General features: G+C 71.7%; 62 protein-coding genes (2 of these 62 running past the window's edge). 31 read left to right on the forward strand and 31 right to left on the reverse strand.

The window, feature by feature from the left end; genetic code table 11:
* Window positions 1–586, reverse strand: partial view of an RNA polymerase sigma factor gene (locus tag IE317_RS00755; RefSeq protein WP_191306057.1) — the beginning only. 689 nt of this gene lie to the left of the window's left edge; only the first 586 of its 1,275 coding nucleotides appear in the window; the start codon lies at window positions 584–586; its stop codon lies beyond the left edge, outside the window.
* A 22-nt stretch (window positions 587–608) separates the two neighbouring features.
* Complete coding sequence (locus IE317_RS00760; protein ID WP_191306058.1) at window positions 609–1,679, reverse strand: TetR/AcrR family transcriptional regulator; 1,071 nt, start codon at window positions 1,677–1,679, stop codon at window positions 609–611.
* Between the two features lie 86 nt (window positions 1,680–1,765).
* Between IE317_RS00760 and IE317_RS00765 the strand changes: the two genes are divergently transcribed.
* Window positions 1,766–2,941: a cytochrome P450 family protein gene (locus IE317_RS00765; protein WP_191306059.1), complete on the forward strand. Its 1,176-nt coding sequence runs from the start codon at window positions 1,766–1,768 to the stop codon at window positions 2,939–2,941.
* Here IE317_RS00765 and IE317_RS00770 read toward each other — a convergent pair.
* Window positions 2,924–3,730 carry a TetR/AcrR family transcriptional regulator gene (locus IE317_RS00770; protein ID WP_191306060.1) on the reverse strand — a complete coding sequence of 269 codons (807 nt, stop codon included), beginning with the start codon at window positions 3,728–3,730 and terminating at the stop codon, window positions 2,924–2,926. The genes IE317_RS00765 and IE317_RS00770 overlap by 18 nt on opposite strands.
* A 79-nt stretch (window positions 3,731–3,809) precedes the next feature.
* Here IE317_RS00770 and IE317_RS00775 point away from each other — a divergent pair, with 79 nt between their 5' ends.
* Genes IE317_RS00775 through IE317_RS45015 form a run of 4 tightly spaced genes read left to right on the forward strand, consistent with a single transcriptional unit; the run spans window position 3,810 to window position 9,146 of the window.
* Window positions 3,810–4,736: an ATP-binding cassette domain-containing protein gene (locus tag IE317_RS00775; RefSeq protein WP_191306061.1), complete on the forward strand. Its 927-nt coding sequence runs from the start codon at window positions 3,810–3,812 to the stop codon at window positions 4,734–4,736.
* Window positions 4,733–5,515 carry an ABC transporter permease gene (locus tag IE317_RS00780; RefSeq protein WP_191306062.1) on the forward strand — a complete coding sequence of 261 codons (783 nt, stop codon included), beginning with the start codon at window positions 4,733–4,735 and terminating at the stop codon, window positions 5,513–5,515. The genes IE317_RS00775 and IE317_RS00780 overlap by 4 nt, the downstream gene beginning before the upstream one ends.
* 44 nt (window positions 5,516–5,559) lie before the next feature.
* Window positions 5,560–8,061 carry a DEAD/DEAH box helicase gene (locus IE317_RS00785; protein ID WP_191306063.1) on the forward strand — a complete coding sequence of 834 codons (2,502 nt, stop codon included), beginning with the start codon at window positions 5,560–5,562 and terminating at the stop codon, window positions 8,059–8,061.
* Entirely contained in the window at window positions 8,058–9,146 is a 1,089-nt protein-coding gene (locus tag IE317_RS45015) for an SWIM zinc finger family protein (protein ID WP_191306064.1), read from the forward strand. The genes IE317_RS00785 and IE317_RS45015 overlap by 4 nt, the downstream gene beginning before the upstream one ends.
* A 634-nt stretch (window positions 9,147–9,780) precedes the next feature.
* Here the strand turns inward: IE317_RS45015 and IE317_RS00795 are convergent.
* Window positions 9,781–10,992, reverse strand: coding sequence for an FAD-dependent monooxygenase (locus tag IE317_RS00795; protein WP_191306065.1), 1,212 nt, complete (start codon window positions 10,990–10,992; stop codon window positions 9,781–9,783).
* A gap of 77 nt (window positions 10,993–11,069) precedes the next feature.
* Here IE317_RS00795 and IE317_RS00800 point away from each other — a divergent pair, with 77 nt between their 5' ends.
* The gene (locus IE317_RS00800) at window positions 11,070–11,603 is read left to right on the forward strand and encodes a TetR/AcrR family transcriptional regulator (RefSeq protein WP_191306066.1); all 534 of its coding nucleotides are present in this window, start codon (window positions 11,070–11,072) and stop codon (window positions 11,601–11,603) included.
* A gap of 83 nt (window positions 11,604–11,686) precedes the next feature.
* Window positions 11,687–12,181: a pyridoxamine 5'-phosphate oxidase family protein gene (locus tag IE317_RS00805; RefSeq protein WP_191306067.1), complete on the forward strand. Its 495-nt coding sequence runs from the start codon at window positions 11,687–11,689 to the stop codon at window positions 12,179–12,181.
* On the opposite strand, the gene IE317_RS00810 is transcribed toward IE317_RS00805, so the two are convergent.
* The 3 genes from IE317_RS00810 to IE317_RS00820 are packed head-to-tail and all read right to left on the reverse strand — an operon-like array spanning window position 12,178 to window position 14,878.
* Window positions 12,178–13,800, reverse strand: a complete 1,623-nt coding sequence (locus IE317_RS00810) for an acyl-CoA dehydrogenase family protein (RefSeq protein ID WP_191306068.1) — start codon at window positions 13,798–13,800, stop codon at window positions 12,178–12,180. The two genes, IE317_RS00805 and IE317_RS00810, sit on opposite strands and share 4 nt — an antisense overlap.
* The gene (locus tag IE317_RS00815) at window positions 13,784–14,389 is read right to left on the reverse strand and encodes a TetR/AcrR family transcriptional regulator (protein WP_191306069.1); all 606 of its coding nucleotides are present in this window, start codon (window positions 14,387–14,389) and stop codon (window positions 13,784–13,786) included. The genes IE317_RS00810 and IE317_RS00815 overlap by 17 nt, the downstream gene beginning before the upstream one ends.
* A 33-nt stretch (window positions 14,390–14,422) precedes the next feature.
* Entirely contained in the window at window positions 14,423–14,878 is a 456-nt protein-coding gene (locus IE317_RS00820) for an SRPBCC family protein (protein ID WP_191306070.1), read from the reverse strand.
* Window positions 14,879–14,900: 22 nt separating this feature from the next.
* Here IE317_RS00820 and IE317_RS00825 point away from each other — a divergent pair, with 22 nt between their 5' ends.
* Complete coding sequence (locus IE317_RS00825) at window positions 14,901–15,512, forward strand: TetR/AcrR family transcriptional regulator (protein WP_191306071.1); 612 nt, start codon at window positions 14,901–14,903, stop codon at window positions 15,510–15,512.
* Here the strand turns inward: IE317_RS00825 and IE317_RS00830 are convergent.
* The gene (locus IE317_RS00830) at window positions 15,496–16,059 is read right to left on the reverse strand and encodes a helix-turn-helix domain-containing protein (protein WP_191306072.1); all 564 of its coding nucleotides are present in this window, start codon (window positions 16,057–16,059) and stop codon (window positions 15,496–15,498) included. The genes IE317_RS00825 and IE317_RS00830 overlap by 17 nt on opposite strands.
* A gap of 43 nt (window positions 16,060–16,102) precedes the next feature.
* Here IE317_RS00830 and IE317_RS00835 point away from each other — a divergent pair, with 43 nt between their 5' ends.
* The 5 genes from IE317_RS00835 to IE317_RS00855 all read left to right on the forward strand — a co-directional run bounded on the left by IE317_RS00835 (window position 16,103) and on the right by IE317_RS00855 (window position 19,407).
* Window positions 16,103–16,618: a GNAT family N-acetyltransferase gene (locus IE317_RS00835; protein WP_191306073.1), complete on the forward strand. Its 516-nt coding sequence runs from the start codon at window positions 16,103–16,105 to the stop codon at window positions 16,616–16,618.
* A gap of 31 nt (window positions 16,619–16,649) precedes the next feature.
* Window positions 16,650–17,099: an SRPBCC domain-containing protein gene (locus tag IE317_RS00840; RefSeq protein ID WP_191306074.1), complete on the forward strand. Its 450-nt coding sequence runs from the start codon at window positions 16,650–16,652 to the stop codon at window positions 17,097–17,099.
* Window positions 17,096–17,440, forward strand: coding sequence for an ArsR/SmtB family transcription factor (locus IE317_RS00845; RefSeq protein WP_191306075.1), 345 nt, complete (start codon window positions 17,096–17,098; stop codon window positions 17,438–17,440). The genes IE317_RS00840 and IE317_RS00845 overlap by 4 nt, the downstream gene beginning before the upstream one ends.
* Before the next feature lie 3 nt (window positions 17,441–17,443).
* Window positions 17,444–17,884: an SRPBCC family protein gene (locus IE317_RS00850; protein WP_191306076.1), complete on the forward strand. Its 441-nt coding sequence runs from the start codon at window positions 17,444–17,446 to the stop codon at window positions 17,882–17,884.
* A gap of 542 nt (window positions 17,885–18,426) precedes the next feature.
* Window positions 18,427–19,407 carry a tyrosine-type recombinase/integrase gene (locus tag IE317_RS00855; protein WP_191306077.1) on the forward strand — a complete coding sequence of 327 codons (981 nt, stop codon included), beginning with the start codon at window positions 18,427–18,429 and terminating at the stop codon, window positions 19,405–19,407.
* Between the two features lie 55 nt (window positions 19,408–19,462).
* Here IE317_RS00855 and IE317_RS00860 read toward each other — a convergent pair whose 3' ends face one another.
* Window positions 19,463–19,843 (reverse strand): hypothetical protein, encoded by a 381-nt coding sequence (locus tag IE317_RS00860; protein WP_191306078.1) that lies wholly within the window; start codon window positions 19,841–19,843, stop codon window positions 19,463–19,465.
* Between the two features lie 66 nt (window positions 19,844–19,909).
* Between IE317_RS00860 and IE317_RS00865 the strand changes: the two genes are divergently transcribed.
* Window positions 19,910–20,701: a glycerophosphodiester phosphodiesterase gene (locus tag IE317_RS00865; protein ID WP_191306079.1), complete on the forward strand. Its 792-nt coding sequence runs from the start codon at window positions 19,910–19,912 to the stop codon at window positions 20,699–20,701.
* Between the two features lie 43 nt (window positions 20,702–20,744).
* Here the strand turns inward: IE317_RS00865 and IE317_RS00870 are convergent, their stop codons facing one another.
* Complete coding sequence (locus IE317_RS00870) at window positions 20,745–21,413, reverse strand: transglycosylase family protein (protein WP_191306080.1); 669 nt, start codon at window positions 21,411–21,413, stop codon at window positions 20,745–20,747.
* 244 nt (window positions 21,414–21,657) lie between these two features.
* Here IE317_RS00870 and IE317_RS00875 point away from each other — a divergent pair, with 244 nt between their 5' ends.
* From IE317_RS00875 to IE317_RS00885, 3 genes are all read left to right on the forward strand, one after another.
* Window positions 21,658–23,058 (forward strand): MFS transporter, encoded by a 1,401-nt coding sequence (locus IE317_RS00875; protein ID WP_191306081.1) that lies wholly within the window; start codon window positions 21,658–21,660, stop codon window positions 23,056–23,058.
* A 21-nt stretch (window positions 23,059–23,079) separates the two neighbouring features.
* Window positions 23,080–23,844 (forward strand): thymidine kinase, encoded by a 765-nt coding sequence (locus IE317_RS00880; RefSeq protein WP_191306082.1) that lies wholly within the window; start codon window positions 23,080–23,082, stop codon window positions 23,842–23,844.
* 225 nt (window positions 23,845–24,069) lie between these two features.
* Window positions 24,070–24,417: an RNA polymerase-binding protein RbpA gene (locus tag IE317_RS00885; RefSeq protein WP_003081521.1), complete on the forward strand. Its 348-nt coding sequence runs from the start codon at window positions 24,070–24,072 to the stop codon at window positions 24,415–24,417.
* Window positions 24,418–24,687: 270 nt separating this feature from the next.
* On the opposite strand, the gene IE317_RS00890 is transcribed toward IE317_RS00885, so the two are convergent.
* Window positions 24,688–25,296, reverse strand: a complete 609-nt coding sequence (locus IE317_RS00890; protein WP_191306083.1) for an NUDIX domain-containing protein — start codon at window positions 25,294–25,296, stop codon at window positions 24,688–24,690.
* Window positions 25,297–25,344: 48 nt separating this feature from the next.
* Here IE317_RS00890 and IE317_RS00895 point away from each other — a divergent pair, with 48 nt between their 5' ends.
* Complete coding sequence (locus IE317_RS00895) at window positions 25,345–26,094, forward strand: DeoR/GlpR family DNA-binding transcription regulator (protein ID WP_191306084.1); 750 nt, start codon at window positions 25,345–25,347, stop codon at window positions 26,092–26,094.
* On the opposite strand, the gene IE317_RS00900 is transcribed toward IE317_RS00895, so the two are convergent.
* The 4 genes from IE317_RS00900 to IE317_RS00915 are packed head-to-tail and all read right to left on the reverse strand — an operon-like array spanning window position 26,027 to window position 30,868.
* Window positions 26,027–26,830 carry a PIG-L family deacetylase gene (locus IE317_RS00900; protein WP_191306085.1) on the reverse strand — a complete coding sequence of 268 codons (804 nt, stop codon included), beginning with the start codon at window positions 26,828–26,830 and terminating at the stop codon, window positions 26,027–26,029. The genes IE317_RS00895 and IE317_RS00900 overlap by 68 nt on opposite strands.
* A 26-nt stretch (window positions 26,831–26,856) precedes the next feature.
* Window positions 26,857–27,624, reverse strand: coding sequence for a polyprenol monophosphomannose synthase (locus IE317_RS00905; protein ID WP_191306086.1), 768 nt, complete (start codon window positions 27,622–27,624; stop codon window positions 26,857–26,859).
* Window positions 27,625–27,650: 26 nt separating this feature from the next.
* The gene (lnt, locus tag IE317_RS00910) at window positions 27,651–29,261 is read right to left on the reverse strand and encodes an apolipoprotein N-acyltransferase (protein ID WP_191306087.1); all 1,611 of its coding nucleotides are present in this window, start codon (window positions 29,259–29,261) and stop codon (window positions 27,651–27,653) included.
* Between the two features lie 11 nt (window positions 29,262–29,272).
* Entirely contained in the window at window positions 29,273–30,868 is a 1,596-nt protein-coding gene (locus IE317_RS00915) for an amidohydrolase (protein ID WP_191306088.1), read from the reverse strand.
* Between the two features lie 120 nt (window positions 30,869–30,988).
* Between IE317_RS00915 and IE317_RS00920 the strand changes: the two genes are divergently transcribed.
* Together IE317_RS00920 and IE317_RS00925 are read left to right on the forward strand one after the other, a co-directional pair.
* On the forward strand, window positions 30,989–32,377 hold the full coding sequence (locus tag IE317_RS00920; protein ID WP_191306089.1) for a KamA family radical SAM protein: 1,389 nt from the start codon (window positions 30,989–30,991) through the stop codon (window positions 32,375–32,377).
* Window positions 32,378–32,601: 224 nt separating this feature from the next.
* Window positions 32,602–33,600 carry a hypothetical protein gene (locus IE317_RS00925; RefSeq protein WP_191306090.1) on the forward strand — a complete coding sequence of 333 codons (999 nt, stop codon included), beginning with the start codon at window positions 32,602–32,604 and terminating at the stop codon, window positions 33,598–33,600.
* Between the two features lie 43 nt (window positions 33,601–33,643).
* On the opposite strand, the gene IE317_RS00930 is transcribed toward IE317_RS00925, so the two are convergent.
* The 6 genes from IE317_RS00930 to IE317_RS00955 form a co-directional block, all read right to left on the reverse strand.
* Window positions 33,644–34,585: a hypothetical protein gene (locus tag IE317_RS00930; RefSeq protein ID WP_229902393.1), complete on the reverse strand. Its 942-nt coding sequence runs from the start codon at window positions 34,583–34,585 to the stop codon at window positions 33,644–33,646.
* Window positions 34,586–34,834: 249 nt separating this feature from the next.
* On the reverse strand, window positions 34,835–35,281 hold the full coding sequence (locus IE317_RS00935; RefSeq protein WP_268246841.1) for a SitI3 family protein: 447 nt from the start codon (window positions 35,279–35,281) through the stop codon (window positions 34,835–34,837).
* 15 nt (window positions 35,282–35,296) lie between these two features.
* Window positions 35,297–35,965, reverse strand: coding sequence for a hypothetical protein (locus IE317_RS00940; RefSeq protein ID WP_191306092.1), 669 nt, complete (start codon window positions 35,963–35,965; stop codon window positions 35,297–35,299).
* Between the two features lie 7 nt (window positions 35,966–35,972).
* Window positions 35,973–36,674: a hypothetical protein gene (locus IE317_RS00945; RefSeq protein WP_191306093.1), complete on the reverse strand. Its 702-nt coding sequence runs from the start codon at window positions 36,672–36,674 to the stop codon at window positions 35,973–35,975.
* The gene (locus tag IE317_RS00950) at window positions 36,671–37,000 is read right to left on the reverse strand and encodes a type VII secretion target (protein WP_191306094.1); all 330 of its coding nucleotides are present in this window, start codon (window positions 36,998–37,000) and stop codon (window positions 36,671–36,673) included. Before IE317_RS00950 ends, IE317_RS00945 begins: the two co-directional genes overlap by 4 nt.
* A 27-nt stretch (window positions 37,001–37,027) precedes the next feature.
* On the reverse strand, window positions 37,028–37,456 hold the full coding sequence (locus IE317_RS00955) for a YbaB/EbfC family nucleoid-associated protein (protein WP_191306095.1): 429 nt from the start codon (window positions 37,454–37,456) through the stop codon (window positions 37,028–37,030).
* A 162-nt stretch (window positions 37,457–37,618) separates the two neighbouring features.
* Here IE317_RS00955 and IE317_RS00960 point away from each other — a divergent pair, with 162 nt between their 5' ends.
* Together IE317_RS00960 and IE317_RS00965 are read left to right on the forward strand one after the other, a co-directional pair.
* Window positions 37,619–37,861: a hypothetical protein gene (locus tag IE317_RS00960; RefSeq protein WP_191306096.1), complete on the forward strand. Its 243-nt coding sequence runs from the start codon at window positions 37,619–37,621 to the stop codon at window positions 37,859–37,861.
* Window positions 37,862–37,904: 43 nt separating this feature from the next.
* Window positions 37,905–38,510, forward strand: coding sequence for a TetR/AcrR family transcriptional regulator (locus IE317_RS00965; RefSeq protein WP_191306097.1), 606 nt, complete (start codon window positions 37,905–37,907; stop codon window positions 38,508–38,510).
* Window positions 38,511–38,551: 41 nt separating this feature from the next.
* On the opposite strand, the gene IE317_RS00970 is transcribed toward IE317_RS00965, so the two are convergent.
* From IE317_RS00970 to IE317_RS00990, 5 genes are all read right to left on the reverse strand, one after another.
* Window positions 38,552–38,923: a YybH family protein gene (locus IE317_RS00970; RefSeq protein WP_191306098.1), complete on the reverse strand. Its 372-nt coding sequence runs from the start codon at window positions 38,921–38,923 to the stop codon at window positions 38,552–38,554.
* Window positions 38,910–39,620, reverse strand: coding sequence for an SDR family NAD(P)-dependent oxidoreductase (locus tag IE317_RS00975; protein WP_191306099.1), 711 nt, complete (start codon window positions 39,618–39,620; stop codon window positions 38,910–38,912). The genes IE317_RS00970 and IE317_RS00975 overlap by 14 nt, the downstream gene beginning before the upstream one ends.
* Window positions 39,621–39,715: 95 nt before the next feature.
* Window positions 39,716–40,636, reverse strand: a complete 921-nt coding sequence (locus IE317_RS00980; protein ID WP_191306100.1) for a LysR family transcriptional regulator — start codon at window positions 40,634–40,636, stop codon at window positions 39,716–39,718.
* A gap of 31 nt (window positions 40,637–40,667) precedes the next feature.
* The gene (locus IE317_RS00985) at window positions 40,668–41,999 is read right to left on the reverse strand and encodes an MFS transporter (protein ID WP_191306101.1); all 1,332 of its coding nucleotides are present in this window, start codon (window positions 41,997–41,999) and stop codon (window positions 40,668–40,670) included.
* Between the two features lie 124 nt (window positions 42,000–42,123).
* Window positions 42,124–42,306, reverse strand: coding sequence for a hypothetical protein (locus IE317_RS00990; RefSeq protein WP_191306389.1), 183 nt, complete (start codon window positions 42,304–42,306; stop codon window positions 42,124–42,126).
* A gap of 70 nt (window positions 42,307–42,376) precedes the next feature.
* On the opposite strand from IE317_RS00990, the gene IE317_RS00995 reads away from it, so the two are divergent.
* The 5 genes from IE317_RS00995 to IE317_RS01015 all read left to right on the forward strand — a co-directional run bounded on the left by IE317_RS00995 (window position 42,377) and on the right by IE317_RS01015 (window position 46,366).
* On the forward strand, window positions 42,377–43,903 hold the full coding sequence (locus tag IE317_RS00995) for a glycoside hydrolase family 27 protein (protein WP_229902394.1): 1,527 nt from the start codon (window positions 42,377–42,379) through the stop codon (window positions 43,901–43,903).
* 107 nt (window positions 43,904–44,010) lie between these two features.
* Entirely contained in the window at window positions 44,011–44,235 is a 225-nt protein-coding gene (locus tag IE317_RS01000; protein WP_191306102.1) for a VOC family protein, read from the forward strand.
* The gene (locus IE317_RS01005; protein WP_229902395.1) at window positions 44,232–44,666 is read left to right on the forward strand and encodes a nitroreductase family deazaflavin-dependent oxidoreductase; all 435 of its coding nucleotides are present in this window, start codon (window positions 44,232–44,234) and stop codon (window positions 44,664–44,666) included. The genes IE317_RS01000 and IE317_RS01005 overlap by 4 nt, the downstream gene beginning before the upstream one ends.
* 520 nt (window positions 44,667–45,186) lie before the next feature.
* Entirely contained in the window at window positions 45,187–45,777 is a 591-nt protein-coding gene (locus tag IE317_RS01010; protein WP_191306103.1) for a hypothetical protein, read from the forward strand.
* A 40-nt stretch (window positions 45,778–45,817) separates the two neighbouring features.
* Entirely contained in the window at window positions 45,818–46,366 is a 549-nt protein-coding gene (locus IE317_RS01015; RefSeq protein ID WP_191306104.1) for a hypothetical protein, read from the forward strand.
* 76 nt (window positions 46,367–46,442) lie between these two features.
* Here IE317_RS01015 and IE317_RS01020 read toward each other — a convergent pair whose 3' ends face one another.
* The 4 genes from IE317_RS01020 to IE317_RS01035 form a co-directional block, all read right to left on the reverse strand.
* Complete coding sequence (locus IE317_RS01020; protein ID WP_191306105.1) at window positions 46,443–47,420, reverse strand: YVTN family beta-propeller repeat protein; 978 nt, start codon at window positions 47,418–47,420, stop codon at window positions 46,443–46,445.
* A 379-nt stretch (window positions 47,421–47,799) separates the two neighbouring features.
* The gene (locus IE317_RS01025; RefSeq protein ID WP_191306106.1) at window positions 47,800–49,719 is read right to left on the reverse strand and encodes a hypothetical protein; all 1,920 of its coding nucleotides are present in this window, start codon (window positions 49,717–49,719) and stop codon (window positions 47,800–47,802) included.
* A 63-nt stretch (window positions 49,720–49,782) separates the two neighbouring features.
* Window positions 49,783–50,214 carry an OsmC family protein gene (locus IE317_RS01030; protein WP_191306107.1) on the reverse strand — a complete coding sequence of 144 codons (432 nt, stop codon included), beginning with the start codon at window positions 50,212–50,214 and terminating at the stop codon, window positions 49,783–49,785.
* Between the two features lie 37 nt (window positions 50,215–50,251).
* Window positions 50,252–50,452 (reverse strand): hypothetical protein, encoded by a 201-nt coding sequence (locus IE317_RS01035; RefSeq protein WP_191306108.1) that lies wholly within the window; start codon window positions 50,450–50,452, stop codon window positions 50,252–50,254.
* Window positions 50,453–50,704: 252 nt separating this feature from the next.
* Here IE317_RS01035 and IE317_RS01040 point away from each other — a divergent pair, with 252 nt between their 5' ends.
* The 4 genes from IE317_RS01040 (at window position 50,705) to IE317_RS01055 (ending at window position 53,856) form a co-directional block, all read left to right on the forward strand.
* On the forward strand, window positions 50,705–52,018 hold the full coding sequence (locus IE317_RS01040; protein ID WP_191306109.1) for a tachylectin-related carbohydrate-binding protein: 1,314 nt from the start codon (window positions 50,705–50,707) through the stop codon (window positions 52,016–52,018).
* 69 nt (window positions 52,019–52,087) lie between these two features.
* Window positions 52,088–53,413 carry a tachylectin-related carbohydrate-binding protein gene (locus IE317_RS01045; protein ID WP_229902396.1) on the forward strand — a complete coding sequence of 442 codons (1,326 nt, stop codon included), beginning with the start codon at window positions 52,088–52,090 and terminating at the stop codon, window positions 53,411–53,413.
* Window positions 53,414–53,436: 23 nt separating this feature from the next.
* Window positions 53,437–53,601, forward strand: a complete 165-nt coding sequence (locus tag IE317_RS01050; RefSeq protein WP_191306110.1) for a hypothetical protein — start codon at window positions 53,437–53,439, stop codon at window positions 53,599–53,601.
* A 96-nt stretch (window positions 53,602–53,697) separates the two neighbouring features.
* Window positions 53,698–53,856, forward strand: a complete 159-nt coding sequence (locus tag IE317_RS01055) for a hypothetical protein (RefSeq protein WP_191306111.1) — start codon at window positions 53,698–53,700, stop codon at window positions 53,854–53,856.
* Here IE317_RS01055 and IE317_RS01060 read toward each other — a convergent pair.
* Window positions 53,853–54,080, reverse strand: partial view of a helix-turn-helix transcriptional regulator gene (locus IE317_RS01060; RefSeq protein ID WP_191306112.1) — the final stretch only. The gene runs 729 nt beyond the window's last position; only the last 228 of its 957 coding nucleotides appear in the window; the start codon falls outside the window, past its right edge; the stop codon is at window positions 53,853–53,855. The genes IE317_RS01055 and IE317_RS01060 overlap by 4 nt on opposite strands.

Genomic DNA, 54,080 nt, shown 5'->3' on the forward strand with positions numbered 1-54,080 from the left:
CGGAGTAGCCCTCGTTGAAGGTCAGGTAGAGGACTCCGAGCACGGCGTGGGTGCGTTCGGGCAGCAGGTGCGCGGGTGGGACGCGGTAGGGGATGCGGGCGTGGCGGATCTTGCGCTTCACCCGCACGAGCCGCTGGGACATGGTCGCTTCGGGGACGAGGAAGGCGCGGGCGATCTCGGCGGTGGACAGCCCGGCGAGGGTGCGCAGGGCGAGCGCGACCTGGGCTTCGGTGGCCAGCGCGGGGTGGCAGCAGGTGAAGATGAGCCGCAGGCGGTCGTCGGTGACGCCGCTGTCGTCGGGTTCCGGTGCGTCGGGGACGGGCATGCGGGCGGCCTCCCGGAGCTTGGCGGCGCCGACGGCGTCGCGGCGGAGCCGGTCGGTGGCGCGGTGGCGGGCGGCGGTGGTCAGCCAGGCGCCGGGCCGGGCCGGGACGCCGTCGCGGGGCCACGTCCGCAGGGCCAGTGCGAAGGCTTCCTGGGCGCACTCCTCGGCGAGGTCCCAGTCGCCGGTGATCCGGATGAGCGTGGCCACGACCTGGCCCCACTCCGCCCGGAACGCCTCGGCGACGGCGGTCTCGACGTCCACCACCCGCTCCTTCCCGCCGGTTTCAGCCTCCCGACGAACGGCCGGGCCCGGAACCGACAGCCACGGCGTGACACGCGCCGAATCCTTCCGCGCGCGCGACGATCCGGCCGGCTTCGACGCGGACGGCGGTCTCGGTGGCGTCGCTGACGGCGGTCACGCCGGCGGCTGCGGCGAGGGCGCCGGCGGCGTCGCAGACCAGCCGCAGCCGGGGACGGGCCGGCGGCGCGATGGCCTGGTCCAGGCAGGTGCGCAGGTCGGCGACGGCGAGCCGGGTCAGCGGGGCGAGTTCGCCGGGATCGCTGGTGACGAGCACGGCGGTGACATCGGCGCCGGCGCGGACGGCTTCTTCGAAGGCGGCGGCGCGGTGCAGGCCGAGGACGGCCACGACGCCGTCGCCGGGCCGGAAGTTCTCGCCGGTCAGCAGGTCGGTCGCCGACGGCGGGTCCCACGGCTGCCCGGTGGGCCGGGCCTGGGTGGTGATCGGCGGCTCGGCCGGCCAGTCGTCGGCGAGGCCGAGGTCGAGCAGGGCGGCGCAGGCGGTGACGAGGTGGAACGGTTCGCCGAAGCCGGGTGCGGCGGCGGCGAGCTGGCTCGCGCCGTGCAGCGTGGTGAGCGCGGCTTCGGCGACCCGCACCAGGCGCCGTCCCGGGCGGGCGCGCTCGAGGGCCAGCCCGAGCAGGATCGCGTCGAGGCGGGTGAGCTGGGCGAACGGCCGCCGGGTGTGCTCGTCGGCGAGGACCTCCGGCAGCAGGTCGCGGGCGAGCCGGGCTTCTTCGCTGTCGCTGTCGGTGGACAGCGGGAGCCGGGCAATCCAGGCACGGGCGAACGCGGCCAGGACGTCGGCCGCGGACGGGTCCGGCGGCGGGGTGGCGGGCCGGGGCGCGCGTTCGGCGAGGTCGGCCAGCACCGCGAAGTACAGGGCGCGTTTGCCGGGGAAGTTGGAGTAGACCGCGCCGCGGGTGAGTTCGGCGCGTTCGGCGATGACGTCGATCTTCGCCTCGCGGAAGCCGCGGCGGGCGAACTCGTCGCGGGCGGCGGTGAGCACCTTGGCGCGGTTGCGCTCCTGGGTTTCCGCCCTGCTGAGCCTGACCATCGTCCTCCTTGCCGTGGGATCCCGGGCCAAGATACCGTGACCACTGAGATGATAAGAACATCTGATACCAACATCTGGAGTGGTGGATGACCCCCGAGATCGACCTGACCGACCCCACGGTGCTCACCGACCCGTTCACCGCCTACGATCACGCGCGTGAGCAGGGCGCGGTGGCCAGGCTGGTCATCCCCGGGTTCGGCCCGTTCTGGGCCCTGACCCGCTACGCCGAAGCGCGCGCGATGCTGACCGACCCGCGGTTCGAGGTGAATTCCGGCAGCTTCCTGCGCCCGCCGGGCATTCCCGACCACTGCCTCGCGTACCTGGAGACGATGGCGGAGAAGGACGGGCCGGAGCACCTGCGGCTGCGGCGGCTGGTGGCGCCGGCGTTCACGCCCAAGCGGGCCGCGCAGCTGTGGCCCCGGCTGGCGGCGATCACCGCACGGCTGCTCGACGAGCTGCCCGGGCACGCCGAGGACGGCGTCGTCGACCTGGTCCCGCACTTCGCGCGGCCGCTGCCGATCGACGTCATCTGCGAGCTGGTCGGCATTCCGGAGACCGACCGGCCGCGCTGGCGGGACTACGGTGCCGCGGTCGCGAGCGGGATGGGGCCGGACTTCGCCGCGGCGATCCCGGCGATCATCGAGGGCGCGAAGGAGGCCGTGGCGCGCAGCCGGGCCGAGCCGGGTGACGACCTCATCGGCGACCTGGTGCGGGTGCAGGCCGAGGACGGTGACCGGCTGAGTGACACCGACCTGGTCACCCTGGTCTGGCACCTGGTCCTGGGCGGGCAGACGCCGGTGAACCTGATCGCCAACTCCGTGGAAGTGCTGCTGCGGCACCCGGACCAGCTGGCCCTGCTGCGGGCGGACGCCGGGTGGTGGCCGGGGGCGGTGGAGGAGCTGATGCGGTTCTGCAGCCCGCAGCTGCTGACCACGCCGCGGTTCGCGCGCGAGGACGTCGAAATCGGCGGGCAGGTGATCGGCAAGGGCGAGCGGGTGACCGCGGCGATGGTGGCCGCCGACCGCGACCCGCGGGTGTTCGCCGACCCGGACCGCTTCGACATCACCCGCACGGGGCCCGCGCAGCTGGGCTTCTCGCACGGACCGCACTTCTGCCTGGGTGCCTCGATCTCCCGGGTGCAGACCGAAGTGGCGTTGTCGGCGCTGTTCGAGCGCTTCCCGGGCTTGGCGCTGACCGAGGACGTGCCGCGGGCGCCCGACGGCGGGACCTGGCGCCCGGCGCGGCTACTGCTGGCACTCTGACCGCCGGTTCGCCTGCCTGGCGCGGGTGGTGACCAGGGCTTCGATGCCGTCGAGGACGCGGGCCAGGCCGAAGCGGAAGGTGTGGGCCGGGTTCTCGGCGGCGTTGTGGGCTTGCCCGGCCACTTGGCCGACGCGGGAGGAAATCGGGTAGTGCGCCGCGTCGGCGGCCGGGATGCCGGCCAGCACCGGCCAGGCGCGCTCCCACCACTGGGCGTCGGTCATGCCGGTGGCGCGGACCAGGCGGGCGTTGTCGAGCGAGCTGCGCGCGGTGGCGCGGACGAGGCCGGTGACGAGGCTGACCACGGCGTCCATTTCGACGTCGTCGAGCCCGATGCCGTCGATCGCGCGCAGTTCTCGCTCGTACTTGGCGAAGCTGTGTGGGCCGAGCGCGGAGCGGCTGGTGGGGACCTGCAGCAGCCACGGGTGGCGGTGCAGCAGCGCCCACTGGTCTTCGGCGATCGCGGTCAGCGCGGCGCGCCAGCCGAGGCCTTCGTCGACGGCGGCCAGTTCGCCGTGGGCGTGGTCGATCATCAGGTCCAGCAGCTCGGCCCGGCCCGGGACGTAGGTGTAGAGCGACATGGGGGAGACGCCGAGCTGCTCGGCGACCCGGCGGATGGTGACGGCGTCGATGCCGTCGGCGTCGGCCAGCGCCACCGCCGCGCGCACGACGTCGGCGGTGGCCAGTTTGGGTTTCGGACCGCGGCGCGGCGGCGCCGAGACGCCCCAGAGCAGCTCGATCGCCCGTCGCGGATCGCCGTCACCGTTGTCCTGCGTGCGCACGCCGGCCATTCTGCCCACCTGATTTTCGTACAACGTACAGAGTTGTGCTACCCTCTTCTTCGTACACTGTACAGAGTTAAGGGGCAGGATGACTCCGCAGATCCACGCCGAGGGACTTCGCAAGCGCTACGGCGACGCGTACGCCCTCGAGGGGTTCGATCTCTCCGTCCCGGCCGGCACCCTGTGCGGCCTGCTGGGACCCAACGGCGCCGGGAAGACGACGGCGGTCCGCGTGCTCTCGACGCTGCTGCGCCACGACGGCGGGGTCGCCCGGGTCGCCGGCTTCGACGTCGCCACCGAACCGGCGAAAGTGCGTTCGGCGATCGGGCTGGTCGGGCAGCAGGCGGCCGTCGACGAACTCCTGTCCGGGCGGCAGAACCTGATCCTGTTCGGCCGGCTGCACCACCTGGGCCGCCGCGAGGCCACCCGCCGCGCCGACGACCTCCTCGAACGGTTCGACCTCGCCGCCACCGGTTCGAAGCCGGTGTCGGCCTACTCCGGTGGGATGCGCCGGCGCCTGGACCTCGCCGCGTCGCTGCTGGCCGCCCCGCGGGTGCTGTTCCTCGACGAGCCGACGACCGGGCTCGACCCGCGCAGCCGGCTGGAGGTCTGGCGGGCGGTCCGGTCCCTGGTCGCCGACGGGACGACCGTGCTGCTCACGACGCAGTACCTGGAGGAGGCCGATCAGCTGGCCGACCGGATTTCCCTGGTCGAGCGCGGCCGGGTGATCGCCGAAGGCTCCCCGGCCGAGCTGAAGGGCTCGCTCGGGGCGACCCGGATCGAGCTGGTGCTCACCGACCCCGGCGACCTCGGTGCCGCGGCCGGGCTGCTGGCCCGGGTCACCGGCGCCGAGCCGGTCACCGACGAGCTGCGGGTGAGCGCGCCGGCCGAGCCGTCCATGCTGACCGACGTCGTGCGTGAGCTGGCGGCGACCGAGCTGTCGTTCGCCGACGTGGCGCTGCGGCACCCGACGCTGGACGAAGTGTTCCTGGAGCTGACGGGCGTGGCGCGATGAGGTGGGCGATCGAAGACGGCTGGACGCTGACCGGGCGGTACCTCGCGCAGCTGGCCCGGCGCCCGGCGCGCCTGGCCGGGGTGGTGGCGTTCCCGATTCTGATGGTGCTGATCTTCGCCTACCTGCTCGGCGGCGGGATGAGCGTGCCCGGCGGCGGCTCCTACCAGGAGTTCCTGATGCCGGGGATGTTCGCGATGACCATGGCCTTCGGGCTGTCGGGGACGATGATCGCGGTGCTGGACGACACGGGCAAGGGCGTCACCGACCGGTTCCGGTCGCTGCCGATGGCGCCCTCGGCGGTGTTCACCGGGCGGGTGGCGGCGGATCTGGTGAACGCCGTCCTCGCGCTGGCCGTGCTGGTGGGCTGCGGGTTCGCCGTCGGCTGGCGCCCGCACGGGAGCCTGGGGGAAACCCTCGCCGCGCTCGGCCTGCTGCTCCTGCTGCGCACCGCGCTGGTGTGGGCCGGGATCTACCTGGGCCTGCTGACCTCGGATCCGGCGATGGTGTCGCTCGTGCAGACGCTGGAGTTCCCGTTCGGGTTCCTCTCCGGCGCGTTCGTGGCGACCTCCACGATGCCGGCGTGGCTGGGAACCGTGGCCGAGTGGAACCCGTTGTCCTCCACGGTGACCGCGGCGCGGGTGCTGTTCGGCAACCCCGGCGCGGCCGGCACGTCCTGGGTGAGCGCGCACGCGGTGCCGATGGCCGTGGTGTGGCCGCTGGTGCTGCTGGCGGTGTTCGTGCCGTTGACCGTGCGCCGATACAGGAGGCTGGGGAACTGAACGTCCACTTCGAACCGGGCGAACCACCGCGGGCGGGCCGCCTGGTGGTCGACGGCCGCGTACTGTCCATTGCGGACGGCCTGCCGGAACTGCTGACCGGCGCCGACCCCTTCTGGGCGACGGCGGCGCGGGCGGCGCTGCGGCTGGTCGCGGCGGGACGGCTGCTGCCGGGGGTCACCGCGGCCGGGCACGACGCCTGGCGGGCGGGGCCGCTGGAACCGGCGGAAGCCGCGTGGCTGCGGGACCTCGCGGCCGCGATGCCGCCGGACGACCGCGCGCCCGGACCGCTGCTGCGGGCTTTCCTCGACGCCGTCGCCGACACGCTGCCCCGCACCCCCGCCGCGGCCAAGGCCGCCGGCACGCGGTTGTTCGCCGCCGTCGCGCCCCAGCGCGCGGATTCCCTGCGTGACTGGGCGGACGAACTGGCCGCGGGCCTGGACTCCGGGATCCGGGTGTCGCTGCGGGTGGAGGCACCTGGCGGGTTCGACGCCGGGCGCTTCCAGGCCGTGGTCCAGGTGCACAGCCTGGCCGAGCCCGGGCTGGTCGCCGACGCGGCGCAGCTGTGGGAGACCGGCCGGTTCGGGCCACGGGCCCGCATCGACGTGCTGCTGGCGCTGCGCCGCGGCGCGCAGGTGTGGCCGGCGCTGGGACCGCTGCTGACCTCGGCGGTGCCGGCCGAGGTGGCCCTCGGCGAGGACGACGTGACCGAGCTGGTCGCGTCCGCGGGCCCGCGGCTGGCGGCGGCGGGGATCGACGTGCACTGGCCGGCCGAGCTGGCGGGCTCGCTGACCGCGCGGGCCGTCGTCCGCGCCGGGGACACCCCGGGTGACCTGCCGTCGTTCTTCGGCGGCGGGCACGCGTTGGCGTTCGACTGGCAGTTGGCGCTGGGCGGTGAGGTGCTGACCGAGGCGGAACTGGACGCGCTCGCCGAAGCCCGCCGTCCGGTGGTGCGGCTGCGCGAGCAGTGGGTGCTGATCGACCCGGCGCTGGCGGCGAAGGCGCGGGACCGGGCGCTCAAGCCGCTGACGCCGGTCGACGCGCTGGGTGCGGTGCTGTCGGGGACCACCGAGGTCGAGGGCGAAGTGGTCGAGGTCGTCACCGACGGCTGGCTGGCGCGGCTGCGGGAACGGCTGTCCCTGCCGCCGGAACCCCAGGCGCCGCCGCCCGGGCTGGCCGCGACGCTGCGGGACTACCAGCTGCGCGGGCTGCAGTGGCTGGCCACCGTCACCGGGCTCGGCCTCGGCGGCTGCCTCGCCGACGACATGGGCCTGGGCAAGACGGTCACGCTGATCGCCCTGCACCTGCACCGGGCGTCGGGGCCGACGCTGGTGGTGTGCCCGGCGTCGCTGCTGGGCAACTGGGAACGCGAGATCCGCCGGTTCGCCCCCGGCGTGCCGGTGCGGCGCTTCCACGGCAGCGCCCGGTCCCTGGACGAGCTCGACGGGTTCGTCCTGACCACCTACGGCACGCTGCGCACCGATCCCGCGCCGCTGGCCGGCGTGCGGTGGGGGCTGCTGGTGGCCGACGAGGCCCAGCACGTCAAGAACCACCGCTCGGGCACGGCGAAGGCGCTGCGGCTGGTGCCGGCGGCGGCGCGGGTGGCGCTGACCGGCACGCCGGTGGAGAACACCCTTTCGGAGCTGTGGGCGATCCTCGACTGGACCGCGCCGGGCCTGTTGGGGTCGCTGAGCGAGTTCCGGACGCGGTGGGCCAAGCCGATCGAAGCCGGGGACCCCGCCGCGGCGGAACGGCTGTCGCGGCTGCTGCGGCCGTTCCTGCTGCGGCGGCGCAAGTCCGACCCGGGGATCGCCCCGGAGTTGCCGGCGAAGACGGAGACCGACCGGCCGGTGGCTTTGAGCGCGGATCAGGTGGCGCTGTACGAAGCGGTCGTGCGGGAGATGATGGCCGACATCGCCGCCAGCGACGGGATGGCCCGGCGCGGGCGGATCGTCAAGCTGCTGACCGCGCTCAAGCAGATCTGCAACCACCCCGCGCAGTACCTCAAGCAGCCGGGTGGGCGGTCGGGCAAGGTGGAGCTGCTCGACGAGCTGCTGGACACGATCCTCGCGACCGGCGGCGCGGTGCTGGTGTTCACCCAGTACGTCGCCATGGCGCGGCTGCTGGAGAAGCACCTGGCCGCGCGCGGGATCGCCACGCAGTTGCTGCACGGCGGCACACCGGTGGCGCGCCGCGAAGAGCTCGTGACGCGGTTCCAGGACGGCGAGGTGCCGGTGTTCCTGCTGTCGCTGAAGGCGGCGGGCACCGGGCTGAACCTCACGCGCGCCGACCACGTCGTGCACTTCGACCGCTGGTGGAACCCGGCGGTGGAGGACCAGGCGACCGACCGGGCGTACCGGATCGGGCAGACCCGGCCGGTCCAGGTGCACCGGCTGGTCGCCGAGGGCACGGTCGAGGACCGGATCGCGGCGATGCTGCGGGAGAAGCGCGCGCTGGCCGAGGCCGTGCTGGCCGGTGGCGAGGCGGCGTTGACGGAACTGTCGGACACCGAGCTGGCCGAGCTCGTGGAACTGAGGAGCCGCGGATGAGCGACGACCGGGTACGCGGCTTTCCCGCGTTCGGCGCGGGCGGCCGCTTGGCGCGTTCGTGGTGGGGCCAGGGGTGGGTGCGCGCGATGGAGGACACCGCGCTCGACCTGCGTCAGCTGAAGAAGGGCCGCAAGTACGCCGCGGCCGGGCTGGTCGGCCCGATCACGGTCAGCCCGGGCCGCATCGCGGCGGCGGTCGACGACGCCGACGGCGGCCCGTACCGCACCCAGCTCCGGCTCGCGGAGCTGTCCGAAGCGGACTGGACCCGGTTCCTCGACCGCGTCGCCTCCCGGGCGGGGCACCTGGCGGCGCTGCTGGACCGCGATCTGCCACCCGATCTGGCCGAAGCGGCCGGCGTCGACCTGCTGCCGGGGATCGGCGACCTCGACCCCGAATGCGACTGCCCGGGGTGGGAGCTGCCGTGCCGGCACGCGGCGGCGTTGTCGTTCCAGGCGTCGTGGCTGCTCGACGCGGACCCGTTCCTGCTGTTGCTGATGCGCGGCAAGGGCGAGCGGGAGATCCGCTTCGAGCTGGAGAGCCGCACGGCGCCGGTTGTTTCCGAGGAACCGGCCGCGGACCGGGTGCCGGGCGAGCTGCCTTCGCTCGAGGAGTTCCGGCCGTCGGGAGCCCCGTCGATCCCGGCGGCACCGGGGGTACCGGCCTCGGTGTTCGAACTGCTGGCGGCGAACGGTGCCGCGCGGGCCCAGGCGTTGCTGGAGGGACGCTCGTGGCCGGCTCGCCGGCTGGACGCGATCCGCCTGGCGGCGGAGTTCCCCTCGGCGGCCGGACGGCTGGGGGAGGGTGCGGGGTTCGCGCGGGCGGTGGCGGCGTGGCGGTACGGCGGGCCGGACGGGGTGGAGGTCCTGGAGACACCGTGGACGCCGCCGAAGGCGGTGCTGGCGGCCGCGCGGGCAGCGCTGGCGGAGGTCGAGGCGGAGCCGGTGTTCGAGCGGAACCGGTGCACGGTGGGTGAGGTGCAGCTGAGGCTGGATCGCCGAGGCCGGTGGCACCCGTACCGGCTCGAGGGAGGGGAGTGGTGGCCCGCGGGGCCGCCGGAGAGCGACCCGGGACTGCTCGCGGGCTGAGGTGAGGTGAGGCGAGACCGCTTCCAGGCGCGGGCCGGGCTGGAGTTGGGTAGGTCCCGCCGGAGTCGTGGGTCTGCCGGTTGGTGTCCGCCGACCTGGCCCGCTCACCGCTTTGGGCCGGGCCCGCCTCGCCCGGCCGGCCGGGTTCGCGCCTCCTCGGCCGGCCTGGCGCTGCCGCTCCCGGACCGGCCTGGCCCGCTCACCGCTTTGGGCCCGCCTCGCCTCGCCTCGCCCCGGCCTGGCCCGGGCGGGCTGCCAGGGGCCGACCGGTTCGGCCGAGCCAGCGCTGCCGCTCCCGGACCGGGCTGCCGAGTGCAGGGCGCCGCGGAATCCGCCCGCTTCCTCCCCGCCAACCCCGACCGCCGCCGCCCGGTGAGTGCCGCACGCGGGGGCAAGCCGGCCGAGCACCGCAAGCCCCGCGCTGCCAGGCGGAAATCCGCCCCATCCCCCCGTATCCAGCGCGGTACTCGTTGTCTCCTGTCCCCTGACGGCGGGTTCCGCCGGGCCACTGGGGGTGCGGGCGCGCGGGGTTCTCCCCGCGCGCCCGCCCGGTTTCCACCGGTGACCGACACGGTTCGAAGCGAACCCGCTGTCGAAGCCGGAGGGGGCTGCCACCACGGGGTCCCCTCCGGCGTCAGGCCACCGCCTTCACCGCGTAGTCCTTGACCTGCATCGAGTCGTGCATGCGCACGCCGCCGGTGTTGAGTTTGGCGATCGCCCGCGTCAGCCCGGCCGGCAGCGCCGAGACCAGCTGGCCCCCTCGGGCCAGGGCCCACACCCCGGCGCGCGAGGCCGGGATCAGGCTCCGCGCCGCGCCGATCGCGAACGCCCGGCTGCGGCGCACCAGCTCACCCATCTCCCGCTCGTACGCGGCGAAGGCCCGCTCGTGGTCCCCGTTCGCCGCGGCCAGCTCGCCGGCCAGGACGTACGCGCCCAGCACCGCGAGGCTCGTGCTGCCGCCGACCGCCGGGCCGGGGCAGTAGCCGGCGTCGCCGACGAGCGTCACGCGGCCGCGGGACCACCTGTCCAGCCGCAGCTGGGTGATCGAGTCGAAGTAGAACGGGCCGGGGCCGTCGAGCTCGGCCAGCCAGCCGTCGACCTGCGGGTGCATCCCGGAGAACGCTGCCCGGAGCAGCTGCTGCTGCCGGGAGACGTCGCGGTGGTGGTACTCGAGCGGCTCGTCGCGGCGGAACAGGAACACCGCGCGCGCGTCGTCCAGGTGCCCGGCGCTGTAGAGGGAGGCGGTGCGGCCGGGGCCGAGGTGGGTGACGGCCTCACCGTCGAGACCCAGGGTGTCGGGCAGGGACAGCACCGCCAGGTACGCGCCGATGAAAGTCGTCAGCCCGGCCTCTTCGCCGAACACCAGGCGCCGGACGTTCGAGTGCAGCCCGTCGGCGCCGACGACGACGTCGAACCGGCGGGCCGGCGCGTGCTCGAAGGTGACCTCGCCGTCGGGGGAGATGGCAGTGATCGAGTCGCCGAAGAGGTACTCGACGTCGTCGCGGCCCGCCTCGTAGTAGATCTCGGACAGGTCGTCGCGCATCACCTCGACGTGCCGGTCGGAGGTGGCCTGGAAGACCTTGGCCAGGTCCACCCGCAGCGGCCTGGGGTTGCCTTCGCGGTGCAGCGTCATCCGGGTGGTGCCGGTGGCCACGGCGGCCACCCGCGGCAGGACGCCCATCTTCTCGGTGATGTCCATGGCGGGCCGGAACAGGTCGACGGCGTGGCCACCGGTCTTGCGCAGCGCCGGCGCGCGCTCGACGACGGTGACGTCGAAGCCGTGGCGGGTGAGCCAGTACGCCAGTACCGGACCGGCGATGCTGGCGCCGGAGACGAGGATCCGCACGAGTACCTCCCTGACTTAACGGTAGGTAAGTTGTACCACATCTCCTTACCTATCGTTAAGTCAGTTATGCTGGGCCGGTGCCGAAGCCCTCCGACACCAAGCAGCGCATCCTCGACGTCGCCCGCGACCTGTTCACCAGCCAAGGCGTCCAGCGCACCAGCCTGCAGGACATCGCCGACCGGCTCGGCATCACCAAACCGGCGCTCTACTACCACTTCCCGTCCCGCGAAGACCTGGTCCGCAGCATCGTCCAGCCGCTGCTCGACGACGGCGAGAGCTTCCTGCGCGACCAGGAAGCCCGCGGCGACGCCCCGGTGCGCGAACTGATCGAAGGCTTCTTCGACTTCAACCACCGCCACCGCGCCGACGTCGTCATGCTGCTGGCCGAGATGCCGACCCTGGCCGACCTCGGGCTGATCGACCGCGTCCTGGGCTGGCGGACCCGCCTCACCGAGCTGATCTGCGGCCCGTCACCCACGCTCGAACAGCAGGCCAGGGCCATCCTGGCGCTCGGCGGCCTGCAGGACGTCTGCATGCAGTTCCCCGACGTCCCGGTCGCCGACCTCAAGACCGCCGCGGTCGCCGGCGCGCTCGACGCCCTCGGCCGATAAAAATCTTCGCGGCGCGTGTCGAGAACGTCCGGGCGGCTCCGTCCCCGGGGCAGAAGAGACCGCCACCGGAGAAGGAGACCACCATGCAGCAGCACGAGATCGCCGAGGTGCTCGACCGCCCGCTCAGCCGCGAACTGCTCGCCCGCGACCTGACCCGGCTGGCCTACGTCGCCAAGGACGGCACCCCGCGCTCGATCCCCATCGCCTTCACCTGGAACGGCACCGAGATCGTGCTGTGCACGACGAAGAACTCCCCGAAGCTGCCGTCCCTGCGCGCCAACCCCGCGGTCGCCCTGACCATCGACACCGAGGTGCACCCGCCCAAGATCCTGCTCATCCGCGGCCGCGCGGAACTGGACGTCGTCGACGGCATCCCCGAGGAGTACCTGCAGATGAACGGCACCTACCAGATGACCCCCGAGCAGCGCGTCGAGTGGGAGCGCGAGGTCCGCTCGCTCTACGACGGCATGGTCCGGATCGTCATCACCCCGACCTGGGCCAAGCTGATCGACTTCGAGACCACCCTGCCCAGCGCGGTCGAGGAACTGGCCCGGCGGCGGGCCGAGCGCGTCGGCTAACCGATCACGGCGCGCTCGATGATCGCTCCCGTGTCGACGCCGCCCGGGAGCGTGCCGAACGCGATGCCCCAGTCGCCGCCGAAGCGGGACGCGCAGAACGCGTCGGCGACCGCCGGGTGGCCGTGGCGCACCAGCAGCGATCCCTGCAGCACCAGCGCCATCGCCTCGACCAGCCGGCGCGCCCGGTACTCGATGCCCTCGAGGTCGGTGAGCTCCTTGCGGACGCGGTCCACCGCGTCGTCGAGCCGGGCGTCGCCACCGGCGGCCCGCTCGACCTCGGCGAAGAACGCCGCCACCGACTCCGGTTGCTTGCCCATCGCCCGCAACGCGTCCAGCGCGGCGACGTTGCCCGAGCCCTCCCAGATCGACGACAGCGGCGCCTCCCGGTAGAGCCGCGGCATCCCCGACTCCTCGACGTACCCGTTGCCGCCGAAGCACTCAAGCGCCTCGGCCGCGTGCGCCGGCGCCCGCTTGCACACCCAGTACTTCGACACCGCCAGGCCCAGCCGCCGGAACGCCTGCTCCTGCTCGTCACCGCGCCGGTCGCCCGCCGCGGCCAGCCGCATCGCGACCGTCGTCGCCGCCTCGGACTCGATCACCAGGTCGGCCAGGACGTTCGCCATCAGCGGCTGGTCCACCAGCGCCTTGCCGAAGGCGTGCCGGTGCGTCGCGTGGTGCACCGCGCGGACCGCACCCAGCCGCATCCCGGACGCACTGCCCAGCGTGCAGTCCAGCCGGGTGTTGTTGACCATCTCGATGATCGTGCGGACCCCGCGGCCCTCCTCGCCGACCAGCCAGCCGACGGCGTTGTCGTACTCGATCTCCGACGACGCGTTCGACCGGTTGCCGAGCTTGTCCTTCAGCCGCTGCAGCCGGATCGGGTTGCGCGAGCCGTCCGGCAGGACACGGGGGAGCAGGAAGCACGACAGCCCGCCCGGCGCCTGCGCGAGCGTCAGGAACATGTCGCACATCGGCGCGGAGGTGAACCACTTGTGCCCGACCAGGGTGTAGCTGCCATCGGCGCTCGGCGTCGCGGTCGTCGTGTTCGCCCGCACGTCCGAGCCGCCCTGCTTCTCGGTCATCGACATGCCCGCCAGCAGCCCGCGCTTGGTGCTGGGCTCGCGCAGCCCGAAGTCGTACTCGGTCGCGGCCAGCAGCGGCTCGTACCGCGCAGCCAGCTCCGGGGTCGCGCGCAACGCCGGGATCGCCGCGTACGTCATGGAAATCGGGCAGCTGTGCCCGGCCTCGACCTGGCCCCAGACGTAGAACTTCGCCGCCCGCGCCGCGTGGACGCCCTCGCGGGGGTCCTGCCACGGCGTGCCGTGCAGGCCGTGCGCCGTCGCGACCTTCATCAGGTCGTGCCAGTGCGGGTGGAACTCCACCTCGTCGATCCGGTGGCCGTAGCGGTCGTGGGTGCGCAGCACCGGCTCGTTCTCGTTGACCAGCCGGCCCCACTCCTGGACCTCTTCGGTCCCGGCCAGCCGCCCCAGCTCGTGCAGCTCGCCGGCGGCCCAGCCCGCACCGGCGCCCTCGAGCCCGGCCAGCAGCGCCGGGTCGTCGGCGACGTCGTGCCCGGCCAGCGGCGGGACCTGGTTGGTGACTTCATGCGTGGCGGGCATCAGAACCTCCTAGAGCGCGAAGGATGAATGTGCGAAGCTCGGCGACATCGGTGGCGTTTCCGCTGGTCAACGGGCCGATGAGGACTTCGGCGGCGGCTCCGACCAGCGCCGCGGCGGTCAGCCGGCCGTCCTGGGGCGGCAGCGAGCCGTCCCGCACCCCGGCGGCGACGTGCTCGGCGATGACCTCGGTGTAGGCCCGCCGGAACTCCAGCCGCTCGGCGTCGATGAGCGCGTCGACCGGCTCGATGAGCAGGGCATAGGCCTGCTTCGGCGCCTTGAGAGCCCGCTGGGCGAAGGTGTCCACGGCGGCCAGCACGCGATCGGCCGGTTCCCCCGCCTCCGCCGACGCGGCCCGGACCGCCTCGACCTCCCGCGTCACGACCTGCCGGAAGACGTGCACGACCAGGTCGGCCTTGGTGGGGAAGTGCCGGTAGACGCTGCCGACGGCCACCCCGGCCCGCTCGGCGACCGCGGCGACCGAGCAGCCGCCGTAGCCGTGTTCGGCCAGCTGCCGCGTCGCGGCGGCGATGATCGTCTCGCGCTGGGCGTCGAGGCGTTCCTGCACCTTCGGGGTGCGGCGGTAGGGCACGTCAAGAAGTGAAGCACTGATTCACAGTTTCAGTCAACGTTCGAGCAACTGCTTCGCACCCCGCACCTCGGCCTCGACGTCGGCCCGCAGCTTCCGCCGCAGCACCGGCTCGACCAGCCAGCGCAGGGGAGCGGCGAACCCGAACGCGATCCGCCGCCGCACCCGGATCCCCCCGCCCACCGGCACGCACTCGAAGTGCGCCTCGAACGTCGAAACCCGGCGCGCGAGGCGGTTCTCCGGCCGGTCGGGCAGCTGGACGTCGACCCGCCGGCCGGGGGTCAACGTCATCCGGGAGACGATCTTCGGGCCCGGCCCCAGCCCGGGCAGCGCCGAGCGGAACCGGAACTCGGTGACGTCACCCTCGGTGCGAACCCAGTCGATCCGCCCCAGCTTGCGGTCGATCTCCGCGTACCGGCGCGGATCCATGACCAGCGCCAGGAACGCCTCCGGCGGGCACGACACGAACTCTTCCACGGTCACCTCAACCATAGAAAGAGAGTAGTTTCTCACTATGGCTCGGACAACCCCCGGCGTCACCCGCCGCCGCATCCTCGACGAAGCCGTCCGCCTCTTCGCCACCCGCGGCTACGACACGACGTCCATCGCCGACATCCAGACCGCCTGCGGCCTCCACCCCGGCAGCGGCGCCCTCTACAAGCACTTCCCCTCCAAAGCAGCCGTCCTCGAAGCCGCCGTCCACGACAACCTCGCGCGCTTGGCCGCCCGTACCGCGGAAACCGCCGACACCCAGCTGCCCGACGACCCCCGCGAAGCCCTGCGCCTCCTCGCCGACGTCGTCTGGGCGTTCATGGCCGCCGACCGCGACCTCATCCGCCTGATGATCCGCGAATTCGCCGGCTTCCCGGAGCTGTTCGAGCAGATGTGGCAAGGCGTCGTGGCCACCGTCTACCGCCGCGGCACCGAGTGGATCACCACCCTGCGGGACCAGGGGAGAGCCGCCGTGCCAGACCCGGAAGCCACCGCAGCCGTGCTCGTCGCGTCGCTGACCTACTACCCGATCCTCGACGTCCTCATCGGGCACACCCCCGGCGACCTCGCGCCCGACCGTTTCCTCGCCGCCTGGCTCGACTCCTCGGTCGCCGCCCTCAACCTGCGCGCTTGACCAGCGCGACCAGGTACCGGCACACCACCGGCCCCGGGTTCACGAACACGCAGTCCGCGGCCGGCCCCAGCTGCAGGCAGTCGCCGGCGGCCAGCTCGTGCACCTGGGCCCCCTCGTGGAACCGCAGGTGCCCGGCCAGCACCCAGATCTGCTGGTGCAGGAACGCATACGTCCCCGCCACCAGCGGTACCTCCACCCCCGGCGGCAGCTCCACCTCCACCAGCTCCAGCGGACGCCCGGCCGCGGGGGACACCGACCGCCGCCGGTAGCCCGTCTCCGGGTCCGTCCACACCGGCTGCTCCGCCGCCCGCGCCAACCGCCGCTCGTCGCCTTCGGCGCGCGCGATGAGCTCCGACAACGTCAGCCCCAGCGCGGCCGACAGCTTCGCCAGCAACGCCGCCGTCGGCTGCACGTCACCCCGCTCGATCTTGCCGATCATCGCCCGCGACACCCCCGACGCCTCGGCGAGCGCGACCGCCGAGAGACCTCGTGCCGTGCGGGCGGCGTGCACGGTGGCGGCCAGGCGAGCAGTCAGGGGATCGGTCATAACTCTGGATACTATACGAGCCGTCATGGCTACCATAGGAGCCATGATTCGAGACGCCACCCCCCACGACGCCGCCGCCTGTGCCGCCCTCTACACCCCCTACGTCACCGACACCGCCATCTCCTTCGAAACCGAACCACCCGACACCCCCGAAATGGCCCGCCGCATCGCCGTCGCCCACGCGTGGTTCGTCCTCGAAGACGAAGGACACATCGCCGGCTACGCCTACGCCACCCGCTTCGCCGAACGCGCCGCGTACCGGTGGTCCTGCGAAACGAGCATCTACCTCGAACAAGGCCGCCGCCGCACCGGCGCCGGCCGCGCCCTCTACGAAGCACTGTTCCAGCGGCTGCGCGACCGCGGGTTCTGCCGCGCCTTCGCCGGCATGACCCTCCCGAACGACGCCAGCGCCGGACTCCACCGCGCCCTCGGGTTCGAGCCCGCCGGCGTCTACCGCCGGGTCGGCTGGAAACACGGCGCCTGGCACGACGTCGCCTGGGTCCAGAAAGACCTTCGCGCAACTGAAGGTTGCACATCGGCACCCGCCGAGCTAACGTGACACGCAACCAAACGTTGCACAAGGAGCTCGCATGGAACACGGCACCATCGAACGGGAAATCCACGTCGACGCCCGCCCCGAAGTCGTCTTCGACGTCGTCAGCAGCCCCCAGCACCTCCGCGAATGGTGGCCCGACGAAGCCGAATACCCCGTCGAACCCGGGGGAGAAGGCCGCATCGCCTTCGGCGGCTCCTGGGTCCGGTTCACCGTCGTCGACGCCATCCCGCCCCGGCACTTCTCCTTCCGCTGGACCCACGCCGACGGGGAGACCGCCGCCCCCGGCAACTCCTTCCTCGTCGTCTTCGAACTCGAACCCGACGGCACCGGCACCCGCCTCCGGATGACCGAAACCGGCTTCCGCGAACGCGGCTGGGACGAAGCCAAGATCGCCGCCGAACACGCCGACCACGTCAGCGGCTGGGACCACTTCCTCTCCCGGCTCCCCACCTACGCCACCAAGGTCGCCGGAGCCACCCCGTGAGCACCGCCGTCGACGACGACCTCTGGTCGGCCATCGGCGACCCGACCCGGCGCCGCATGCTCGACCTGCTGCTGACCGAGGGGAGTGGCACGGCGACCAGCCTCAGCGAACACCTCCCGGTGACCCGGCAGGCCGTCGCCAAGCACCTCGCCGTCCTCGACCGCGCCGGGCTCGTCCACGCCCACAGCGCCGGCCGCGAAAAGCAGTTCCACGTCGACGAAGCCCAACTGGCCCGCGCCGTCGCCCAGCTCACCGACGTCGGCAACACCTGGGACGCCCGGCTCCGCCGCATCAAGCACATCGCCGAAACCATCGAAAAAACCATCGAGAAGAACGGGTAGAAAATGGACATCCTGCACCGCATCGGCATCCGCGACGCCACCCCGCAGAAGGTCTACGACGCGATCACCACCATCGACGGCCTGGCCGGCTGGTGGACCGAGAAGACCGAAGGGGAGACCGGCGTCGGCGGCGTCATCGCCTTCCGCTTCATCCCGGGCGGCTTCGACATGAAGGTCCTCGAACTCGACCCGGGCAAGCTCGTGCGCTGGGAAGTCGTCGACGGGCCACCGGAGTGGCTCGGCACGACCATCCGGTGGGACCTCGAGCAGCGCGAGGACTACACGATCATCCTGTTCAAGCACGAAGGCTGGCGCGACGCCGGCGAGTTCATGCACCACTGCAGCACGAAGTGGGCGAGCTACCTGTTGAGCCTCAAGCAGCTCGTGGAAACCGGGGAGGGCGCCCCGAGCCCGCGGGACGTGCAGATCAGCGACTGGCACTGACGTTACTTGACATAATGTACATTATCGGCACTTGGTGACGTGCTGGGCGGGCGGCCGGGAGGGGCGCCGAACCCGGGGTCGGGCTTGTTCGGATTACGGGAGCGTTCACTTCGCCAGGACGGCTCCTGTCGAGGTTTTGACCCTCCCGCTTGACCGGCGGTCGCCTCATTCGGGCCCTGGGAGGCCCGAGAGCATCCCCTGAGAGGCGTGAGCTCGTGGTCCAGCCACTCAGCCTCAAAACGTCACGGTGACGAAATCGGCCAGGGGTCGTGAGTGAGAAACAGCGTTAAAACACGGTTTCTCACTCACGACCCCTGGGGCCCGGCGGCCGTCCTGTGCTTTCCGGGCCCTGGGCTGGTGTCGAACATGTGTGCGCACGGCTGCCCTCGAGGCAGCAGGAGCGCTGAAGCCCGAGGAAACGGCCTCAGGAAGACGTCGTGTCCCCCAAGGGGAAGATCCGGGGTCAGACCGGCATTTCATGCATAATTGCCATTATGCATGAAATGCCGGGTTCGGGGGCGGCCGCGGAAACTGTCGGTGGTGTGCGGTACAAGATCCACATGAAGGTTTCCGAGGCCCAGCAAGCCTTCTTCGCCGCTCGCCGTCCGCGCAAGGACTCCCCGCACACGACCGACGCCTACCGCCGCGATCTCGCCGGCATCACCACTCTCCTGGTTTCGGAGCTCGGCCGTCCGGCCGAGGATCTCGAAGTCGCCGACCTCACCGGACCGGCGCTGCGGTCGGCGTTCGGCGCGTTCGCCGACGGGCACGCGAAGAGCTCGGTGCTGCGGGCGTGGTCGACGTGGAACCAGTTCCTCACGTTCTGCGTGGCCGACGGGCTCCTGGCGGGCAATCCGATGGGTGCGGTGGCGCGGCCGCGGACGCCGGCGTTGACGCCGAAGCCGTTGCGGGGTGAGGAAACCCCGGAGCAGCTGCTGTCGGCGGCGGCCGCCGGGTCGCGGCGGGCGCGGGATCCGTGGCCGGAGCGGGACGTGCTGGTGATCGCGCTGGGGCTGGTGGCGGGGTTGCGGGCGGCGGAGATGCGGGCGCTGACGTCGCGGTCGCTGGTGGGGCGGGCCGGTGAGCTGCGGTTGCACGTGAAGGGCAAAGGCAGCCGGGATCGGTCGATTCCGGTGCAGCCGGTGCTGGCGGAGCTGATCGAGCGGTACCGGGCGTCGTGCCGGGTGCGGTTCCCGAACGTGCGGTTCTCCCCTGGTTCGCCGTTGTTGCTGGATCGGGCGGGTGAGCCGATCGGGCGGGGTGCGCTGGAGTACCTGGTGAAGTCGTGTTACCGGGGTGCGGGGTTGCACGACCGGGTGCCGGTGGGGGCGAATCTGCACGCGTTGCGGCACACGTTCGCGACGCGGCTGGCGGAGGACGGGGCGACGGCGTCGGAGATCATGGCGTTGCTGGGGCACGCGAGTTTGGCGACGAGCCAGAACTACATCGAGGCGACGGGCCGGGAGCAGCGTGCGGCGGCGGCGAGCAACCGGACGTACCGGGCGTTGGACACGTTGGGCTGAGCCAGGCTCGTGAGTGGGAAACAGTGTTCTGACGCTGTTTCCCACTCACGAGGGGTCAGCGGAGTTGTTCGAGGTCCTTGGCGGCGCGGGCGATTTCGGCGGCGAGTCCGCGGAGTTCCCGGGGGTCGGCGCCGTCGTCGGCGGCGGTGACGATGTCTTCGGCGGCGCAGCGGAGCTGGAAGAGGCGGTCCTGGAGGGCGGCGATTTCGGTGTCGGAGAGCACGACGGCATCTTCGGGGAGGCCGCTGCGCTGGAGTGCCGTGCGGCGTTCGTAGGCGCGCTGGCGGCAGGATTGGCCGCAGTAGCGCCGGCGGCGGCCGACGTTGCCGCCTTCGGGGAGGCGTCGTCCGCACCAGCCGCAGTGCTTGGGGGCGCCTCGGCGGGCCGGGGCGAGTTCGATGGTGGTCGGCTGGGTCAGTTCGGCGGCGTCCCTCACCCGGGAGACCCTAGCTGGCCATCGTTTGCTCATGCCGGGGTCATGGCGGAAGGGCACACTTGGGGGATGCAGGCTTCGTTTCCGTACCTGGCCGATCCGGTCCCCCGTGCCTTCGCGCACCGGGGGTGGCACCTCGATGAGCTCGAGGGGCTGGAGAACTCGTTGCCGGCGTTCAAGCGGGCGTGTGCGGAGGGGTACCGGTACCTCGAGACGGATGTGCACGCGACGGCGGACGGGGTGGTGGTGGTCCACCACGATCCGGACCTCGATCGGACCACGGACGGGTCCGGGCCGATCGCGGGGCAGACGTGGGAGCAGCTGAAGAACGTCAAGGTGGGTGGGAAGGCGCCGTTGTCGCGGCTGGAGGACGTTCTCGAGGAGCTGCCGGACGCGCGGTTCAACGTGGATGTGAAGGCGGATCGGGCGGTGGAGCCGTTCGTGCGGGTGCTGGAGCGGACGAAGGCGTTCGACCGGGTGGCGGGGGCGGCGTTTTCGGACGCGCGGCTGGTGCGGTTGCGGAAGCTGGCGGGGCCGCGGCTGGTGACGGCGATGGGGCCGCGGTCGGCGTTGGCGTTGTGGGTGCGGGGCCGGTTGCCGCTGTTGCCCCTCGGCCGGCTGGTGCTGGGCGCGATGGCGCAGGTGCCGGTGCGGCAGGGGGTGTTGCGGGTGGTGGACAAGGCGTTCCTGGCGATGGCGGGGCGTTCGGGCATCGAAGTGCACACGTGGACGATCGACGATCCGGCGGAGATGCGGATGCTGCTGGATCTGGGGGTGCACGGGATCGTGACGGATCGGCCGGATCTGCTGCGCGAGGTGCTGATCGAGCGGGGCAAGTGGCAGCAGTCCCAGCAGCCGTGAGTGGTAAGGCGGGTTAGAACCCGCTTTACCACTCACGAGGGGGTCAGCGGGGTGGTTTGCCGGTCCAGGCGGCTTCCCAGGTTTTGGGGCCGAGGAGGCCGCTGTCCTTGATGCCGTTGGCGCGCTGGAGGTCGAGGACGGCGGTGCGGGTCTTGTCGAGGTAGCAGCCGGTGCCGGTGAAGCCGTAGCCGAAGGCGTTCATGCGCAGTTGGAAGGTCTTGAGGGGGTCGGCGCAGTCGCCGTAGCGGTAGACGACGCCGGGCCAGGCGGGCCGAGGGCCGCCGGGGCCCGGGGGTGGGGCGGGCAGGTCTCCCCCGCCGATGTAGGCGGATTCGGCGTAGGTGGGGACGCGTTTGCTGCGGGCGTCGGCGTCGGCGGCGAGCTTGAGCATGCCGGCGCACTGCCAGGGTTGCCAGCCGCGCATGCGGTAGAGGTAGAGGGCGCGGTAGTCCTGTTCGGCGGGGGCGGCCTGGTCGGGTCGGCCTTTTCCGCCGACGCTGCGCCAGGTGGGCAGGTCGAACTGGTAGGCGCCGTAGTAGCCGTTGCCGGTGTTGGTGGCGTAGCGGCCGCTGGATTCGCACATGCGGAGCTTGGCCCAGGCGCTCGACGCGGGGTCCGCGGAGGCGGTGGCGGGGGCGGTCAGCGGCAGACCCATGGCGGCGACGGCGAGGAGCAGCAGTCTCGCCACGGTGCGTCGGCGGTTCTGGATCATGGGTGCACAGTAGGAGCGTGTCCCGGTGACCACAACAGACACGATAGGCACTTCAGTCTCACATGAATCACTGTTCACTTTTGCCGTCGACACGCCGTGAGCGGCGAACCGGGTGCGGCGGCGGGTGGGTGGATGATCACGAAGCGACAACCCGGACACGGTTTCGGTGGCGCGGTCATCGGGTGATCGCCTCCCCCGTAGTCTCCGCGCTGACCTGGAAGTTCTCGATCCGAAGGAGCCGTGGATGACGCTGGCCGGGACGCACTCGACGAAGCGCGAGCGCTGGGGCTGGTACTTCTACGACTGGGCGAATTCGCCGTTCTATTCGTCGACGACGACGGTGTTCGGGGCGCTGTCGATGAGCCCCGTCGCGGCGGCGGACGCGAAGGCGAACATCACCCTTAACGGGGACCGTGCGTGCCTCGATGCGGCGGGTCATCCGGACACGTTGAACAACTGCGACGTGACGTTGTTCGGGTTGCACTTCCCGGCCGGTTCGGTGTGGGGGTACCTGCTGTCGGTGGCGACGGTGGTGCAGGTGCTGGTGCTGCCGATCGCGGGTGCGGTGGCCGACCGCAGTCACAACAAGCGGCGGATCCTGGGCGGGTTCGCGTTCCTGGGTGCGGCGGCCGCGGCGGGGATGTTCGTCCTGACCGGCTCGGATTGGCAGCTGGGGGCGGCGCTGTTCATCGTGGCGAACATCGGTTACGGGGGTTCGCTGGTCGTCTACTACTCGTTCCTGGCCGACATCGGCGGGCCGGACGAGCGGGACGGCATCTCGGCGAAGGGCTGGGCGTTCGGGTACCTGGGTGGCGGGCTGGCGCTGGCGTTGCAGCTGGGGTTCTACCTGAAGCACGACCTGTTCGGCGTGGATCAGGACCTGGCGGTGCAGATCTGCTTCCTGACGTCGGGGCTGTGGTGGGCGGCGTTCACCATCCCGGCGGTGCGGCGGCTCCCCCGGCGGCACGTTCCGGTCGACGTCGCGCCGGGGCGGTCGGTGCTGCGGGCGGGGTTCACGGAGCTGCGGCAGACGCTGGTGGCGGCGAAGGCGTACCCGTTGACGCTGGCGTTCCTGGGCAGCTACCTGGTCTTCACCGACGGGATCAACACGGTGGTGACCGTGTCGGCGCAGTACGGCAAGGACGAGCTGGGGTTCGGCAACAGCGTGCTGATCGTCACGATCCTGGTGATCCAGTTCGTGGCGTACCTGGGTGGGACGCTGCACGGGCTGGTGGCGCGGCGGATCGGGGCGAAGCGGACGATCCTGGGCAGCCTGGCGGTGTGGATGCTGGTGCTGGCCGGGGCGTACTTCGTGCAGCCGCGTCAGATGCTGCAGTTCCTGGCGGTGGCGGTGGGGATCGGGCTGGTGCTGGGTGGGACGAACGCGTTGTCGCGGTCGTTGTTCAGCCAGATGATCCCGGCGGGCAAGGACGCGCAGTACTACTCGCTCTACGTCGTGGGCGAGCGGGGGACGTCGTGGCTGGGGCCGCTGGTGTTCGCCGGGGTGGGGCAGGCGACGGGGTCGTTCCGGCTGGCCATCGTGGCGTTGGTGGTGTTCTTCGCGGTGGGGTTGGTGCTGGTGTGGCTGGTGCCGGTGCGGCGGGCGATCGTCGCGGCGGGCAACCGTCCGCCGGAGGTGTTGTAGCCACCGATAGGGTCGGGCGTCGTGACCTTGCTCAACGACCAAGCCGCCGGCCCTGATCCCACCGATGCCCTGTCGTCGGTTCCCGCGGCCGGTTCGCGCCGGGGGACGCCGCCGGTGGGCAGGCTGAAGTTCTGCTACGGGCCGATGGACTGCGGGAAGTCGACCCTGGCGCTGCAGATCGATCACAACCACGCGCGGCAGGGCCGCCGGGGGCTGGTGCTGGTGCGCCACGACCGGTCGGGTGCGCCGCAGATCTCGAGCCGGATCGGGCTGACCCGGCAGGCGGTGGAGGTCGGTGAGGACACCGACGTGCGTGACCTGGTGCGGCAGGAGTGGGCGCAGGGGCGGCACGTGGACTACGTCGTGGTGGACGAGGCGCAGTTCCTCTCCCCCGGTCAGGTCGACCAGCTGGCGGAGCTGGCCGACGAGGTCGAGATCGACGTGTACTGCTTCGGGATCGCGACGGACTTCCGGAGCCGGTTGTTCCCGGGTGCCGCTCGCCTGTTCGAACTGGCGGACGAGTTGCAGCCGGTTCAGGTGGAGGTGTTGTGCTGGTGCGGGCTGCCGGGGCGGTTCAACGCGCGGGTGGTCGACGGCGAGGTCGTGCGCGAGGGCGACACCGTTGTCGTGGCAGATACCGAACAATCCGTAGTTGAAACTTCAGCTTCAGCACGTTTTGAGGCCGAATTCGCTACTGTGCGTTATCAGGTATTGTGTCGCCGCCACTTTCGATCAGGTGACTTGGGCCCGGTTACCGCCCATCACGGTCAGTTACGGTTGACCTGACCGAGACGTGAGTAGCCCATCCGGGGGATCTCAGCACTAAGAGGCCGTATTGACGTCACGCCAGAGCGCGAAATGCCTCCTACTAGGAGAAGCTGATGCAGGCGGGTGACGCAGCTCATCGTGAGCAACGACATGGTGTCCCGGGAATCCTCCGGATCCCTGGGTCGTTGCATAGGGTGAGCAACACCCTGGCTCCACCCCGGAGCTGACTGAAAGGACCCCATCATGGCCGACCGTGTTCTTCGTGGAAGCCGGCTGGGAGCGGTCAGCTACGAGACCGACCGCAACCACGACCTCGCCCCACGCCGCACCGTGCGCTACGCCTGCCCGAAGAACCACGAGTTCGAGGTGCCGTTTTCCGACGACGCCGAGATCCCGACGGTCTGGGAGTGCCGCCTGCACGGGAGCGAATCGGAGATCGTCGATGGCGGGCAGCCCGAGCAGAAGAAGGTCAAGCCGCCGCGCACCCACTGGGACATGCTGCTCGAGCGGCGCACGATCCCCGAGCTCGAGGACCTGCTCAACGAACGTCTCGCCGAGCTGAAGGGCCGCCGCACCTCCCGGTCGGCGTGACCCTCCCGGCTTCGGCCTTGTAGCCCAGCTCCCACCACAACGGAAAGGCCCCCGCGACCTCCCCCCGCGGGGGCCTTTCGCATGCCCGGAGGGTCGGCCTGCGTACCCAGCCAGTCGGCTTGCGTACCTGAAGAGTCGGCCTGCGTACCTGGACGGTCGGACGCCTGGCGGCCCCTCAGCCGCACAATCCGACTCCCCCGGTGCGCGGACCGACCCTCTGGATACGCAAGCCGACTCTTCAGGTACGCAGGCCGACCATCTACGTGCGGGCTAGGCCGGGCGGAAGGGGCCGTGGAGGGCGGCCCACTGCAGGAGCATGATGGTCTTGGCGTCGGCGATCTCGCCTGTTCCGATCATGTCCAGGGCCTTGGTGAACGGGAGTTCCAGGACCTCGATGTCCTCGCCCTCCTCCGCGATGCCGCCGCCTTCACCGCGGACGGCGGGGTCGTAGGGCGCGGCGTAGCAGTGCAGGCGCTCGGTCACCGAGCCCGGGCTCGTGTAGACGTCGAACACGTGCTCCAGCTCGCCGATCCGCACGCCCGTCTCCTCCTCGGCCTCGCGGCGGATCGCGGTCTCCGGGTCGTCGGTGTCGAGCAGGCCGGCCGCCGTCTCGACGAACATGCCGTCCGGGTGGTCGTTGACGTAGACCGGGTAGCGGAACTGGCGGGTCAGCAACACCGTGCCGTTCTGGAGGTCGTAGAGCAGCACGGTGGCGCCGTTGCCGCGGTCGTAGGTCTCGCGCTGCTCGGTGGTCCAGCGGCCGTCGCCGTGCTGGTAGTCGAACGTCGTGCGGCGCAGCACGTACCAGGCCGACGACAGCAGCTCCACGTTGGTGACCCGGACGCGCGGGTTGCGGGACAGGGTTGTCGAAGAGGTCATGCCCCGACCATAATGTGCATGATTCGGAAAGAACAAGGAGGATCGTGCATGCTGGTCGGGGAACGCCGTGAACTGCTGCTCGCCCGGCTCGCCGCCGAGGGCAAGGTGCTGGCCAAGGACGTCGCGGCCGAGCTCGGGGTTTCCGAGGACAGCATCCGCCGGGACCTGCGCGACCTCGCCGCGGCCGGGCTCTGCCAGCGCGTCTACGGCGGTGCGCTGCCCGTCTCCCCCGCCGTCGCCGACTACGCGAGCCGGACCGCCATCGCCAAGGACGGCAAGGACCGGGTGGCCAAGGCGGCGGCCGCGCTGGTCCGGCCCGGCTCGACCGTGATCCTCGACGGCGGCACGACCACCCTCGCCGTCGCGAAAGCCCTCCCGGAAGACCTCGAGGCCACCGTCGTCACCCACAGCCCGACCGTCGCGGTCGCCCTCCTCGACCACCACGGCGTCGAGGTGTTCCTGCTGGGCGGACGGCTGTTCCGGCACTCGGCGGTCACCTGCGGGGCCGCCGCGGCCGAGGCCGCCCAGTCGATCAGCGCCGACGTCTTCCTGCTCGGCGTCACCGGCGTCCACCCCGAAGCCGGCCTGACCACCGGCGACGCCGACGAAGCCGCGATGAAACGCACCCTGGCCCGGCGCGCGGCCGACACCTACGTGCTGGCCAGCGCCGAAAAGCTCGGCGCGGCGTCACGGTTCACCGTGCTGCCCTTCGGCGACGTCGCCGGCGTCGTCACCGACGCCGACGACCAGAACGTGCAGGAACTTGCAGAGCGGGGTGTGGCGATCCTGCCGGCGTGACTTCGGCGTACCACTCGCGGCCGGCGACCAGCCCGAACAGCGGCGCCGGCAGCCACACGAGCACCCGCAGCACCGCCGAGAGCCGCCCGCTGCCGCGCACGTCCGACACGTGCGCGGCCAGCGCCGCCTGCTTGCGCGCGGCGAAGCGCCGCACGTCGAACCGGTGGGTGATGGCCGAGGCCGGGCTGTAGGTGTGCCCGAGCGCTTCGGCGTCGTAGTCGAACGGGATCCGCAGCGCCCGGACCACCCGCACGAACCGCTGCGCGAAGTCGCGCGGCAGGGTGGCCTCCAGCAGCCGCGTTCCGGTCAGCCGGGCCGCCCGGCGGGCCACCTGGTGCACCTTGACGTGATCGGGGTGTCCGTAACCACCGTTGCCGTCGTAGCCCAGCAGCAGGTCCGCGCGCTCCTCGTGCAGCACGGCCGCGAGCCGGTGCGCGGCTTCCTCGGTGTCCGCGCGGGCGAAGCGCTGCCTCCCCGGCGGGTCCGCGTACAGCTGCGGGCCGTGACCGCTGTCGGCGTAGCCCAGGTGCACGACCCGGTGCACGCCGAGGATGGCCGCGGCCGCCTCCAGCTCCGCCCAGCGCGGTGTCGGGTGCTCGGCGGCCATGCCGTCGGTGGCCACGACGACCACCACCCGGTGCCCGTCGGCCGCGGCACGGGCCAACGTGCCGCCGCTGAGCAGGACGGGGTCGTCGGCGTGGGCGTGGAGGGCCACGATGGTCGTCACCGGGCCCATGATGGCCCAGAACGGCCGAAAACGGCTCAGGCGCGCTTGACGAGCTTGCGCAGCTGGTGCCAGCGGCGCTCCGCGCCCCACTTGGCCACCCGCAGGAAGGCCTCGCGGATGATCGAGCCGCTCATCTTCGACTCGCCGATCTCGCGCTCGGTGAAGGTGATCGGGACCTCGACGATCTCGAACCCGGCGTCGGCCGTGCGGATCGTCAGGTCGATCTGGAAGCAGTAGCCGTGCGAGTTGACCTCGTCCAGGGCCAGCTTCTCCAGCACGCGGCGGCGGTAGGCGCGGAAGCCGGCGGTGATGTCGCGGGTCCGCATGCCCAGCGCGAGCTGCGAGTAGACGTTGGCGCCGCGGGAGAGGATCTGGCGGTTCACCGGCCAGTTCACGACGCTGCCGCCCGGCACGTACCGCGAGCCGATCGCCAGGTCGGCGTCGCCGACCGCGTCCAGCAGGCGGGGCAGGTCCTCGGGGGCGTGCGAGCCGTCGGCGTCCATCTCGACGATCGTGTTGTACTCCCGGGCCAGGCCCCAGCGGAACCCGGCGATGTAGGCGGCGCCGAGGCCGGCCTTCTCGGTGCGGTGCAGCACGTGGACGTGGTCGTTGGCGGCCGCGCGCTCGTCGGCGAGCTCGCCGGTGCCGTCCGGGCTGCCGTCGTCGACCACGAGCACGTGCACGTCCGGGAGTGCCTTGTGCAGGCGATCCAGGATCGGGCCGAGGTTCTCCCGCTCGTTGTAGGTCGGGATCACCACCAGCACCGGCTCGATTTCCCGGGCCCCCCGCGGCGCCTGCGACATCCGTGCTCCTCCGATATCCGCGGCGGTCAGTCCGCCGCTTCCCCTGCCGTGCCGGCGCTGCTGCGCCGGGTGCGAAAACGGAGTACGAGCCCACCGGCCACCCCGGCGATCGCCAGAGCCAGCAGCCCGTACTCCGTCCACGCACCTAGTCGATCCGACAGCGTAGTCTGCGTCCGCAGCGGGACGCGCCCGACCAGGGAATCCGCCGTGAAAAGGCCCGTTGAGCTGGTCACCGTCCCGTCCGGGGCGACGATCGCGCTCACCCCGGAGACCGCCGAGACCACGACGGCGCGGCTGTGCTCGACCGCCCGCAGCCGCGACATGGCCAGCTGCTGCACGCTCATCTCGCTCTCGCCGTACCAGGCGTTGTTGGTGGGGACGACGAGAAGTTCGGCGCCGTCGCGCACGGCGTCGCGGGCCGGGTAGTCGAACGCTGCTTCGTAGCAGATGAACACGCCGACCTTCGTGCCCGCGGCGGTCATGGTCTGGTTCGCGCCGTCGCCGGGGACCATGTCCACGGTTTCGTTGTCGAGGAACGGCGTGACGAGCTCGGCGACCTTGCGGGCGGGGACGTACTCGCCGAAGGGCACCAGCTGCTGCTTGGCGTAGCGCGCGCCGGGCCCGGTGCGGGGGTCCCAGGCGATGACGGAGTTCTGCAGGTGCCCGTCCGGGAGCCGGTAGATCGCGCCGATGAGCGCCGGGGCGCCGAAGTTCGCGACGAGTTGGTCGACCTGCAGGTCCGGGCCGGTGACGGTGGTGGCGCTCTCCGGCCACACCAGCAGGTCCGGCTTGGGGACCTTCCCGGCCCGGATGGCCGCGAGCAGCCGCCGGCTTTCGGCGATGGTGTTGTCGCGCAGGACGGTCCGCTCCCCCTGCAGGGCCAGCCCGATGTCCGGGGCGTTGCCCTGGACGGTCGCGACGGTGCGCTCGCCGTCCTGCGCGCCGGTTCCGATGGTCGGCCACAGCGCCAGGCCGGCGACGACCGGCAGCAGCGCGGCCAGTGCGGTGAGGACCGCCGGCCGGGTGAGCTTGCGCACCTCCCACAGCCGGGCGGCGAGGCCGGCCAGGCAGAAACCGGTGAGGACGACGGCCAAGCCGACCAGCGGGGCACCGCCGACCGAGGCCAGTGGCAGGAACGCGCCCTCGGGCTGGCTGAAGGCGACCCGGCCCCAGGGGAAGCCGCCGAAGGGGAACCACGCGCGCGGTGTCTCCAGGGCGATGAACACCAGCGCGCCCCACAGCGGGGCCGCGGGCAGCCGGGACACCAGCGTGATCAGGCCGCCGGCCAGGCCGTGGTAGAGCGCGAGGGCGAAGGACAGGCCCAGCCACGGCCAGGGGCCGAAGTCCGGGCCGAGGAAGTCCAGCAGCCAGGTCAGCAGGGGCAGGAAGAACACGAACCCGAAGGCGAACCCGTAGCCGAAGCCGGCCCGGAACCGGCGTCCGCGCAGCACGAGGGCCAGCCCGGCGAAGGCCAGCGGCGCGAGCCACCACAGCGGGCGCGGCGCGAAGCTCAGGTAATAGGCGAATCCGGACGCCAGGGCGGCGGCCGGCCGCAGGAGCCACGCGCGGGGAAACCGCCGGGTGCGCGCGGGCTGGTGCTGGGCGCCCGGTTCGGGATCCGCCACGGTGACTGCCACGGGTGCCAACTCTAGGTCAGCGCGTCGTGGAGGACTTCACCCGCGCGGACCGTGCGCAGGCACCGCGGGAGGGTGGCGTCCGGTTCGAGCCGGGGCAGGGGCGGGACACCGGCGCGGGGGTCGGTGGACCAGCGCTGCACGCGGCTGTCGGGGGTGGCCACGACGAGGTCGGTGGCGTCCCAGATCGCGTAGTGCGCGGGGGCGCCCGGGACGAGGCTGCCGGTGACGCCGTCGTTGACGCCGGCCGCGCGGTGCCCGGCGCGGGTGTGGGCGGTGAAGGCCGCCCGCGGGGACAGGCCCGCGCCCGGCGTCCGGTGATAGGCCGCGGCGCGGACGCTCGCCCACGGGTCGAGCGGCGTGACCGGCGCGTCGGAGCCGAAGGCGAGCAGGACGCCTTCGGCGGCCAGGGTCGAGAAGGGGTTGAGCCCGGCCGCGCGGTCCGCGCCGAGGCGTTCGGCGTACATGCCCTCCGGGCCACCCCACAGGGCGTCGAACAGTGGCTGCATCGAGGCGGTCACGCCCCAGCCGGCCAGGTGCTTGGCCTGCTCGGCGGTGACCATCTCCAGGTGCTCGAGCCGGTGGTGGCGGGCGGTCAGTGCGCGCTGGCCGACTTCTTTTTCGGCCAGCCGGAAGCCTTCGACGACTTCGGCGACGGCGGCGTCGCCGATGACGTGGAAGCCGGCCTGCAGCCCGGCTTCGGTGCAGGCGGCGAGATGCTCGGCGATGCGGTGCGCGTCGAGGTAGCGGGTCCCTTCGCCGGGGTGGTCGGCGTAGGGGTGGGTCAGCGCGGCGGTGTGGGAGCCGAGGGCGCCGTCGACGAACAGGTCGCCGGCCAGGCCGCGGGCGCCGAGGTCGCGGGCGGTTTCGACGGCGCCGAGTTCGCCCCAGTACCCGACGACCTCGGGCGTGCCCGGTCCGGCGAGGGCGAGGAGGGCGGCGAGGTCGTCGCGGCCGGAGATGTCGGGGCCGGCGCATTCGTGGACGCTGACGATGCCCTGCCGCGCCGCCTCGGCGAGGAAGGCGCGTTGGGCCCGTTCGCGCTGCTCGGGGGTGATGGCGGCACGCACGGCCGCGCGCACGGCGTGGTGGGCGGCGCGGGTCAGCGGGCCGTCGGGCGACCAGCCGTCGGCGTCGCGGGCGGCGGGGGCCAGCTCGACCAGCGCGGTGGAGACCAGCGCGGAGTGGACGTCGACCCGGCTGAGGTAGACCGGCGCGCCCCCGGCGGCGGCGTCGAGCTCGGCGCGGCTGGGCAGGCGCGGGTCGGTCCAGGTGGTCTCGTCCCAGCCGTGGGCGAGCAGGACCTGGCCGTTGCGGGCGGTTTCGCGCACGCGCGCCAGCAGGTCGGCGCGGCTGCGGACGCCGGTGAGGTCGAGGCCGGTCAGGTGCAGGCCGGTGGCGGTGGCGTGGACGTGCGCGTCGACGAACGCGGGGGCGACGAAGGCGCCGTGGAGGTCGACGATCTCGGCGTTCGCGTGCAGGGCGCGGGCCGGGGCGTCCTGCCCGACCCAGACCACGGTGCCACCGGTGATCGCCATCGCCGTGGAGTCGGGGCCGGCGGGGGTGTAGATGCGCCCGCCGAGCAGGAGCGTCGTGTGTTCGTCCGTCACACCCCTGAGTCTGCCCCCTGCGTCCAGGTGGGGGACGACGACCCGGCAGGCAGGAAGATTTACTCCGTGAGAACGTTATGACAGGATATTTTAACGCGTTCCCGACGACTAGGAGTACAAGTGACTGCGACCCAGGAACCTGTGACGCCTGCCGCCGCCTTCGACCAGCCCTACGAGTACGCCCGCGCCGAGCTGGTGGAACCCGACTGGCGCCGCTTCCCGGGCTGGCACGACGTGACCGAGGCCGAGTGGCGTGACGCGCAGTGGCAGCGGGTGCACTGCGTCCGCAACGTCAAGCAGCTGCGCGCGCTCATGGGCGACCTGCTGGAGGAACGCTTCTACGACGACCTGCTCGCCGACCAGCGCGAGATGGCGACGATGTCGATGCTGCTGCCCCCGCAGATGCTCAACACGATGGCCCCGACCGCGGGCACCGATCCGGCGAAGGTGACCGAGGCGTTCTACGCCGACCCGATCCGCCGCTACATGCTCCCGGTGCGCAGTGACCGCGACCCGGCCTGGCCGAGCCACCCGCATTCGGAGCGCGACTCCCTGCACGAGGCCGAGATGTGGGTCGTGGAGGGCCTGACCCACCGCTACCCGACGAAGGTGCTGGCCGAGATGATCTCGACCTGCCCCCAGTACTGCGGTCACTGCACCCGCATGGACCTGGTCGGCAATTCGACCGAGACGGTCGAGAAGCACAAGCTGACCCTCAAGCCGGTCGACCGCCAGGACGCGATGATCGCGTACCTGAAGAAGACCCCGGGCGTCCGCGACGTGGTGGTCTCGGGCGGCGACGTGGCCAACGTCCCGTGGCCGCAGCTGGAGTCGTTCCTGATGCGCCTGATGGACATCGACACGGTCCGCGACATCCGCCTGGCGACCAAGGCCCTCGCGGCGCTCCCCCAGCACTGGATCCAGCCGAAGGTCGTCGAGGGGCTGGAGCGCGTCGCGGTGACGGCCCAGCGCCGCGGGGTCAACCTGGCGATCCACACCCACGTCAACCACGCCCAGTCGGTGACGCCCCTGGTGGCGGAGGCGGCCCAGACGGCGTTGAACGTCGGCGTCCGGGACGTGCGCAACCAGGGCGTGCTGATGCGCGGGGTGAACGCGACGCCCGCCGCTCTGCTGGACCTTTGCTTTGCGCTGCAAGGGGAAGCGAACATCCTGCCGTACTACTTCTACATGTGCGACATGATCCCGAACGCGGAGCACTGGCGCGTCGCGGTGTGGGAGGCACAGGAACTGCAGCACGCGATCATGGGGTACCTGCCGGGGTACGCCACGCCGCGGATCGTCTGTGACGTGCCTTATGTGGGGAAGCGGTGGGTGCACCAGCTGGCCGAGTACGACCGGGAGCTGGGGATCTCATACTGGACGAAGAACTACCGGACGGGGATCGAGCTGGAGGACCCGGAGGCACTGCAGCGGCGGTACCCGTACTACGACCCGATCTCGACGCTGCCGGAGGCCGGTCAAGCCTGGTGGGCGAATCGCTCCCGCTGACGCCGGCGCATCACCGTCCGAGACGAGACCCGAGGGGGCGCCGGCCGAGCCCGGTCCGGGCGGTGCGCGCCCCCTCGGCCGTCTCCGCCGTTTCTGACCGCGGCGCGGGCTCGCCAGTGGCCGGCGTCGGGGGTGGCAGCTAGGCCGGACGGGTGAGGCAGCTCAACCCGCGGGCGTGGTGGGGCGTGGAGTCGGCATCGACCGATTCCGAGGGGGAATTCCGTATGTTCCGACGTGCTGCCGCGCTCACCTTCGCGGTACTCGCCCTGGGCGCCGCCGTCACGGCGCCGTCCGCCGCCGCGGGCGAGGCCTGCACCTGGACGGCGCACAAGATCGTGGCGCCCGAGGGCTACTTCGACACCGACGTCACCATCACGGGGACCGACAGCCACGGCAACTACTCCGGGCACGTCCTCGACCGGAGCGTCGACATGGGCAAGGTCGTCCTCTGGACCGACGGCGAGCCCCGCATCCCGGGCGCGCTCGCGCCGTTCGTCTACCCGCACGTCGCCGACGAGAACTCCGCCGGCACCGTGCTGCTGGACGGTGGTCTTCCGGCGACGGGGCAGGGCGTCTACCTGTTCAGCGGCGGCCACCGCGGTCCCGGCACGCTGACCCGCCTGCCCGACCCGCCCGGATACCGGCTCGAATCGGCCGTCGCGCTCAACGACCGCGGTGATGTGCTCACGTCCGCCACGTCACTCTCGGACGGCCACCGGGTGAGCGTCCTCTGGTCGATCCTGGCCGCGGGACCGCGGATCATCGACGTCCCGGACCGGTCCGGCATGGACCTCGACGACGACGGCACCGTGCTGCTGGGCGCCCCGGACAACAAGCTCGGCGGGCTCTGGCGGGCCGGCGTGGTCACCCCGCTGACCGGTGAAGACCGTCCGGTGCTGATCCGGCAGATCCGCAACGGCGTCGTGGTCGGCACGGCGATCGACTCGTGGCCCGCTTCGCGCGCCTTGGCGTGGCACGGCCCGGCCGACCCGCGCCCGCTCGAACAGGGCGGGACGGCGGAAGCGACCAACAAGCACGGACTGATCGCGGGCAGCCTCACCAACCTGATCGGACCGTCCGCGGTGTGGCAGGACACCAAGCTGCTCGGCCTGCTGCCGTTCCCGGACGGCGGCGACGCGGACGTGTACGTCGTCGGCGACGACGGCGTGATCTTCGGCAACACCAGCGGCGATCACGCCGCGCTGCGCTGGACCTGCGGCTGACCGGCGAGGGGCGGCGGCTGGTGCGCGTCCGCAAGGCCCCACGTCACGCGGGACGGAAGCTGCCCAGGCAGGGGTAACCGGGCAGACCGGCTTTGACCGGTTTGCCCGCCTGCGGGTAGCCCAGCAGCCACAGCTGCCCGGTCATCGCGACGTTCGCGGCCAGCGAGATGTCCGCGGTGAGCCGGAACCGCGTCTGGCGCCCGTCCGGGTACAGCGCCCAGCCCGTCAGCCGGACCGCGGTACGCGCCCGCGGGACGAACGGCGTGTCGAGCGCGACTCGCAGTTCCACCCAGCTGCTGCCGGTGATCGGGCGGCGGATCCGCAGGCTGCCGACGACCGTCAACGCTCCCAGCATCAGGAAAACCGCGCTGCCGCCGCCGATTCCGCCCACCGCGGCCGCGTCCGCGATGCCGCCGGGTCCGGGATCCGTCACCGACGAGGCGAGCGCGATCCCTGCCGCGCCCAGCGCCACGAACGTCACGCCGGCGACGGCCGACCGCCGGGCCTGGAACGCCCGGTGCGCGGCGATCACCGGATCGTGCGACGGCGGCGTCGGGTGGCGCGAGATGAGTTCGGCAGGCACCGCTCCGGCCACGGGCGCGTCCTCGATCCGCGCGGTCCGCACCCACATCGCACCCGGCACGCGGACGAACACCCGCCGGCCCGTGCCGAGCACCCACAGCCGTCGCTGGCCGGTCAGTTGCACGCGGGGGCCGTCGGTGAGGCGGGTCCGCAGCCAGCGTCCGTCCGGCAGCCGCACCGAGACCCGCGAGCCCTTCGTGAACAACCCGTCCGCCGCGATGTCGAGCCGGTGGTACGGCTCTTCGAAATGACCTCGGACGCGCCGGTAGAGGACCAGGACGTAGGTCCATACCGCCAGCAGACCGCCGAAGGTGCCCAAGTAGAAGTAGGGCAGCGGGCTCTCCCACCCTCCGGTGAGCATCAGCAGCACGCCCGACAGGACAAGCGCGCCACTGAGCCCCATGCGGACAATGGTCAGTTCGGTCAGTTTCTGGACAAACCCGGCAAACAACGGTTCGGTGCCCGACGGCACATTCGGAACGGGCTCGTGGACGCGAACTCTGTCCGTGCCGGAAATGCTGTCCATGCCTTGTCCCCCATCGGTTCGCGTGCTCGGCCGCGGCAGCGTATCCGGCGGGAGAAACGGAACTTTGACCGGAGGTGCAATTCCGCGGAATAGGGGGATCAGACGTCGCGGAGGCGCCGGAGGTGCTCAGCGGAACGCCATCGGCCGCCGTTCGTAGGGTTGCGGGAGGAGGGCGAGCCGCTGGGGGCCCCACAGGGTGTCGTTGACCGTCAGCCGGCCGGCGAGGCGGTGCAGCCACACCTCGGAGTACTGGGAGTGGAAGAGCGCGTCGCCCGGGATGCGGGCCAGCACGGCGAGGACCAGCCGCAGCACGTCGGTTTCCTGGCTGTCGAAGTCGCCGGTCTTGCTGAGGCCGAAGACGACCTCGACCGTCGGCGCGAACCCGAACTGGTTCTCCACCGGGTCGGGCGGGTCGTACTCGGCGGCGTCGACGCTGAACCACCCGCCGCCGCGCAGCGAGGCTCCCGCGGCGTCGTGCTCGGTGACGGCACCGGGGACGGCGTCGACGAGGACGGCCAGCACCGCCTTCGGCGTGGTCGCCGCGCCGAGGTCGAGTTCGTAGGTGATGGACATGGTCACGCCCTGCCGCTACTGGGGGAAAGCATCGATGATGGCGCCGTTCTTGTCGATGATCTTGACCTCGGTGAGCCCCTTCACCGTGGGGAGGAGCGCTTTCATGTCCGCTACGGACATGGTGCTCCTCTCCATGTTGATGACGATGTACGGGGTCTGTTCCTTGACCTTCTTGCGCAGTTCCCGCCGGATGGTCTCCCGGTTGTCCCTCGGCGCGTAGTTGTCCCACAGCTTCCCCTCCATCTTGTAGTCGGGGTTGCTGCGGCCGTTCACCCCCACCTCCGGCGGGTTCTGGTCGATGCGGTAGCCGGCCCGCGCGAGGACGGTCGCCGAGTCGTTTTCGATCCGGAGGTTGTCCCGGTTCTCCGCGCTACCGGAGGAGGTGTCGCTCGGGGTTCCGCCGGGCCGGGCGTTCGGGTCGGGCTGTCCCGAGGGCTGCGTGTGCGCCGTCGACGGGGGCGGGGTGGGCGGATCGCCCGGTTTGCCCCCGCCGCCGGCCTGGCCTTCTTCCAGTTTCGCCCGGATGACCTCGTGCGCGGGGCCGACACCCGCGCTCGCGTCGACGGCGCCGGACCGCAGCGGCGGCTTCCCGTCCCCCGGTTGATCGGCGCCGTCACCCGGCTTGCCGTGGCCCGGCTTGCCGTCGCCGGGTTTGCCGGAGGGGGTTCTGGGTTTGCCCGTCATGACCGCCCTACCCGTCGAGGAGCTTGGCGAGGTTCTGGAGGCTGGTGATCAGGGACGTGGTGTAGGTGAGGATGCGCCCGGCCCACTTCACCACCGCGGCGGCGATCTGTGAGGCGACGACCGGGATGGTGATCACGAAGATCGCCTCGACCGCCCACACGATGACCCGCGCCACCAGGTCGGCGATGAGGTCGCGCACGATCTCGCGGGTCATCTCCACGAGCCCGCCCGCGCCCTCGGTGGCCGCCGCCATCGCCGCCGCGGTGGCGCCGAGCCCGCCGATGGCTTCGACGTTGCTGGCCATCAGGCGCCGGTAGCCGTCGGCCGCACCGCCGGTCCAGCCGGGCAGGTCCGCGGCCAGCGCGGCCTTCAGGTCGGCGGAGACGTCCGCCAGCTCGGCCGCCATCCTGGTCCAGGTGGCGGCGTGGGCGGCCACCACCTCCGGCTTGCCCGTCAGCTCGTCGAGCATCTGCCGCAGCGGTTCGAAGTACTCCATGGCCCAGCCCAGCCCGTTGGCCAGCAGCGCACTGATCGGGTCCATCACGGTCGCGGCGACCTCGACGCCGAGCCCAGCGCCGGCGAGCGCGTCGTCGACCCAGCCTTCCGTCTTGATCGCGTCGACGAGCCCTTCGATGCTGTCGGCGAGGCTCGAGCCGGTCCACGCCTCGCGGGTCGGCTGGACGGGTGCGATGAGGGACTCGTCGGTCATCGCGTGGGCTTGCCGAGTTCGTCGCCGATGGCCCTCAGCGTGCCGGACGCGCCGGTGTCGGTTTCCTCGTAACGCGCGGCGCTGTCGCGTAACCCCTTCGCGGCGAGGTCGAGGTTGTTCGCGGCGAAGTCGAGCAGGCTGTCCTGCTCGCGGTGCCTGCCCTCCAGCACTGCGGCGATCCACCCGCACAGCAGCCCGTAGGCCTGGTGGTCCTGGGTGATGTGCGTGCTCGCGGACTTGACGGCCGCGAAGCGCGCCCGCAGCGCGTCGAGGTTCGCCGCGTGCTTGCGGAGTGCCTCGGGTTCGACCGTGTAGCCGTCAGCCATGGTCACCGCCGGGGGTCGCAGGGGTGGTCACTGTCGTCGCAGGAAGGACTGCCCGCCGAAGTCTTCGTCCTCGGCCGCCGGCGCGGCCCGCAGGTGCTGCCCGACCTGCTCGGCGATCGCGCGCCCGGCGGCCGAGTCCTCGCCCATCGTCTCGGCGATGACCTCCTGCGAGCGCTGGGCCGCCTGCCCGCGAGCCTGCCGCACCAGGGAGAGGACCGCCTGGGCGACGACGTCCGGCGCGGTCCGCTGGATGCGGTCGGTCAACCGGAGCCCGACCAGCGCGCCGGTGGAGTCGACGGTCACCTCGGCCAGCCCGCCGGGGTCGGCGGCACTGATCCGGACCTGCTGCAGCCGGTCGCTCATGACCTGGGTGTCGGCGGCCAGCTTGTCGATCCGGCCCTTCCACGCCGCGAGGCGCTCGCGCGCGGCGTCCGGATCGAAAACACGTTCGCTCACGGATCCCCCGTCCCCTCGGCGCGCCGTCCGACCACCTTAGGCGAAGGGAATTCCGGCTGTCAGCACCAATCGCGCATTGCCGGGGACCGCGGGTGGGGTAAGCCGGAATCATCCGGCAAAATTACCCACGCCACGGCGATTCGATGGTGCTTCACTACCCGCATGGTGAAGAAGCTGGCCACCGCCGTGGCCGTCATGAGCATCGCCGCCGTGTCCCTCGCCGCTCCCGCGGACGGGGCGACGAGGTACTACCAGCAGACCGTCAGCGGCGCCACCAAGCCGGAGTGCGATACGGCCGGCTGGCAGCTCGCGCAGCAGAAGATGGCCGAAGGTTATCTGGTCACGTGGATCGGCTGCGCGTATTCGAACTTCGCCTTCCGCGGCACCGTCAGCTGGTCCGACTGACCGGATCCCCGCCGGGGTAGACGACCGGTCGTACACTGAAGCCGTGGGCAGGACGAGCGACGGCAGAGAGCGCATCCTCGCGGCCGGACGGCGGCTGATGGAGCAGCGGGGCTACTCCGCGCTGGGCGTCGCCGAGATCTGCCAGGCCGCCGGGGCGCCCAAAGGGAGCTTCTACTACTTCTTCGACTCCAAGGAAGCCCTCGCCCTCGCGGTGATCGCCGAGGAATGGGCCGAACAGCGGCGGGCGTGGGCGGCGATCCTCGAAGGGCCCGACGCGCCACTGCGCAAACTCCGTGCGCTCTTCGACTCGACCGCTGCCACCCAGCGGTCCGGCCAGTCGAGCTGCGGCACCGTTTCGGGCTGCCTGTTCGGGAACCTGAGCCTCGAATTGAGCAACCAGGCCGAGCCGATCCGGCTGGCGCTGCAGGACATCTTCACCGAACAGGCGGAGATGGTGCGCACGGTCGTCGAGGAAGCCGTGGCGCGCGGTGACGCCCTCGTCGCGGACGCGGCCGGTGCCGCGCGGGCCGTCGTCGCGCAGCTGGAGGGTCAAGTGCTCTTCGCCAAGCTCTACAACGACACCGGTCACCTCGACGCGCTGTGGACCCACTGCCTGGCGCTCGTCGGCGCCCAGGCCCAGGCCGCCTGACAGGAAAGTGCGGGTGGCGCCGGCCACCCGCACTTTCGTTCCTAAATCCTCGAGACGTGGTAGTGGCCGATCAGCCACCGGCCGTCGTCCTGGCGCTCGAAGATGACCGTCAGGTGGAACCGCCACACGGTGCCGTCCGGCCGCGTGAAGTCCGGATCGACGTACGCCGACAGCACGCCGTCGGCCAGCGGGCGCAGTTCGCGGATCTGGTAGCGGACCGTCAGGCCGATCGGCTGCTGCGCGTAGTACTCCTCGACCCCGTTGCGCCCCAACGAGTACGCCGGGTGCGCGCCCTGGAAGAGGGCGTTCTCGGTGAAGTACGCGGCGACGTCGGCCGGGCGGTGCTCGTCGATGGCCGCCTTCCAGCCGTCGAGCACCCGGGTCGCGATCTGCCGTTCCTCAGTGGCCGGCACTTTGACCACCGTTGACGTTGAGGATCTCCCCGGTGACGAAGGGCGCGTTCTCCAGGTAGAGCACGCCGTTGACGACGTCGCTGATCTCGCCCATCCGGCCGACCGGGTGCAGCCCGCCGCGCTCGGCGTAGGTTTCCGGCGGGTTGAGGGCCGTCTTGTGGATGCCCGGCGCGACGGCGTTGACGCGGATCCCGCGCGCGGCGTACTCGACGGCCAGGGACTTGGTGACCGCCTGCAGGCCGCCCTTGGTCAGCATCGCCACGGACGCGGGCACCGCCGAGAGCGGGTGCTCGACGAGGCTGGTGGTGATCTGCACGATGTGCCCGCCGCCCTGGGCGAGCATGGGCGGCACGACCTGCTGGGTCAGGTGGAACCAGCCGGCCAGGTTCACTTCGACGAAGCGGGTGAAGTCGGCGAAGGTGAAGTCGGTGAACGGCTTCGCGTCGAACACGCCGGCGTTGTTGACCAGGGTGTCGACCCGCCCGAACCGGTCGATCGCCGTCTCCACGACCCGTCGGGCCGTGGCCGGGTCGGTGATGTCCCCGGGTACCGCCACGACTCCGGCGTCGTTCGCCTCGCGCACCGAGCGGGCCGTCGCCACGACCGCCCAGCCCTGCTTGCGGTAACCCTCCACGATCGCCGCGCCGAACCCCTGCGAAGCCCCGGTGACCACGGCCACCTTCTGCGCACTGCTCATGATCCCATCCTCGGTAGTAGACCGGTTGTCTACTACCGACGCTAACCACCCGCGGATCCCACGGCCATGAGAAGAAAGCTCCCACCTGGGAGGAATCACCTATGGGAACGCGCGTACGGATCGGTGGGCGGCAACCACACGCTGCCGTCGTCGGGCAGCCCGTCGACGTCGGCGGTCAGGGCCTCGACGACCGCCCGCACGGCGGCGCGGTCGTCGTCGCGGCGGGTGACCAGCGACCAGGTCCAGTAGGGCGCGGGGTCGGCGATCGGCCGGGCCACCAGTCCCGCCGGCAGCGGCGTGGTCTGCCCTTTCGGGGAGTTCACCACCGGCCGGTCCGCGCGCCGCACGTGCTCGAAGAACGCCGGCCCGGTGATCCCGTTGTCGTCGGTCCGCACGACGGTCGCGCCGGTGTCCCGGCTGAACTGGCCGGCGTAGAGGTTCCACGACGCCCAGCTGACGGTGTCGGAGTCGACGAGGACCGCGGTGTCGGCCGCGGCGACCGGCGACGTGTCGGTGCCGGGCGACACGGCGTAGAGGCGGTCGGCGCCGAGGAAGCGGGCGTCGAGGCCCTGCGCGGCCAGGTCGGGCGTCTGCACCCAGCAGACGGCGACGTCGATGCTGCCGTCGGCCACCCGGCCGGCCTGGGCGTGCGACGGCATCACCCAGGCGTCGACCTGCAGGCTCGCGACGCCGGCCGTGCGCTCCGCGAGGTCGGCGGGCAGCCAGTTGACGTACCCCAGCCGGACGGTTTCGGTGCCGCGGAGCCGCCCCGCGTGCTGCCGCAGCTCGTCGGCCCCGTGCAGCAGCTCGCGGGCCCCCGGCAGCAGTGACCGCCCGGCCTCGGTCAGCTCCATCTGGCGGCGGTCGCGGTCGAACAGGCGCACCCCCAGGTCCCGTTCGAGGGCTTTGATCTGCTGCGACAGCGACGGCCCGGCGATGTGCAGCCGCTCCGCCGCCCGGCCGAAGTTCATCTCTTCGGCGAGGATGACGAAGTAGCGCAGCTGACGCAGTTCCACGCCGTCATCCTAGGTCCGGCCACAAAGGACGCTACCGCGGTCGCCGCAGCACCCCGGTCAGCAGCACCATGGCCGCGCAGCCGCCGGCGACGACCCCCATAGCGGTTCCCGGCAGCAGCCCGCCGACCAGCGCGACGCCCACCGCGCCGCCGGTCTGGCGCGAGGCGTTGAGCACCCCTGCGGCGAGTCCCGCCCGGCCGGGCAGGGCGGTCATGGCCACGGACGTCATGGCGGGCATGGCGAGCGAGCAGCACCCGAAGACCGCCGAGCAGGCGATCAGCGGTACCGGAGACGGGCCGGAGGGCAGCAACGCCAAGCCCGCCGCCCCGGGCAGCGCCAGCAGGCCGCCGGCCACGATCGGCCCGCGCGCCCCGAACCGGTGCGTGAGCCGGCCGCTGATGAACGCGTTGACGCCCACCACGAGCGTGAGCGGCACGAGCAGCAGCCCGGCGGTGAGCGCGTCCAGCCGCCAGACCCTCTGCAGGAACAAGGCGAGGCAGAACAGCGTGCCGTAGAGGCAGAAGTTGAACAGGCCGCCGATGACCGTCGCGACGGCGAAGTCACGGACCTTCAGCACCCCGAGCGGCAGCACCGGCGCCGGGACCGTGCGCTCGGCCAACGCGAACGCCAGGCCGGCGGCGACCCCGGCGCCGAGGAGCCCCGGCGCGGCCGGGTCGGTCCAGCCCGCGTGCCCGGCTTCGATGAGCCCGGCGACGACGCACGCCAGCGCGGCCGTGCCGAGGACCTGCCCGGCGACGTCGAGCCGGGTGCGGGCGTGGGGCGTGGTTTCGGCGACGCACCGGCGCGTCAGCACCAGGGTGACCAGCCCGACGGGCACGTTCACCGCGAACACCAGCCGCCAGTCGGCCAGTCCGACGGCGAGCCCGCCCAGCACCGGCCCGGCGGCGAGCCCGGCTCCGCTCATGCCGCCCCACACCCCGAGCGCCCGCGCCCGGTCCCCCGCGTCGGGGAACCGGTGCACGATCAGGGCGAGCGACGACGGCAGCAACGCGGCCGCCCCGAGCCCCTGCACCGCCCGCGCGGCGACCAGCCACGTCAGCGAACCCGCCACGGCACAGGCGAGAGAGGTCAGCACGAACACCGCCGTCCCGGCCTCGAAGACGCGCCGCGCGCCCCACCGGTCCCCGGCCGCACCCCAGGTGAGCAGGAAGGCGGCCAGCGCGACCGTGTAGGAGTCGACGACCCACTGCAGGGCCGCGGTCGACGGTTCGGCGAACTCGGCGCCGATGGCGGGCAGCGCGAGGTTCACGATGGTCGCGTCGAGGGTGATCATCAGGAATCCGAGGCACACCGCGGTGAGCGCGAGCCGGGCCGGAACCCGCCGGTCGATCGGGGCGATCATGGTTCCGAGTGAAACGCGGGCACGCTCGGGCATCCACGAACTGTTGCCTTCCAGCTGAGAGGTGCGGCCTCCCAGTGCTGCTCACACCGCTGCGGCCGGGAAAGTTTCACCGGGAATGTAGCTTTCACGGAAATAGCGCGGGATGCGGAATCGAACGTTGAGCGGGATATTCCATCGTGTTAGCGTTCACATCCCTGCCGCACTCCGGCTCGCCGTCCACGCCGATGGGGGTTCCGTTGTCGCCAGCACGCCCCGCCACCTCCCTGCGCCGCTTTGGTCCTTTGTGGACGATCTGCGCGCTGATCACCGCCTGCTTCTCCCTCGTGGCACCGGGGAACGCCGCCGCAGCAGCGCCGGCTCCCATCACCAAGCCGCCGATGGGCTGGAATTCCTGGAACTCCTTCGCCGGGGCGATCGACCACACCGTCATCGAGCAGCAGGCGGACGCCATCGTGTCCTCCGGCATGAAGGACGCCGGCTACGAGTACGTCAATATCGACGACGGCTGGTGGACCGGCAGCCGCGACGCGAGCGGCAACATCACCGTCGACACCGCGAAGTGGCCGGGCGGGATGTCCGCCATCACCGCCTACATCCACAGCAAGGGCCTGAAGGCGGGCATCTACACCGACGCCGGCCGCAACGGCTGCGGCTACTACTACCCGACCGGGCACCCCGCCTACCCCGGCACCGGCGCCGAAGGCCACTACGACCAGGACTTCCTGCAGTTCTCCCGCTGGGGCTTCGACTACGTGAAGGTCGACTGGTGCGGCGGCAACGCCGAAGGGCTCAACGCGCGCACCGCCTACACCCAGATCAGCGACTCGATCTCACGCGCCACCGCCCAGACCGGCCGCCCGATGACGTTCTCCGTCTGCGAATGGGGCGGCAACCAGCCGTGGAACTGGGCGCCGGGCATCGCCAACCTGTGGCGGACCAGCGGCGACATCATCTACTGGGGCGAGCGGCCCTCGATGTCGCGGATGCTGGCCAACTTCGACGCCGCGCAGCACCCCAGCGCGCAGAGTCCCGGCCACTACAACGATCCCGACATGCTCATCGCCGGCCTGCCCGGCTTCTCCGACGCGCAGAACCGCACCCACCTGAGCCTGTGGGCGATCTCCGGCGCCCCGCTGATCGCGGGCAACAAGCCCAGCGACATGAGCGCCGCCACCCGCGCCACGCTGACCAACCGCGAAATGATCGCCATCGACCAGGACTCGCTCGGGCGGCAGGGCACCAAGGTCGCCGAGGACGCCTCGGGCCTGCAGGTGTACCAGAAGGTGCTGTCCGGCACCGGCCGCCGGGCCGTCGTCCTGCTCAACCGCACCAGCTCGGCCGCCACCATCACCGCCCGCTGGTCCGCGCTCGGCCTGTCGGGCTCGGCCGTCGTCCGCGACGTCTGGGCCGGCGCCGACCGCGGCACCTTCACCTCGAGCTACGCCACCTCGGTCCCGGCCGGGGAGGCGGTCCTGCTCACCGTCACCGGCACCGACGGCACTCCCCCGGCCGGCGGCGGCCCGATCACCGGAAAGCAGTCCGGCCGCTGCCTCGACGTGCCGAACGCGACCACCACCAACGGCACCCAGCTGCAGCTGCTGGACTGCCAGGGCGGCCCGGGCCAGACCTGGACCCGGACCGCGAGCCGCCAGCTCACCGTCTACGGCACCAAGTGCCTCGACGCGTCCGGCCAGGGCACCGCCAACGGGACACCCGTGGTCATCTGGGACTGCAACGGCCAGGCCAACCAGCAGTGGACGGTCAACGCGAACGGCACCATCACCGGCGTCCAGTCCAACCTCTGTCTCGACGCCAGCAACCAAGGAACCGCCAACGGCACCAAGGTCCTCCTCTGGGCGTGCAACGGCCAAGCGAACCAGCAGTGGACGGCACCCACGGCGTGACGTCCGAGCGCCGCCGCCACGGGCCGCGGCGGCCGGCTCGACGGGTCACCACGACACCGTGCTCACGAGGATGTCGTGGTGACCGGAGGCCGGGAAGTGGCCTCGGCGTGGCGATCGGCCTGGGGGTGGACGACCTCGCCGCGCACTACGAGTACTGCCGCGGCGCCGGGTGCACGATCACCTCGGAACCGGCGGACGAGGCGTGGGGCGACCGCGTGGTCGAGTGCCTCGACCCGTTCGCCTACCAGTGGGAGTTCTCCCAGCCCCTCAAGGACTGGCACCCCGCCGACGGCCTGCAAGCCGCACGGGACAACTGGTTCGGCGCGCAGTGACCACCCCGGAGGTGCTGACCAGCCCCGTCGGGTGGGTGGCCAGGCAAGCCCGGTTGTACGAAGAATCCGGCGGCACCAAGGGAACCACGATCAGCGGCGCACCGTGCCTGCTCCTGGACTACCGGGGACGGCGCAGCAGCCGGTGGCACCGGACCGTGCTGATCTACCGCGCGCACGGCGATTCGTTCCTGGTCGTCGCCTCCAACGGCGGCGCCGACCACCATCCATTGTGGTACCTCAGCATCCAGGAGAACCCTGACGTGCGGGTGCGCGTAGGCACCCATCGGTTCTCCGCCCGCGCCCGCACTCTCACCCGCGAGGAGAAATCCGAAGTGTGGGCCGGCCTGGTGGAGGCGTTCGCACCGTACGCGAACTATCAGCGCAAGACCTCCCGCGACATCCCCGTAGTGCGGCTACGAGCGATCGCATAGCCGGCGGAGGGGGACGCTCGGTGCGCGACCTCGAGCAGGGCCGCGTCCGCCCGGCAACTGGTCGCCGCGCTCGACGCCGGGCCCCGCCGAGGCGGACGCGGAACGCGCCCCTGGGCGACTACGCCGCACAGGTATGGGGCGAGACGCCGGCCGAGTCGCTCCAGCCGCGGAAACCGTCTCCAGTGAGCAATACCGGCGAAGTATTCGTATACTTGCGAGCTGGCAACATTGAAAAGGAAAGCGACCGTTTACCTGTCGCGCTGTTCACGAATTTTGCCCACTTTGGCCCACTATATCCGGCATGGCGTTTTTCCTACCCTCGGATGGCGGTATTGTCGGCGACTTGTCACCTGATTCACTGACAAGGCTCACGCAGGGGACAGCAGGGGGTTGTTGAGCAAGGGTCGACATCAATACATCATTCGCGCCACAATCCCCGGCACCACATTCCCGTGCCGAGCACTATCCATGGGAAATTCGAGGGGATTCGATGAAATCGAGAATTTTCAGATCCGTAGTCGTGGTTGTCGCCGCCGTTTCCGCGGTCGTCGCCGGCAGCGGGTTCGCGCAAGCAGCACCCGTGACGCCCGGCCGGTCGGCCCGGGTGCTGCCCGCGGGGGCGCGGACGTTCAAGATGACGGTGTCCGGGGTGAACCGGCAGGTGGCCGAGTCACACGGCTTCAAGGTGGTGACCGCGCCGGACGGGACGCAACACGCCGTGCCCACGCCGGCCGCGATCAATCCGGACGGCACGCCGTACTCTTCGAAGAAGCACCCCCGCAACGTCGTCGAGGGTGACTGCGGGGACTCCTACCTCTGGATCCACGCGGTCGGCGGGTACGTGTCGGAGATCGAAACGGGCTTCGACCTCGACGATGCCGCCATCGCCTTCTACTGGCGGGTCAACCGCTCGGACCCGTACGGCTCGGACAGCAACTCCTGGGGCGGCGGCCTGGGGCTGGACACGTCGTGGACGGGTGAATGGGACGTGCACGGCGGCGGCCCCGGATGGGAAACCGCCGGCGTCGTCACGCCGGTGAGCGACGCCCTGCTGTGGGATGGTGACATCTGCACGAGCGGTGGTCCCGGTGACACCGAGTACATCGTCTGAGTGAAACCCGCCTGAGCCCGAAAGGCAGCACGTGGTCTCGATGTCGAGCGCGCCGTGGACGGTCGTCCTGGGGTATTCGCACCCGCTGGCGTTCGCCCTGGCCGTCCGCGACGCGCTCGACGTCCCGTGCGCGCTGGAAATCCCGCCCGTGGTCCGGCGCCCGACGCTGGCCACGCCGCCGGGCGTCACCGGCGAGCACGTTCCCGACCTGTGGCAGCATTGGTGGGAAACCACTTTGTCGCTCACCCGCGACGACGCGCCGTCGATACCGCTTGTCCCGGCCGAGCCATTGGCGCCGATCGTGGAAGACAACCTCCAAACGCTGCACCGCTGGAGTTCGGCGCACAAACGTGAAGTGGCGCGGGTGAGCAATCCGTTCCGCAACGCACCGAGAATGCGCGATGCGGTGCACGAGCACGAAAGGCAGTCCGGGATCCGCATCGGCGGCTTCCGGCTCCAGGTGACGGCCCTGCCGGTGACCGGATCGTTTTTCCACCCCACCACGAACGATCACATTCTGGTCAGCGTGGATCTGCTGGCCGATCGTGCGGAATACGTCCGCCGGGTCATCGCCCACGTCACGTCGTGACGGTCTGGGGTTGTCCGGCGGCGGCTCAGACCACGTACGCAGCTGCCGTGGCCGGCGCGGCGGCCGGTGCCTCCTGTCAGGACGTCACCGCCAGCCCCTCCGGTTCACTGCCCACCGGCACGGTCGCCACGACCGTGTTCGTCGCGATGTCGATCACCGACATCGAACCCGAGGCCGCGTTCGTCACGAACACGTAGCTGGAGTCCGGGGCCGCCGCCACACCTTCGGGCTCGTCTTGCACCGGGATCGCCAGCGGCGGGTTGCGGCCCAGCAGCGACACCGTGTCGGAACCGGCGTTGGCCACGTACACCTGACCTCGCGGGGTGACCGCCACCCCCATCGGGACCTCGCCGACCGGCTGGGTCGTCATCAGTGTCGGACCGGTGGCACTGATGGCGTTCACGCTGTTCGCGCCGGTCGCTGCCACGTAGAGGCGGTCGCCTCCCGGGCTGGTGGCGACGCCGGCCGGGAAGCGGCCCACCGGCAGCGTCGCCACGACCGTGTCGGTACCGGTGTCGATCACCGACACGGTGGCCGAGCCGTTGTTGGTCACGTACACCCGGCGCCCGTCCGGGCTCGCGGCCGGGCTGTGCGGGAACCGGCCGACCGGGATCTGCCGCACGACCGTGTTCGTCCCGGTGTCGATCACCGAAACCGAGTCCGCCCCGAAGTTCGTCACGTACGCGCGCGAGCCGGCCACGGCGACACCGAACGGGTGCAGCCCCACCGGAACCGTGGCCAGCGTGGAATACGTCCGGGCGTCGATCACCGAAACGGTGTCGGAAAGCTCGTTGGTGACGTAGACCCGCTCGCCGCCGGGCGCGGCACCCACACCGACCGGCGAGTGGCCGACCCGGACCGTTGCGACCACCTCCTGCATCCGGGTGTCGTAGACGGTGACGTTGTCCGAACCGCTGTTCGCCACGAACACCTGCACCCGCGCCGGGTAGGCGTGCGCGACCGGGCACACCCACGCGGCGGCCAGCAGCAGGGCCGCCAATACCCCGGCGGTGGGCCGGGGCGAGCGCGGAACAGCGCCATTGCCGAATGACATAACCTTCTCCGGTTCAGCAGCCAACCCTGGCCTGGTTCGAAAACGAAGGCTCTTCGGATTTCCTGATCGGACGCCTTCGGGGAAGCCGGTCGGCGAAGCGCTTGTGGCGCGCCGTTTCCCCGGCCGGGAGTCACGCTAACCGACGGTCCGGCGGACCTGCCACCGGAACAAGATCATGATCGCCTTGACGAGTGAACACCGCCGTGAATCGCGCCGATTCGGCCGGTAAACCTTTTCAACCCGTCCGGGTGTCACGCAATTTCCGGTGAAGGCGGCCGCGTTTCGCTCCTGTTGTCTTTGCCGTCTTGGGTGTTTCACGTGTTGCGGCGATCTGCTGTAACACATGCCAGTTGTATAGGTCGTTATACAGTAGTTCACCCTAAGACAGGCGGAGGATCGGCTGGACGGCGAACGGCCGGTATCCCGCCACCGCGGGCAGGTCGAAGTGGTCGAACCGGCCGGACCGGAGGTCCCAGCGCACCAGCCTGCTCCGGCCGCCGCGCTCGCCGGTGAACACCAGCGTCGTGGGTGTCTCCCAGAACGGGGCCGAAGGGATCGCCGTGCTGAGGTCGCAGCCTTCGGGCAACGGGTGCTCCTCCGGTTCGCCGCCGTCGAAAAGCCAGACCGACGGCGGCGCGTACTGGAACGCGTACAGCAGCTCGCCGCCCGGGGCGAGCTCGTACTGCCGGTCGGACGGCAGCGGGGTGCGGGCGCCGGCCGGGTCGTGCCGGAAGACGCCGCCGGCGCCGCGTTCCAGCGCCGCGCCCGAGAGCGGGTCGATCTGCCGGAGGCCGGCCGCCACCGGCTCGGGGTCGGCGCCCGGGAGCCAGCGGAAGGTCCGGCTGCCGGTGTGGAAGCCGTCGGCGTAGAACAGCGCGCCGTCGATGACGGCCAGCGCGCGGCGGGTCAGCTCGTCGGTCCGGGGCAGGCTCACGACCTCGCCGGTGGTGATGTCCAGCAGGTGCGGCCGGTCCCACGAGTGGCGCCCGACGTGGTGTTCGACTCCGGCCAGGAACCGTCCGTCGGCGCTGCGGACCGGGTTGATCCCGAGGTCGACGGGCAGCCGCTCGCTCGTGCCGTCCCACCGCACCAGCATCCCGGGGCCGCCGGACGTGACCACCACGATGCCTTCCGGTGTCTCGTGTGCGCGGTAGCGGTACTGGTCGGGGACGCGGCCGAGCACGACCGGTTCGCCTTCTCGCCACACGATGACCTCGCCGTTGCCGCCGATGACCCCGGCCCGCGGGGGCGCCCCCGGGATCGTGGCCGGGTTTTCCGGCCGCGTCGGCACCGCCGGCACGGGCACCGACACCGGCTCCGGCCGCCGCCGGGGCAGCGCCGCGATGCCCGTACCGACCCGGTGCACCAGGTGGTCCGACACGGCGAAGTCGAGCAATCCGGCAACGTCGTCCGGGGCGACGAGCAGCCGATCGGCGAGGTCGTCGACCGGGGCGGGATCGCCCCACGCGGCGACGCTGGCGAGGTCGGCCGCGGCCCAGGTGTAGCGGGCGCTGGCGGCCGTCCGCGCCACTTGCGCGGCCAGGCCTTCGGGCAGGGCGACGCGCTCCGCCGCGAGCGGCGGGTGGTCGGCGAGCCGGTACCCGTCGCCATCGGTGAGGAGCACGCCGGCCGCGACCAGGAGCGCGACCGCGTCCCGCTGGGACACCGGGGGTTCGAGTCCGAGCTGCGCGCAGATCGCCGCGTCGGGCGGGTCCCCTTGCAGGGGCTCGTCGAGCCAGGAATCCGGCCGGGGCGGGCCGTACCCGGCGGCGGTCCACCCAGCAGACATCACGGGGTAGCCGAGCACCTGCCGCCATCCCGGATCGGCCGGGAAGAGGGCCGGCCGGGTCCGCCGGAGCCAGCGGGGCAAGCCGGGACCGGCGCCGGGCCAGAACTGGATCAGCCAGACGTCGCCCTCCTCCCCCGCCGCGGCCGCGCGGCGAGCGACCCGCACCCGGAACATTCCACGCCGGCCGAGTTCGAGCGTTTCGTCGTGCTCGCCGCCGGTCAGGAACCCGAGCGAGACCCGCCCGCTGCGGCTGTGGAACGGCGACTCGACGACGTCCTCCCAGTCCTCGAGCACGACGGAGGGTGGTGCGTCGTGGGCCTCGAGCCGCACCGATTGGAACGGGTCGCCGGCATGACCGTGTACCCACCCGTCCCCCGCCGTCGCGACCGTGCCGGACAGCGCTTCGGTCGCCAGCGGCTCCAGCCCGTCGGCGGCGTAGCGGTCGCGGACCACCAAGGTCCCGTACTCGGGCAGGTACTCGTCGTCTTCCAGGATCCCCAGCAACGTCACGCCACGACCGTAGCGAGCATCCCGGTAGGTGGTGCCGCCGGCGGGCGCCACCACGGAATCCGGTCAGTTCGCGAGACTGGCCTGCAGCGTCACCTCGGGCACGCCGGCCAGCGCGCGGCTGACCGGGCAGTTCGCCTTGGCCTGCTCGGCGTACTCCTGGAACTGCTGCTCGTCGATGCCGTTGACGCGCCCCTGCGTGGTGAGCTCGATCTTGAGGATCGTCGGCGCGCCGTCGACCGGGCGGAGGGTCACCGCCGCGTCCGTTTCGATCGACTCGGCCGGGAACCCGGCCCCGGCCAGCGTGCTGGCGAGCGCCATCGAGAAGCAGGACGCGTGCGCCGCGGCGATGAGCTGCTCGGGGTTCGAGCCGGGGCCGTCCTCGAAGCGGGACTTGTAGGTGACTCCCCCGCTGATGCTGCCGTCGCCCGCGCTGAACTGCCCGGACCCGGTGGGAATGTCGCCGTTCCAGTTCGCGTGGGCCTTCGAGACCGGCATGCGTCCTCCAGAGATCGTGATCGATGTCGGTGCCGAGTCAATCAGCATCGAGCGGCGCGCGCCAAAACAATGGCGCCTGCCGCCGTTCGGGTGAACCCGCTGCGCCGTCCTCAACGGCCGGACGCAGCCGGGCGGGAGGGCTCTGCCGCTGCCCGCCGGACATGCGCCGGACCGTCGTGCGCACCGACGGCACGTTGACGTCGAGCCCGCTCGGGATGTCGCGGCTTTCGCGGATCATCCGGGGCCGGTCGCCCCCCTGCAGGGGCACCGGCCGCCGCAGTTCGCGGTTGAGGAACAGGTTCTTGGAACACTGTGGTGCGCGGCTTTCGGCGGAGTCGGTGATCTGGCTGCGAGGCGCCGTGTCCGCCTGCGGCCAATGGCCGGATCAGCTCATGCGCCGGCCCGAAAACCCCTCATATGCTCTGCCCCGTCGAGCCGCCTTCCCGGGGTCGCGGCCGGCACAATCTTCCATTCGACGAGGGGTTTTCCCATGTTCGGAACCAGAATGCGCGCCGCTTTGCTGGCGTTCTTCGTGCTGCTGAGCGGCCTCACCACCACGGCACTGACCGCGGCCCCGGCCTCCGCCGCCGCGGCGTGCGCCGGCGGGGTCTCGGTCTACGGCGTGCTGCCCGACGGACGGCTCACCTACACCGCGATCGACCCGGACACCGGCAACATCACGCACGTCGTCGTCTCCTCCAAGTCGCTCGGGTTCACGCCGAAGGCGTTGGCCACCCTCAACTTCAACACGCTGCTGGTGACCTCGCCGGCCGGTGTCCTCTACCGCGTCGACATCCTCACCAACAGCGGCAGCCTCACCTTCAACGACCCGATCGACGTCCAGCACGGCTGGACCCACAACCTGCTGGCCTACGACGGCCACGGTCACCTCTACGGCACGACCTCCGGCGGTTCGCTGCTGCAGTACCTCGTTTCGCGCGACAAGCCGGGCACCGCCCAGATCGGGCAGCGCCGGGAAATCGGCAGCGGCGGGTTCGCGCTCAAAACGCTCTCCGCGTCCGGCGACGACCGGCTCATCGCCACCGCGTCCGACGGCCAGTTGATCAGCTACACCGTTTCCCAGACCGGCACGACCTACACCCGCGCCCAGCTCGACGACGCCGGCTGGCAGAGCTTCGAAAACCTCGTCTCCCCCGGCGGCGGCCTGTATTACGGCAAGAACCCCGACGGCGCCATGTACTGGTACGAGGACGACGACCCGGCCGACGGGTCCGGCACCGACATCGCCTACCACCTGAACGACCCGGTCGCCTCGCGCGGCTGGACGCAGTACCTGCTTTCGGCCGACCCCGCCGGCTGCACCAGCAGCACCCCGGTCAAGCCGCTGCGCTCGAAGATCGCCACCCTCGCCACCGGCGAGGTCGGCACCACCGAGGCGAGCTGCGACAAGTACAACGACGCCTGCGACCGCGGCGCGCTCGACTGGTGCGCGATGTTCGCGACCTGGACCTGGTCCACGGCCGGCGTCTCCGGCGTGCCGCGCGGCACCTTCATCGCCCGTGCCCTCGGCGAGTGGGGTGTCGACCACGGCCTGTTCAAGTCCCGGACCGGCAGCTCGCACGGCAGCCCGAAGATCGGCGACTGGGTCATCTACGGCCCGCCGGACGGCACCACCGGCGGTCACGTCGACGTGATCACCGCGGTGCACCCCGACGGCACCCTCACCGTCGTCGGCGGCAACGTCAGCAACAAGGTCACGCGGCGGGTCATCGACCCCGACACGGCCCGGTCCGGCGCGGACAACGTGCTGATCTCCGGCTACGTCTCCCCGCCCGGCGCCTGAGGCGTCCCCTGTTCCCAGCGGTGCCGCGGCGCAGGTCGCGGCACCGCCCCACCAACCTTGGAGTTTCCCTTGCGCACCACCACCAGAACGATCGCCGCGGGCCTCGCCGCACTGTCCGTCCTCACCGCCGGCGCCACCGCCGCGAGCGCCACCACCGAGTCCGACGCCATGGCCGCCCGCGTCCAGCAGCTGGCCGCCTACACGACCGCACCCTGCGTCACCGGGGGCCCGACCGCGGCGGACACCGCGGCGGCCACCCGCCTCAACAGCGTCCTCACCGGCGCGTTGAAGGGCTACATGACGCCGTACCGCATTTCCTGCGCCCGCGCGGTCATCGACGCGGTACAGGCCCGCGGGCTCGACGAGCGGGCTGCCGTCATCGCGATCACCACCACCATCGTCGAATCCACGATCGAGAACATCAGCGAACGGGTCGACCACACCAGTCTCGGCCTGTTCCAGCAGCTCGACTCCTGGGGCACCGAGTCGCAGCGGCTCGACCCGGCCTGGGCCACCGGCGCGTTCCTGAACGTGATGCAGGACTTCTACCCCAACGGCAGCTGGCGCACCGCCCCGATCGGCGACGTCTGCCAGCGAGTCCAGCGTTCCGCCTTCCCGGAGCGCTACCAGCCGCAGGCCGCGGACGCGCAGCGGATCGTCGACGAGCTGAGCGGCCCGTCCTCGGCCACCGTGTCGGTCTACGGCGCGCTGTCCGACGGGCGGCTGACCTACAGCACCATCAACTCGCAGACCGGCGACCGCACCAAGACCCTCGTGTCCTCCGACAACCTCGGGTTCACGCCCAAGGCGCTGGCCACGCTGAACTTCAACACCGTGCTCGCGACCTCGCCCGCCGGCGTGCTCTACCGCGTCGACGTCATCACGAACAACAATTCGCTGCAGCTGGGCACGCCCGTCGCGCTGGGCAGCGGCTGGACCCACGACATGCTGACCTACGACGGCCACGGCCACCTCTACGGCATCGCCGGCAGCACCCTGATGTCCTATGTGGTCTCCCGGCCCAAGCCGGCGAGCAGCCAGATCGGCCAGCGCGCCGTGATCGGCACCGGGTTCACCATGCGCACCATCGCCGCCACCGGTGACGACTGGCTCATCGGCATCAGCACCACCGGAGTCCTGCGCTCGTACCACATCGCGGCCGACCACACCTGGACCGGCACGACGCTGGCGGACCGCTGGAGCACCTTCGACCAGATCGTCTCCCCCGGCTACGGCCTCTACTACGGCCAGACCCGCGACGGCGCGCTGTACCGCTACCACGACCACAACCCGTTCGACTTCGACGGCTCCGACATCCAGGGGTTCGGCACCGACCCGGTCGACACGAAGGGCTGGACGCAGACGCTGCTGTCGGCCCAGCCGTTTGGCGCCTAGCCGCGGCGACGGGCGGTTCCGGCGTGGGAGACGAGACGGCCACCCGCTGGTGGGGCGAACCGGGTGGCGGTCCCCGCCCGGACCCGCCGGGGTGGTGGCCGGAACCGGACAGCCTGCACTGGGTGGGCAGTCCCGAGGACGACCAGCCGGGCGGTCACGCAGGTCCGGAGGCGGCCCGGCCCGCGTGACCGGATCCGGACATTGGCCGGACTTGCTCTCCCGGCGTAAGACATCGCCGCCTAACTTGTCACTCAGCAAAGATCGCTTTTCGCGGGGAGGACGACATGATCAAGCGAGTGCTGGCCGGGCTGGCCGCGGGGATCGCGGCGACGATCGCGTTCGGGGCGCTGGCCGCACCGGAGGCGGCGGCCATCCAGGATCCGAACACCAAGTGCGTCTGGATCTGGACCCAGGGCGGAGGCGCCTGCAAGAAGCTGGACTAGTTCAGCCAGCCCAGCCGGGTGGCCGCGTGGACCGCGGCCACCCGGTTGTCGGCTTGCAGGGCGTCGAGCAGGCCCTGGACGTGGCGGCGCACGGTCCGTTCGCTGACGTCGAGGTGCCGGGCGATGGCTCCGTCGGTCATCCCGGTGGCCAGCAGGTCGAGCACCTTGGCCTGGGTCGGGGTCAGCCCGTGGCGCTGCGGGCCGCCGCCGTCGCCGATCGGCAC

The organism is Amycolatopsis bullii (assembly GCF_014654205.1).
In the GTDB taxonomy this organism is placed as follows: Bacteria; Actinomycetota; Actinomycetes; order Mycobacteriales; family Pseudonocardiaceae; genus Amycolatopsis; species Amycolatopsis plumensis.

What these genes read in the sequence shown, in the direction of transcription:
- IE317_RS00865 (WP_191306079.1), top strand. Translation starts at nt 19,910, where the DNA reads ATGCAGGCTTCGTTTCCGTACCTGGCCGATCCGGTCCCCCGTGCCTTC.
- IE317_RS00765 (WP_191306059.1), top strand. Translation starts at nt 1,766, where the DNA reads ATGACCCCCGAGATCGACCTGACCGACCCCACGGTGCTCACCGACCCG.
- IE317_RS00835 (WP_191306073.1), top strand. Translation starts at nt 16,103, where the DNA reads ATGATTCGAGACGCCACCCCCCACGACGCCGCCGCCTGTGCCGCCCTC.
- IE317_RS00960 (WP_191306096.1), top strand. Translation starts at nt 37,619, where the DNA reads ATGGTGAAGAAGCTGGCCACCGCCGTGGCCGTCATGAGCATCGCCGCC.
- IE317_RS00935 (WP_268246841.1), bottom strand. Translation starts at nt 35,281, where the DNA reads ATGTCCATCACCTACGAACTCGACCTCGGCGCGGCGACCACGCCGAAG.
- IE317_RS00895 (WP_191306084.1), top strand. Translation starts at nt 25,345, where the DNA reads ATGCTGGTCGGGGAACGCCGTGAACTGCTGCTCGCCCGGCTCGCCGCC.
- IE317_RS45015 (WP_191306064.1), top strand. Translation starts at nt 8,058, where the DNA reads ATGAGCGACGACCGGGTACGCGGCTTTCCCGCGTTCGGCGCGGGCGGC.
- IE317_RS00950 (WP_191306094.1), bottom strand. Translation starts at nt 37,000, where the DNA reads ATGGCTGACGGCTACACGGTCGAACCCGAGGCACTCCGCAAGCACGCG.
- IE317_RS00830 (WP_191306072.1), bottom strand. Translation starts at nt 16,059, where the DNA reads ATGACCGATCCCCTGACTGCTCGCCTGGCCGCCACCGTGCACGCCGCC.
- IE317_RS00820 (WP_191306070.1), bottom strand. Translation starts at nt 14,878, where the DNA reads ATGGTTGAGGTGACCGTGGAAGAGTTCGTGTCGTGCCCGCCGGAGGCG.
- IE317_RS01015 (WP_191306104.1), top strand. Translation starts at nt 45,818, where the DNA reads ATGTCGAGCGCGCCGTGGACGGTCGTCCTGGGGTATTCGCACCCGCTG.
- IE317_RS01035 (WP_191306108.1), bottom strand. Translation starts at nt 50,452, where the DNA reads ATGATCCGCGAAAGCCGCGACATCCCGAGCGGGCTCGACGTCAACGTG.
- IE317_RS00925 (WP_191306090.1), top strand. Translation starts at nt 32,602, where the DNA reads ATGTTCCGACGTGCTGCCGCGCTCACCTTCGCGGTACTCGCCCTGGGC.
- IE317_RS01055 (WP_191306111.1), top strand. Translation starts at nt 53,698, where the DNA reads ATGATCAAGCGAGTGCTGGCCGGGCTGGCCGCGGGGATCGCGGCGACG.
- IE317_RS00930 (WP_229902393.1), bottom strand. Translation starts at nt 34,585, where the DNA reads ATGGGGCTCAGTGGCGCGCTTGTCCTGTCGGGCGTGCTGCTGATGCTC.
- IE317_RS00780 (WP_191306062.1), top strand. Translation starts at nt 4,733, where the DNA reads ATGAGGTGGGCGATCGAAGACGGCTGGACGCTGACCGGGCGGTACCTC.
- IE317_RS00810 (WP_191306068.1), bottom strand. Translation starts at nt 13,800, where the DNA reads ATGCCCGCCACGCATGAAGTCACCAACCAGGTCCCGCCGCTGGCCGGG.
- IE317_RS01030 (WP_191306107.1), bottom strand. Translation starts at nt 50,214, where the DNA reads ATGCCGGTCTCGAAGGCCCACGCGAACTGGAACGGCGACATTCCCACC.
- IE317_RS00900 (WP_191306085.1), bottom strand. Translation starts at nt 26,830, where the DNA reads ATGGGCCCGGTGACGACCATCGTGGCCCTCCACGCCCACGCCGACGAC.
- IE317_RS00850 (WP_191306076.1), top strand. Translation starts at nt 17,444, where the DNA reads ATGGACATCCTGCACCGCATCGGCATCCGCGACGCCACCCCGCAGAAG.
- IE317_RS01020 (WP_191306105.1), bottom strand. Translation starts at nt 47,420, where the DNA reads ATGTCATTCGGCAATGGCGCTGTTCCGCGCTCGCCCCGGCCCACCGCC.
- IE317_RS00940 (WP_191306092.1), bottom strand. Translation starts at nt 35,965, where the DNA reads ATGACGGGCAAACCCAGAACCCCCTCCGGCAAACCCGGCGACGGCAAG.
- IE317_RS00995 (WP_229902394.1), top strand. Translation starts at nt 42,377, where the DNA reads ATGGGCTGGAATTCCTGGAACTCCTTCGCCGGGGCGATCGACCACACC.
- IE317_RS00875 (WP_191306081.1), top strand. Translation starts at nt 21,658, where the DNA reads ATGACGCTGGCCGGGACGCACTCGACGAAGCGCGAGCGCTGGGGCTGG.
- IE317_RS00840 (WP_191306074.1), top strand. Translation starts at nt 16,650, where the DNA reads ATGGAACACGGCACCATCGAACGGGAAATCCACGTCGACGCCCGCCCC.
- IE317_RS00760 (WP_191306058.1), bottom strand. Translation starts at nt 1,679, where the DNA reads ATGGTCAGGCTCAGCAGGGCGGAAACCCAGGAGCGCAACCGCGCCAAG.
- IE317_RS00770 (WP_191306060.1), bottom strand. Translation starts at nt 3,730, where the DNA reads ATGGCCGGCGTGCGCACGCAGGACAACGGTGACGGCGATCCGCGACGG.
- IE317_RS00775 (WP_191306061.1), top strand. Translation starts at nt 3,810, where the DNA reads ATGACTCCGCAGATCCACGCCGAGGGACTTCGCAAGCGCTACGGCGAC.
- IE317_RS00945 (WP_191306093.1), bottom strand. Translation starts at nt 36,674, where the DNA reads ATGACCGACGAGTCCCTCATCGCACCCGTCCAGCCGACCCGCGAGGCG.
- IE317_RS00985 (WP_191306101.1), bottom strand. Translation starts at nt 41,999, where the DNA reads ATGATCGCCCCGATCGACCGGCGGGTTCCGGCCCGGCTCGCGCTCACC.
- IE317_RS00905 (WP_191306086.1), bottom strand. Translation starts at nt 27,624, where the DNA reads ATGTCGCAGGCGCCGCGGGGGGCCCGGGAAATCGAGCCGGTGCTGGTG.
- IE317_RS01040 (WP_191306109.1), top strand. Translation starts at nt 50,705, where the DNA reads ATGTTCGGAACCAGAATGCGCGCCGCTTTGCTGGCGTTCTTCGTGCTG.
- IE317_RS00825 (WP_191306071.1), top strand. Translation starts at nt 14,901, where the DNA reads ATGGCTCGGACAACCCCCGGCGTCACCCGCCGCCGCATCCTCGACGAA.
- IE317_RS00975 (WP_191306099.1), bottom strand. Translation starts at nt 39,620, where the DNA reads ATGAGCAGTGCGCAGAAGGTGGCCGTGGTCACCGGGGCTTCGCAGGGG.
- IE317_RS00890 (WP_191306083.1), bottom strand. Translation starts at nt 25,296, where the DNA reads ATGACCTCTTCGACAACCCTGTCCCGCAACCCGCGCGTCCGGGTCACC.
- IE317_RS00805 (WP_191306067.1), top strand. Translation starts at nt 11,687, where the DNA reads ATGCAGCAGCACGAGATCGCCGAGGTGCTCGACCGCCCGCTCAGCCGC.
- IE317_RS00870 (WP_191306080.1), bottom strand. Translation starts at nt 21,413, where the DNA reads ATGATCCAGAACCGCCGACGCACCGTGGCGAGACTGCTGCTCCTCGCC.
- IE317_RS00885 (WP_003081521.1), top strand. Translation starts at nt 24,070, where the DNA reads ATGGCCGACCGTGTTCTTCGTGGAAGCCGGCTGGGAGCGGTCAGCTAC.